Here is a 57,154-nt window from a genome sequence, read left to right on the forward strand (position 1 = left end):
GCTTTGACTGTAAGCATGATTGCTTATTTTGAAGGCATGGAAACTAAACCTTATAAAGATGTTGTGAATGTCACTACAGTTTGTTTTGGGCATACGGGCGCTGACATTATCCCCACAAAAACCTATACAGAAGCAGAATGTTTAGCTTTGCTTGAAAAAGACCTCAGCAAAGTCAGAAAGGGCGTAGACCCTTTAATCAAAGTCAATATTGACGATAACACCCGAGCCGCTATTTATTCCTTTGCTTACAACGTGGGCACAGGTGCTTTTGCGCGTTCTACGATGCTGAAGAAACTGAACGCAGGTGATATCGCTGGCGCTTGCAATGAATTAAAACGCTGGACTTATGCAGGGGGTAGAGAGTGGAAAGGCCTGATAACACGCAGAGAGATAGAAAATGCAGTATGCCTTGGAAAGTTCGACTCGGCTTACTCTTATTCTTTATCGGATTCCCTATCTACTTGGCAACTGGCGTATATATACTCAGAGACGATACCTGTGGTATTGACAAGGTAAGCTTAGAAAAGCGTTGCCAAAAAGCCCTAGATCACTACCGAACCAAGCAGGTGAATTTATGAAAATCGATAATTCATTCTGGTTATTTTTGGCGCTATTTGCTGTGAGCTGGTGGGCTGTAACGCTTTATGACAGCAATGTTTTAGTAAAAAAAGATGTTGAGCGATTAGAAAATGAAGTGGCTGCAAGCCAATTCATATTGTCCACTGTTTTAGAACTCTCGGTAACGTTTAATGAAATCTCACGAAATAACCTTAGGGAACGCGACGCTGCAGCAGTGGCTTCCGAAACGGTTAAAACTATTATCAAAACCGTTATTGCGGATGATAAGTGCGCTGCTATTGATGCTCCTCGTGATGCTACTGTCGAGCTGCACAACCACGCGAATAGAATACGTTCAAACGCCATCAGTGCCCATTCCAGCCCATCTGCTCAATGATTGTTTGCCTGAGTACATCCCTGAGACATTTCCTTGGGGTGACTCTCTATTGATAAATGAGTCGCTACTCACAGTTATCGAGCAATGTAATTTAGATAAAAAAGCCATTCGGGGAATTGAAGCTGCTAGAATTAATTCAAAATCACATTAGAACGAGGTATTTGAAATAAAACTAAAAGTAATCTGAAAGCTTACTTAAAGCCCTTATAGCTGAAATAGCAACATCCTTATTGGGATCTTTACATAATTCAATAAGTCTAGAAATTGCAGCTTGTTGCTCAATAGTTGCTTTATAGTCACCAAGAGCACTAACTGCAGCTATTTTTACATCGTCATTGCCTCTATGCGTTAATTCAATTAGCGTGTTAATAATATTCTGATCCATAAAATTATTCGCCTATATTTAGTTTAAGTTATTAATTATCCATATTAAGCTTAAATGAATGATATTTTTGTTTTTTGTGTTTATATAAAAGGAATTTTCTGTTTTTTTAACTCAAAAAAGGTTTCATTATTAACTTAAATTGTTAGTGATGATAACTATTATTGATTTTAGTCAGAACAATACGGGGAAATGAACAACAACGGCAGGTGATGAAATGAATATTAGTGATTTAGATCCAGTGGTTCAATGTGAGATTCTTCGGCTTGCTCATGATTACGCTGCCAAACAAAGGGATGAGATAAAGCGTAGCGGCAGGCTGCCAAGGGACGAAAAAGAATGGTACGGAGATAGGGTTAAAGAAGCAACGGTATCTCTGGTAAACCTTTATAAACAACGCCCCTCCAATTAGGGGGCTTGTCAATATTAATAGGAGCACTAAATGTCTAATCCAATCATGAAATATTTTGAGTACCAACATCTACCAGCTCACTTGCAAGAGGTTAGTAAGCCAATTAGTGATCTAGCTAAGCAGATGGATGAACAGCTACCAGATGGTGCTGAGAAATCAGCGGGGCTTCGCAAGTTACTTGAGGCTAAAGATTGCCTTGTGCGGGCTAAATTAGGTTAGTTGTAATAAAAAAATCCCCTTTTGCGAAAAGGGGAAAGGATTTATTTAGTTTATTGAACTAATTTTTGATTATGAATACCCAAATGTCGTAAGGGCGCGCACATAATACCAACATAAGTTAAATAATCTAGGTGTAAATTGTTACGAAATACGGAAAAGAATATTGAAAAATGAGTATTCAAATAAAAAAAGCCCCTCTACAGAAGGGCATATCTAATGGAAATGCATCTTTATCATTATTGTTGTAGGACCAGCCATCCTTAACCAGCGGCAGGATATTACCACTACTTATTGCTTGAGCAAAATCGTATTAACACCAGAACAAATCAAGCCACTTCATGAGTTTGCACAGGAAGAAGGACAACCGACTTACACCATTGAAGTAGGTACAATCTGTGATGGTGATGAAATTGTTTATGAAGGTCTGATTGCTTATTCAGGTTTGGAAGAACATAGTGTTCTGCAACTAGAATAGTAGGGGGGAGAAGGAAAGCCCTGCTAGATAAATATTTCAGGGCTTTCAATCGTAGTTACATAACATACATATATCCTATTTGCTTATCGTTAATATCAAAATTAACCTGGTCACCCTCAGGCGGATCCATTGTTGCTAAAGATATAAAGAAAGCAATAACGATGATGGTGTATACGAGAAACATAGATACCTCCCGTAAGTTGAAGTGGACTTCTGCACTTGTGAGCTAGTACGCTCTATTTAAGAATAAATCAGTTTTTTTATTTTGAAAATAGTTAATTCATAAAATTCTGCAAACGTCATTCATAGAGTGGCGTTGATAGAGCTTTATATAGGAGATAAACACGATGGCTAATACGGTCCATATGCAACAACCGAAGAGGCATTTAAACGCCGTGGTCGCCATGTCTCTGAGTTCTCAGAGCTGGTGGGTACGGATGCAGCAGATGCTTCGTTAGAGGGGTATATTAAATACTCTTTGGCAGCATTAGGTGCCGCTATTGGTAATAACAAAGAGATGGTTGTCACGGCAGATATTGCAACCGATGGCAAGAAAACACTGACCAAAGGTTTACGTAAAGCCCAATGCCGCTTAGCGATTGAATCTCAAGAAAACGACCTGCAACCCACTTTAGGCGGGGAAATCATTGCAGAACGTATTGAGGGCGCAATTGATTTGAAATACGCGGAAGGCACCAATACAGGCGCACCAAATTTTGCTTGGTTGAAAGGTTTGTTATCGGGCTTGATTGATATCTCTGAGGGGTTCGCCATTAATACGTTTGCAATGAGGTAGCCATGAATATCTATCAGCGTGGTCACCACACAGCGTTGCGAATGCTGAAGAAATACGGTGCTTCATACCCAGTTAAACGGGATGGTAAACATTGGGTTGATGATGAGACGGGAAAAGAGCACCACGAGCCTGAAACTGAGTTTCTCGCCACAGGGGTTAAGGTGCAATACAAACCTCATGATATTGACGGGACGCTTATTCTGGCGACGGATATCAAAATGGTCTTTTCACCTGGCTCGGTTATTCAAAAAGGGGATCGAGTATTCGTTGACGGCGTGTGGTTGCGTGTTCAAGAGCCTAACCCGATTAAACCTGCTGAACTCGTGATTTGCTATCAATCTCAATTGAGGGCGTGACATGTCACAATCATTTATGCGTTCAATTAACTTGTTTGTTGATAATGCCCAAGCAGATATGGAAGCGGTTGTTAAGAAAACGGGGTTTAAAATTTTGGCTCAGTTGGTTCAAATGTCACCTGTCGGTAATCCTGAACTCTGGGAAGTCAACCAGACGGCAGTCAGTTATAACCAAGCAGTATTTGAACACAATGAAGAACTTAGAAAAGACCCTAATAACCTTACTCCGAAGAAACGTCAGTTAAAAAAGCGCGTGCGTGTCAATGACTCCATGGATATCAAAGCCCCTCCGGGTTATACCGGTGGACGTTTTCGGGGAAATTGGCAAGTGACGTTTGATACACCTGCAGACGATGAGACAGGACGAATTGATAAATCAGGTCGCATGACCGTCTCTATGGGGAATTACGTACTTGAGCACTTCAAGGTAGGTATGAGTGCCATCTACTTTACTAATAATGTGCCCTATGCTTACCTATTAGAAATGGGTCATTCAAAGCAAGCCCCGAATGGCATGGTGGCTATCACTGCACAGAATGTAAGCCAGTTCTTTAGAGAGGCCATGGCTGAGGTGAAATCATGAAGCAATCCGAAATTAATCAGTCAATACGTGCGCTGGTGGCTCAGATTGCAAAGCAAGTGGGGTTAAAGGTGGCATGGCCTAATATGGCTTTTGATGAAATTAACTCCCCTTATTTGCAAATACATATTTTGCCAGCGGCAACGGAGAATATGGGGCTAGCGCTCGATATGCCGATTTTAAAAGGGGTCATTCAAATTAATATTGTGGGTAAGGTGGGGAGCGGTGATGAACACTTAAGCCTGGTTGCGGATAACATCAAAGCTCAGCTTGAAAATGGGCTCACACTGACCAAAACCCTTTATCTCAACAGTGAGCCAAATCAATTACCCCCTCTCGTGGGGGATACCCACTACACCATTCCCATACGCACATCCTATCGATGTGATTCAGTTCGATAACACCGCCAGCTGGCGGTTTTTTATGCATAAATAAAGAGGTTCATTATGGCGGAATATAGCATTCCTAATGGTTCTACTGTTTCGGTGTCCAGTGGATATGGTGAAGCAATCGCGATTACTGCCGCATCGAATGCCAGTGAGGTTGTTCTTACTGTTGCAAGCGCGGGCGATATTAAAGCGGGTGATGTTGTGATCATCAGTGACAGCTGGAGTAATTTAAATGGCCCTAAACGGGTTAAAACGGTTGCAGCCAGCAATATCACCATTGAAGGCTTTGACAGTACGGATAAATCTAAATATCCAGCAGAAGAAGCAATAGGTACTATCAAGAAGGTCACGGGTTGGACGCAAATCAAGCGTGTGACGACGGTGGGCATTGAAGGGGGCGACCAGCAGTCCACCAGCATTCAGTTTCTTGAGGATGATCAGGCAATCAGCCTTGATACCTTTAAGAACCCGTACATCATTACTTACACATTAGCTTATAACGCCGATGCTAAACATCATGCCTTATTGCTGGATTATGATGAAAGTAAATCGCTGGTGGCTGTGCGTTTTTATAATAAACGCGCCGAGCAAGATCGCTATTATTTGGCATCGACCTCGTATAAAGAAATCCCTGATACGGCGGTGAACGAAATTGAAACAACGACTGTTCGCTTCTCTTTGCGTTCTAAACAGTCTGTTTACGCCCACGCAAAGTAATCCCGGTATCTGAGCTCACAATTGATAAACCGGTTGCCACAGGTGTTGTGGGAGAGGCGATTTTACTCAGCCTCACCTTAACACCTGCTAATGCATCCAATCAGAATGCGACATGGAAGAGCTCTGATACCGCAAAAGCGACTGTGAATACCACAGGTAAAGTCACACTGAAAGCCGCGGGCAAAGTGACTATTACTGCCACTGTTGACTGTGTGACAGTCAATTCAGTTATTACGATTAATGAAAAGGCGAATAATGGCTAAGTTAACCTATAACCCTACACCAACATTTGAACACACCGTCAAAATCACAACACCTGACGGTAAACAAGGTGATTTACCGTTTGTATTCGTTCACAAAAAAATGAGTGAACTGGATGAGATGGGGAAAGCTGACGATCTAACCGATACAGGATTCTTGCTTCAAATTGCGAAAGGGTGGGAATTTAAAGATCGCGAGTTTAACCACGATAATGTGGCAGAATTTTTCGATAACTACCCGGGGGCAGCTTTCGAAATTTTTACTTCCTATCGCCAAGCGCTCTTAGGTATTCGGGAAAAAAACTCCTAGCGGTTGCGCAGGCACTTTACAGTAAGCCACTGTCAGCGATTGAATTAGATTTGCTGGGGGATCTTGATGATGATGACATTGAGGTTACCCCAGATATTGAAGCTTCAGTCACGTTATTCCAAGCGCTATCAACACAATGGCGGGTCAGTATGGACGGTCCTACTGGGATTGATTATACCGTTATCCCCATGCTGGCCAGTGCTTATGGTATTTGTGATCTGGCAACCGTGATGAAAGATATTCAACTGATGGAGTCAAAAGCTTTAGAATTGATCCATAAAAAATAGGGCAGCAATGCCCTAGTATATCTCAGGTTAGTACAGTCTGTTAAAGCCCTCATCGTTTCTATCAAGAAAGCAGTCAGTACGTTTAGATTGGTTTTCTACTCGATTGCATTTTCTAGATGCTTTAGCGTTTTTATCATGAGCTGCTCTGACTTCTGCTTTTTCTGCCGGCGTTAATTCTGAATAACTTTTTCCTTGGCATCCAGCCATAATAATTGTTGTCAGTAATAATAATGTATATTTCATATTTTCTTTTGCATAGATTGGCTCGTGTAAGTTTAGCAGTCTACTTTATAAAAGATAAACGAAGTAATAATAGGAAAGCTACTGGCAAAAAATAGGTGTTGTTGTGTATGTATATCATAGTGGTTTTGTGGTATATCACTGATCAAATTACCAGATGACCATCCTTAAGCAATATTGATATTATTATAAAACAACTTATGGACATGCCAATATCAGTGTTATTTTTGATAGCGGTATATAAAATTTAATAAATAGTCGCATTTTTTTGATAGTGACACTACTGGTGATGTCATATACTATGTCAAAAATACAAGAGATAATTGAAGATTTAAACAGAAGAAAGAAAGCAGTGTCCTGTGAAGGCTCAGCTGGACTGCTTATTATATTACAAAGCATAGGTTTTACTTTTAAAGACAGTAAAACTCCAGGTCATAGAGTTTTTACGCATAAAGAGTTAAGTGAAATCAGTGGGTTTACCACTCACTCAATAGATTGTGGACATAAGCCGAAAAGAGAAATGAAATTTCAATACGTCCAAAAAACCATCTCTTTACTCAATAAGTACAAAGAAGAATTAGAGGCTATTAATGAAAAATAGAGATTTTGATCCAGAAAAATATACTATTTCAATAAAGAAAATAGTTGAGTATGGGGAGTCACTATTTGTAGCTAAAGTTATAGAGTTGCCTGATTTAGCTGAATATGGAGACTCATTTGAATTTGTTAGAGAATTGGCTATAAATGCGATTCAGGCTGCATATGAGCTGTGCTCAGAGCAAGGAATACCATTCCCTGAACCATTGGTAGACAATGATCTTCAGGATGTTAGTGGAAGGGTTACCCTAAGATTACCAAAGAGTGTTCACCGTCAATCAATAAAGCTAGCAGAAGAAAATGGAGTTAGTTTAAATTCATATCTGTTAAGTTGTATATCATCACATAATGCTACAGCTAGTTTGCATAGTCAGATTGAAAAATTGAATCAAATGATATCTGAAAATACATATAGCAAAGCGCATGTCTCTAGAAAAAACTATTTTCTATCGGCAGATGAGGCTCACCTGATGACTAGAAGCAGACGAATGGCTGTAGCCACATTTAATAACCGTGATGAAAGCGAAGAGGTTGAAGAAGAGATTCGAGGGCTTGCTAAGAGAATGCATTTTATATCAGGAGTTGTCAGATGAGTATAGTTCAAATATTAGAGTTGAAGTTTGTCTCAACTCATACTAACAACATCAATTTTCAAAGAGATGACAATGCAGATGAAAATGTAGCTCTAGGGTTTAACATTCAAAGTGTTATCTCTGAAAATACTATGGATAAAGATGAGTGCAAGCTCACGTTTATGTGTGATGTTAAGGGGATAAATAAGCCAATTGATGAGCTTTCTGAGATAGACCCAGAAAATTATGAATTTGATTTTTCGATAGATTTAGCAGTAGATTATTTCTTCAAGATAGTCGACCGCGACGAGTTCGATAAATTATCAGAGCAGGATATAAATGAGTATTGCTCTAATATTACCTACCTAGACTTCAGGCGTAGGGTTCTAATGTCTGTGTCGTCTATTGGTATAGGTAATTTTAGGATGCCACTTTCATTATCCCAATTAAAAAGGGATGATGAGGAAGCTAACTAACCCACTTCGGTGGGTTTTTTATTACTCTAATTTTCGTTTCCACCAGCTGGTGGAATTTATGTTTAGCTGATGCTGATTGAGTGCATGGGTAACATGAAGACATTAGGTTTAGTTTTAATCATCATTGGGATTCTATTAATGGGTATTGGAATTTTGTCTTTCAGTATTATTTTTAGAATTCGTCATAGGGAAAAGCACTTTAGAAGCCATAAAAAAACCGATGATTGAGTTCCAATTTAGTGTTGTGCTTTTTTACTTTGCTGGGAATTCACATCATACTAGATCGGTGAAAACTAAATGACGAGGCTGGGATGAAAAAACTATTATTAGGGCTTTTACTTTGCTCTGTTGGATTTGGGGCTGTTGCTGACTGGAAGTATTCGGAGAAAGTTGATGAAATGCGAGGAACTACTCAGTACTTTGCAAGCTTAGCACCAGAGAAAGATAATGAAGGTGTAGCAATAACGTTAATAGCGGAAGGCTATAACAATAAAGAAGCATATAATTTTCATTTTTCCCTAAATGGTAATGGCGCTGAATTTGATTGCAAAGTAGGGGATATCTGTTCTGGCCTAATGAAAGCTGATAGCGGCGAAATTAAAGAGCTATTATTTGAGCTCGATAAAACAAACCATCTTTTGGGATTTGTTATTGGAATGCGTAATTTTGCAACAGAATTATCTGGCGCAAAAATCCTATATATAGAGCTCCCTATTTTAGGTAAAGGCATGATGCAATTTAAGTATGAACCCAATAAACTGAAATGGTTGATGTAACAATCATCCACAGTCACATATAACCACCTTCGGGTGGTTTTTTTGTACCCGAGGAAAGTTATGACACAAGAAATAGCCGGTATTTCATTTAAAGTCAGCACTAGCGAACTCGAAAAAGGTTCTAAAGCGCTAAATGATTTACAACAAGCCGCCAGCAGGACTGATCAATCTGTTGATGAGTTAAATAGTACATTTAAACAATCTGAACCCGCACATAAAGCGGCAGCCCGTTCTATTTCCGAGTTAACCCAAAGGCAAAAGGAAACTGTTGTAGCTGTTGAGGCTATGAATGCGAAGTATAAGGAAAATGCCTCATCACTACGAGACCAGATTCTATCCATAAAGAAAGCGGGTGATGCGAGCAATCAATTTGCAGAAATCCTAAAAAAACTGAATAGCCAGTATGAAAGTGGAAGAATTAGCGGAGTACATTTTGCCATACTGGAAAATCAGATTAAAAAAGCAGTCAGAGAGACCGAAACCGGGAATACAAAAGTTGCTGATTCGTTCGCGAGGCAAATTGAAAGCATTGAAAAAGTATCGGGTTCTACAGCAAAACTGACCGCAATAAGAGAAAATCTGACCCAAGTATACCAAAAAGGCAACATTGATACCGAGCGGTATCAGGCATTACTTGAAGATATCACTAATCGTACCAGTGGATTATCTGTCGCTGAAAAAGAGCTTTCTGTACTAAAGGATTCCTTTCTACGAAAAATGCATGAGCAAGTTTTTCTGTATGGCGCTAGTAAAACTGAAATGTTGTCGTACAAAGCCGCTCAAATGGGGATGAGGGAAACAATGTAAATACAAAACAAGATGCTGAACGTTTAGCTAATGCTGAGCGTGAAGTTGAACTCAAAACACAAGCCTACGAACTTATTGACAAAGCGTGGGCAGCAGATGGGCTAAAAGTTGAGCGTGAGCGATTGGCTCGACAAGATGAAGAAAGGGCGATTAAGAACCAAGAGCTTTTCAACGCTAAAGTTAGGCAAGGCCAAACAGCTGCTCAGCGCCGCAATGAGGAAGAAAAAGAGCTTAATCGACTAATCCTAGAAAATAAACGTGATGCGAAAGAAGGTCGAGCGTCTCTTTTTACTCAAGAAGATATAGAGGCTGCTAGGAGGGGGATTCAGGAACGAAATAAAGACAAAAAAGTACCTAAAGGCTCATCTTTTCGACCTGACTTGGGTACTCGTCATGATGAAGATCTCCAAAAGCAGCTTTTAGCACTCGAGGCGCAAACAAAAGTGGCTCGTGATTTCTCACAAACGGGTGACCGCATTGTGAGTAATGAACGAAAGCAACTTATGCTTACTGAGGCGCAATTCACTATCTTGGATAGGATTGTTAAAAAAGGTGAGCGTCAATTAACGGCTGATGAAAAATCACTGCTAATGAGACGCGAGTCTATTTTGTCTGGACAGCGTGAACTTGCAGTAAAAGGTGATGCTTTAGAAAAGCAAAACCGCGAAAACAAGCTGCTTGAGGAAAGATCTAAACGTATTAAAGAGATTGAGAATCGTATTCAGGCTTTAAAAGGCAGCGCAGGATTAACCGATAGACAATACCAGCGTAATATCGCATTAGAAAAGGCGGATTCACCCGAGCAAAAAGCCAAGTTAGAAGAGTTTTACCGTGAGGAAGATGAACTTCGGGGAAACTGGCGTGACGGTATCAAAAAGGGCTTTGCGGAGTTTGAAGAAGATGCAACCAATACTTATGGAAAAGTCGCCCAAGCCTCGCAGTTTGCTTTTGTTGGAATGACTAATTCTCTCACGGATTGGGCTATGACAGGCAAGGCTAATTTTGGTGATTTTGGGCGTTCGTTTGCTCGGATGGTTACCGATATGCTGATAAAGGCTGCAGCACTAAAGGCGATGACAGCCGCATTTGGCGGTACTAGCTTTGGTAACTTCTTAGGGATTAAACCGGGATTTGCGCGTGGTGGTTTTACGGGGGCAGGTGACAAGTACGAACCTGCAGGCGTTGTCCATAAAGGTGAGTTTGTTTTCACAAAAGAAGCCACAAGTCGTTTAGGTATTACCTCATTAATGTCATTAATGAAAAGCGCTGAAAAGGGCTATGCTTCTGGTGGATACGTTGGAAACAATCATCCTATGGCGAATGTACCTGTTCAGCGTATGTATGGAATGCAAGGCGCTGGTGGCGTTAATGTTAACCTTAATCTTGGCGGTATTAATGTTGAGGCGGGGCAAGTGCAGCAACAAAATACTGTTTCTAATATTGACTTAAATTCTATTGAAAGATCCCTGACAAGTAAGCTTAAGCAGCTTTTGGTCAGTGAAGGGCAGGAAGGCGGCGATCTGTATAAAATAGTCAAAGCCATTACAGGAAACAGATATTAATTAAGAGCCACCAGCACGGTGGCTTTTTTATTGAGGCATATGTGATGGATGAATTTAAGTGGCGAACTCAGGTTCAGGATTCACCCGTAGGTGAGTTTAGGCATCGAGTAAGAGAGGTGGTGTTTGGCGACGGGTATAAGCAGGTTGCGGGGGATGGCATTAACCCCGAATCGCAGTCATGGCCCATTACTTATACAGGGCTAAAAGTTGATGTTATTCCTATTTTAACTTTCATTCGACAACACACAACAACGTCTTTTATCTGGATATCGCCTTTAGGTGAGAAAGGACTGTATCGAGTGAAAGCTGATTCTATTTCAATGAAACCTGCTGGTGGTCGAACTATTACGATATCAGCAACATTTGAACAGGCGTTTAGCACATGAATATAACTTCTGATGTACAAAAATTAGAACCCGGCAACCGCATTCAATTGGTTGAAATCGATGGCAGCGAATTTGACGGTCCCATTCTTCGTTTTCATGCTTATAACTTACCACACACGGAGGCGGAGCTTGAAGCAATCACCGATGATATACGGCCCAAATCAATTTGGTGGCAAGGTAACGAATATGCGGCTTGGGCTTATGAAATTAAAGGTGTTGCTAAAAACAGTGATGGAAGTCCAACCAAACCCCTATTAAAAGTTTCAAATATTGATGGGTTGGTCTCTTCGCTTTGTTTGCAGTTTGATGATATGGCACAGGCGAAAGTGACGATTTACGAAACATTTTCGCATTATTTAGATAGTCGAAATTACACTGAAGAAAACCCAACGGCTAACCCCGATGAGCATTTTTCACAGGTTTACTATATTGAACAAAAAACCAGCGAAGTTGCTGGGGATTCAGTTGAGTTCAGATTAGCGAGCCCGTTCGATTTGCAGGGGATGATGATACCTGTTCGACAAATACATAATCTCTGTTTCTGGTGTATGAAAGGTGACTATCGTAGTGGTCGAGGGTGTAACTATACGGGGAATAAATATTTCGATGAACGGGGAGAGCCTGTTGAGGATCCCGCATTAGATAAATGTGGAGGGCTCATTAACGATTGTAAAAAACGTTTTGGCGAAAATGAACCTTTGGACTTTGGAGGGTTCCCAGCAGCAGGATTAATACGATGATCACAAAGAAATTAACCGAGGCGATATTTCAGCATGTTAAGTTGGAATATCCCAAAGAGGCCTGTGGTGTTATTTGCCAAAAAAGCCGAGTCAAAAAATACTTCCCCTGCAGTAACCTTTCCGATAATCCCAACGAACATTTTGAACTTTCATCCGAAGACTATGCCATTGCTGAAGATTGGGGGGGGCCTATTGCAATTGTACACAGCCATTGCGGGGATGGCGCTACGACTCAACCGAGCGAAATCGATAAATTACAGTGTGATGCAACGGGGTTGCCGTGGGTTATTGCATCATGGCCAGAAGGGGATGTTAGACTCATTCAGCCTCGAGTAGAACGCGAGTTGGAAGGGCGTCCCTTTGTGCTGGGCCATGCAGATTGTTGGTCTTTAATTATGGATTACTACCGACAAAAACACGGTATTGAGCTGTATAACTACAGCGTCGATAGGCACTGGTGGGAAGAAGGTGAAAACCTGTATATGGATAATTACCAGAAAGCGGGGTTTGTCGACGTTACTGGTGAGCCTAAAGAAGGTGACATGGTGATTATGCAAGTGCAAGCCGATGTTCCCAACCATGCGGGGGTAATAGCCGACGGCATGTTACTTCATCATCTATATGGCCAACTGAGTCGACTTGTTCCCTACAGCGATTATTGGCGGGATCGAACGGTTAAAATTGTTCGGAGGAAAGAATTGGTATGAATGAGCTCAAAACTATTCGGCTGTATGGCCAACTCGGTACGTTGTTTGGACGGGAGCATAAATTAGCGATTAACTCTCCTCGTGAAGCAATCAAAGCCTTATCAGTGCTCTATGAAGGCTTTGAGCAATTCCTTGCAAATGCACACCTTAAAGGGTTGGTGTTCGCGGTATTTAAAGGTAAGCGCAATATCAGCGAAGATGAGCTGAATTTAGATACCAGCGAAGAAATTCGCATTGCACCGGTAATAAAAGGGAGTAAGCGCGGGGGATTTTTCCAAACAGTACTGGGTATCGCTATGATTGGGCTTGCGGTCTGGAACCCTGCATTTTTAGCTATGTCAGCTACCACCAATAGCGCTTTAATGCTAGGTGGAGCTGCAATGGCAATTGGTGGTGTCGTTCAGATGCTGTCCCCACAACCGCGTGGTTTATCTATACGCCAAGACGCGGATAATAAACCATCGTATGCCTTTGGTGGCGCAGTCAATACCACAGCCCAAGGCAATCCAGTACCGTTATTTTATGGGCTAGACCGACGCGAAATCGGTGGCGCAATTATCTCTGCAGGGATATACACCGAAGATCAGCAATAAACTACATCAACTTTCTATGTTAAATAGCGGCTTAATTGCCGTTTTTTTATGGGTGAAATATGAGAATTCAAGGCGCGAAAGGTGGGAGTTCCAAACCTCGGACACCCGTAGAGCAAAAAGACAGCCTATTAGCAGAATCAACGGCAAAGTTACTGCTTGCTATTTCTGAAGGTGAAATTGCTGGTGGGTTAGATGATACGTGTATTTTTCTTGATGATACCCCAATCGGTAATGCTGATGGTTCTAAAAACTTTGACGGTGTGACGTGGGAATTTCGTGCCGGTAGTGAACATCAGGAATATATTCAAGGTATCCCTTCTGTTGATAATGAAATTGCGGTGGGAATGGAGTTAAAAGACGACCAGCCATATGTAAGAACGGTCAATAACACCCAGTTATCGGCGATCCGCATTCGCTTGTCTGTGCCTCAATTTCTCCAGCAGCACGATAACGGCGACACCACAGGTTATCGTGTTGATTATGTCATTGAGCTTTCCACTGATGGGGCTGGCTATAAAGACGTGGTTAAATCCGCCTTTGACGGTAAGACCACCAGCGAGTACCCAAGAACACACCGTATTGATTTACCGAAGGCTTCTACAGGTTGGCAAGTCCGTGTTCGTCGTTTAACGAAAAACCAGAATAATGCACGCATTGCGGATCGGATTAATATTGCTGCGATTGCGGAAGTGATTGACGCCAAATTGCGGTACCCAAATACAGCCCTGTTATTTATTACCTTTAATGCCCGTCAATTTAATAACCGCATTCCTAAAGTCAGTGTGCGCCCACAAGGGGGCTTGTTGATTAAGGTACCAACAAATTATGACCCCATTAATCGGACCTATTCGGGGGTGTGGGATGGAACGTTTAAACTGTCCGCAACTAATAACCCAGCTTGGGTATTTTATGACTTAGTATTAAATAACCGTTACGGCTGTGGTGACCGTATCAAAGCGTCACAAATTGATAAATGGGATTTGTATAAAATTGCACAATATTGTGACGAATTAGTCCCAGATGGACATGGCGGTGACGGTAAAGAGCCCCGTTTCTTGTGTGATGTGTATATTCAATCGCAAGAGTCGGCTTATACCGTCCTGCGTGATATTGCGGCGATTTTTCGTGGCATGACGTTCTGGGCAGACAATAAAGTCAAAGCGGTTGCTGATATGCCTGCCAGTATTTTCCGTACTTTTACCAATGCGAATATTGTGGGCGGTAAACCCTCTTATTCAGGTGGCAGTACTCAGAATCGCTATACACAAGCACTGGTTTCTTTTACGGATATTAATAACCACAGCAATGATGATATTGAGCCCGTAGTCGATTTAAAGCTTCAGCGACGTTACAAGACTGTGCGTAAGGTGGAGTTATCCGCTATTGGGTGTACCCGTCGAAGCGAAGCAAATCGCCGTGGACGCTGGGCATTATTAACCAATGCCAATGACCGCATGATTTCCTTTGCAACGGGGTTAGAGGGCGCAATACCTTCTCCTGGTCATATTATTGCGGTTGCTGACTCATCACTTGCGGGTCGCAATACGGGTGGTCGTATTTCATCCGTAGAGGGGCGTAAAATTACCCTCGATAGAACCACCTCAATTAAAGCCGGCGATCGCTTAATTGTAAACTTACCCAATGGCGGTTCAGAGGGGCGAACAGTTACAGCCGTAAATAAAAAGGTGGTGACGGTTTCTGTTGAGTATTCACAAGTACCCCAAAAAGAAGCTGTGTGGGTAGTGGACTCTGACGACTTAGCCGTTCAACTGTATCGAGTGATTAACATCAGCGATAATGGTGATAATACCTACACCATTAACGGTACCATTCATAACCCTGACAACTATGACCATATTGACTCAGGTGCGCGTATTGATGAACGGCCAATTACAGTTATTCCGCCCAATGTGCAGCCAGCACCGAAAAACGTGCGCATTTCCTCCTATTCACAAGTAGAACAAGGTATTGCATTCACCACATTGCGTGTTGATTGGGAAGCCGCTGAGAGTGCGATTGCGTATGAAGCCGAGTGGCGTAGAGATAATGGTAACTGGATAAATGCCCCGCGTACATCAACGCTGGGTTTTGAAGTTAATGGTATTTATGCCGGGCGTTATCAAGTTCGCGTACGTGCAATTAATGCATCTGAAATTTCCAGCGTGTGGACCAGTGCGGAAGAAGCCCAACTCAACGGTAAAGAAGGTAATCCACCAGCGCCACTTAACTTGCGGGCGACCTCAGAGGTTTGGGGCATTACATTGGATTGGGGTTTTGATGCAAATACCAGTGATTCTCTTAAAACAGAGCTGCAGTATTCACCTGAAAATACCGCGGAATCTATGCAGTTGCTGGCGGATGTACCTTATCCCCTGAAATCCTATCGTATGTCTGGCCTTAAAGCGGGTGTGCGCTTCTATTTTCGTGCAAGGCTGGTGGATAAGAGCGGTAATCAATCGGAATGGACAAGCTTTGTTTTAGGGGAATCATCAACAGATGTTGAGGGTATTTTGGACGCGGTTGGCGACAAGTTCCTCAGCACCGAAGCTGGCCAGCAAATGCAGGAGCAAATCGACTTCAACAAGAACAATCTCACTGATTTAAAAATTGATAGTGACGATTTTAGGCAGAAGGTTATCAGTATTGATCGCGAATTAGGTGCGGTTAATGAAGCCGTGATGACGGTAACCCAGATGTCGACTGAAAATTACTGGGAGCTCAAGGAAGAATCCGCTAAAGGTAAGGCGTCAATTAAGCGGTTAGAGCAAGTTCAAGCTGACTTCACCACATCTCAAGCAAAGTACCAGCAAGAAGTTGCAGCTCAATTTGAGCATACGGCTGCTGATGTTCTGAATGTTCAAAATGCGCTAGCAAAATCAAATGAAGCTTTTGCAGAGGATATTAGGCAAGTTCGTGCTGATTTAGGTGAGACCAACGAGGAAGTCGGTACCATTAAAGGGCGAGTGACTACGGTTGAAACTGCAACTGTCGACTTAAAGCAAGCACAAGCGAAGCAAGAACAATCTGTTGCCGCTGAATTTGGTGAAATGAGAGGGTATCTAACGCACCTAGGGCAAGTTACAACGGATGATAACAAAGCCTTAGTGGAGGCCATAGGGCAGACTCAAGCGCAGTTTCTTTCGCTGCATAATGAAAGCTTAGTCTCGCGTGCCCGCATTATCCGTACTGAGACAGCCTTAGCCACTGAAACAGAAGCGCGAACGGAAGATAAAGTACAAATTGATGCACGTTTCAATGACGCAGAAGGCGCGATTACTACGATTAAGGAGGTTCAGGCTCAACAGGGTGAAGCGATTGCAAAATCTGAGGAACAGCTACGTGCTGAAATTAACCTCGGCGATGAGGCGCTACAAGGTCAGTTAACGGAGCAAGGCCGTGAGCTATCTGAAGTTAGCAGCGTTGTGACTGAGCACAAGAGTGCAATTGCTGATTTAGATAAAACAGTCACACAGGTTAAGCAAACTCAGCAGAGCCAATACAACGAAACCAAAGCGCGCATCAATGAGCTATCAGAAACGACGACAAGCCTTGATGAAGCAATGACAACGGAGAAAGCTTTAACAGAATCCCGCTTCGAAGAAACAGAAGCCTCAATTTCGAGTCTACAGCAAACGGTAGCCAATATTGAAGGGGCGACCGTTGAGGCGGTTGGTCAACTGCAAGTTCAGCATGATATTCAAGGCATAGAAGTGTTGAGTGTGAAAGCTTCTATTCGACGTGTGGAAACTGTTATAGCGACTGAAACGCATGCCTTGGCGCAAAAAGTGGAACAACTTGATGCTCAATATGGCGATATGAATTCAAGTATCAACTCATTACAGAAGGTTGTCGCTGATAACCAGAAGTCACAAGCGGAAGTTAACGAACTCATTAAATCAGAAATAGGTGATAACAAGGCTGCAATTGAGAAACGAGCTGAAACATCAGTTGATCACAATGGTAATGCCTCTTCGATTTTTGGCATTAAAAACGCCGTGATGGTAAATGGGCAATACTATGAAGCCCAAATGATGATGAGTGCCAGCGTCAAAAATGGAAAGGTGACCACACAAATTGGTTTCAGTGCGGACACGTTTGGTATTCTCAATCCTTCCAGTGGCAAGTTGGAGCCTGTTTTCTTTGTTGAGAATGGGCAAGTATTTATCAATGAAGCGTTTATCAACAAGGCCACAATTGAAAAAATCATTGTGGGCACGGATATGCGCTCCAAAAACTATGCTGCAGGTAAAACAGGGACAAGGATTGATATGAATAATGGCACTATTGAAATCAATGGTAGTGATGACTCAGGGTCACGAATGACCATCAAAAATGACCAAATTGCAGTATATGCAGGAGGAAAACCCAAAATAGTGATAGGGCGGCTTTATGGAATATGATGTTTATATTTTCAATGAGGTAGGGGTGAAAAACCCCTACTCACTGTCTGGAACGCGAAATTTTACATATCTAAAAACCCTCAATTTAGGTCAACCCCCAAGAAAAACAGAAAGCTATACAGTCCAGTTTAGGATTGAAAATAAATCACCAAACTCAACCCTAGTCGCTATACCCTACAAGGCTTGTAATGCATGGTTACCGGGGCATGGCTGGGTCATGTTTACAGTGATAAAGAATATTGTTATTTCGGGTGATATTGTCACTGTTTATATGTATGTAAACTATGTAAATCCAAACAATAATGCTGACTGGGAGGGCTACCGAGATCCAACGGCAACCATTCATATTTTCGAAATGTTTGATGCGGATGACCAGGAGGGCAACTTCGGTATTGTGATTGATAATGCTACGGACTATTCAAAAATTACTGATAAGTCGAAGCTGGGGTTTATTGTCTGGAGTTATAGCGGGGTTGTTAATAACGCAATGACACTACCCAGTAATTTACCCAATATGAGCTCACAATCAGTGCTAGCGTATTGGGATCACTCTTCCGCTGTTGTTGAGTATGACCACGTAAATAATCGTGTTATTACAAATGGGCAATCAGTTCAAATGGATATCGTCATAACGCAAGGTGGATTTAGCCCACCTGCAAAGCTCAATGATTGGGGAGTGTTTATATTTAATGATCTCGGTGAACCCGTCCTGACAAATTACTACCCACCACTCAAAACGCCAAGTTACGTCAAATTAGGGCGAAATGCCGTGAAATCGATTGATAAACCTTTGGTGACACTGGGGCAATATGGGTTATTTTTTACTGGTTCGACGGGTAGACGAAGAGCATGGAATGCCGGATTAAAAATGCAGAATGGGGCAATCAGTATAGCCAGTGGATCATATGCAGGAGTGCAGGGAGACCAAAAATCAGGAACAGGTAGTGAATTTTATTCGGAATGTAATGTTTTGGTTTTAAACCGAGATGATTATTTCTAACCATTAAATTAATGAACCATATGAACAAGCCGCTTAATTGCGGTTTTTTTACGTCTAAATTTCGGAGAATCCTATGTACAGTACGGGCACAGTTACCACAACAGCAAATAGCACTAAATTAGTCGGTACCGGCACCAAATGGCTCAATAACATTAATCGTGTATCAGCAGAGCAAGCAATACAGATTCAAATCAATAACACTGTTTACAATAACAGTATTCATTCGATTCAATCAGATACTGAACTCACATTAAATTTCCCATTACCAATCGCAGCAACAGGGGCGCAGTACGTCATTCTCACGACGATGGTTCATTCTGCTTCCGATGCCATGAATAAGATAGTGGCCATGCAAGTGGCTAACGTGCAGTTCAGCGACATATTAACGCGCTGGATGACCGAACAAGGCATTATCACTGTGACATTGCCAGACCAAACGACTCAACAGCTACGCACAACAAAAGAAATGGATAAGCAGTTGGATGGGAAGTTTGATAAATCGGGTGGGGCAATTTCAGGTAAAGGTGAGGTGCTAGTATTAAGAAAGACAGATAGCAATTCTGGCATATATTTACGATTTAAAGATGTAAATGAAAGCGACAATATGGGATATGTAGGCTTTGGTGGAAAAGACAAAACTATGTCTATGGCAAACCAAGCAGCCGGTTCAATTTTAATGCTTACAGATAATAAAGATCTTACCTTTAATGGTGTTAGAGTAATTAGAGCTGGTGATTTTGGTTTGGGGGGAAGCTCAGTTAATGACGGTATGAGCGAAAATGATTTTACCGTTGCAAAAAAACGCCAATTTGGTTTTTTCTATCATAATTCAGGCTCAATAGGAGCCCCAAGCCAATATGGTGGTGGTATATTCTTTGGTCGTGATCCGCAGGTGTCAACGAAAATTCTACACTCCCCAGACTGGAATACAAGGCTGTTCTTGAAGTCACCAACTTCGAATACAGTGATGTCTGATTGGGTTGAGTTTTACTCGACAGGAAATACAACTAAAGATTCAAACGGCAACTTAAAAGCCGCATCACCGATAGTTAAGCTCTTTGCTGATGACATTGAGTTAAATGACGAATCTGAAGGTGTTGAAATGGAGCACCTTAGTGTTGGCCATTACCTCATTAAAGGCGTTGTAGGCTTTAATGCAGATGGTGCATGGGGTATCAATAACGGCTTTGTCATTCCTCAAGACCATAACGGTAAAAACATGATTCTCATTGATTACGAGGTGAGGCCTGATGGTGATATTGAAGTTTTTGTTTTCCACCAACAGAACGCAGATATGCCAGAACGTTTCCAGAACAAGCGCATTAAGCACTTTGATGAAGAAGGCGTGCCTGTTTACTTCGAAAACTACGAACCTTGTGACATACCTGAATCGCGCTGGATAGACATGCGTGTCGAAATGCCACCTAACTCCCTCTACAATCAAAAGCAAGCTGAAGCAGAGAGACTCGCTAAGCTAGAAGCAGAGCGATTAGCGCAAGAAGAAGCTAAACGTGCAGCAGCGGAAGCCGAAAGGGTAGAGCAGGAAGTCGAATGAATTTAGCAATATTATATTCGATTGTATAAAACCTGATAATGGAGTTAAAAAGATAATACCGCCTTAAAGTAAATAATAAAACGTATCATTATGCGGTGAATAAAAAAGCCCCCTTTAATATACTTATTAAAGGGGGTATTAAACCAATCTTGCTTGTAGTAAGAGCATTACATGAATGGAGCCGCATGAATGATTGCTAAAAATACATATACGGTATTAATTGGGAAAAAAATTAAAAAGTTAAGGATAGGGTCTGGTTATAAGTGTTTTCAGTTCGCTCAACTTATAGGTTGCAAGAGTGAGCAGCAATTGTACCGTTACGAAAGAGGGATAAATAAAATTGACATAGATACATTGATGTCAGCGTTAAAAGTATTAAATGTTGATGTTAGAGAATTTTTTGAACAGTTAGATGAAGAATTCATTCAAGAATCAGCAGATAGCAATATGAATATATAGTTGTTATCAAATTAAAGCCGCAATAATGCGGCTTCATTTACTATATTCATAAAACAGTTCTTGAGCACTAACATCAACAATATCTGCGATTTGAATTAGGTCATCTATATATATTGATATTTCACCATTTTCATACTGTGTATATTGTTTTACAGAGGTGTTCAGACTTTTTGCTGCTTCTTTAGTTGAAATGTTTTTGGCTAACCGCTTATTTTTTATGAAGCTACCAAGAGCTTTATTTCTCATATCCTTCTCTATAAGTCTAGTTACAGAACAAGTTAATTGGAGTGAGGGGTATTTTACAAAAAATAGTGCAGGCTTCAAATGAAACAAAGTTAAATAGGTAGTTCGTAGCTAAGGGCGCTATAAAACTAATGCGCCAGATCGAGTAGTTGGCGCATTTTAGATCACTTATCAAACAACGAAGATAACTTTTCATACCAAGCGTCGAGAATTTCACGTTTTTCTCTCAAATAATCATATCTATCATAGTGTTTTTTAGATGCTCCTGGTCTTTTATGGTTTTGTACCATACCCCCAAATTTCTACTCCCAACGTCAAATTTACCCCCAATTACATCAAACACTATTGTGTCCATCAGTGTGTCCATTGGTGAGTTTTCTTCTTCATTAAAAGTGCAAAATTGTATATTAATCAAATAGTGGGGTAGGTTTGCCATTGTCATCAATTGCAACAAAATTAAACTGGCCATGTATAACTTCTTCACGACCTTCTGAATACATATCTTCTAAAAAAATCGATACATTGACCGTCAAACTGGTTCTTCCAACTCGAATGACTTTACCCACCAACTCAACAATGGTTCCTGAAGGGATTGGATGAGTAAAATTAATTTTTTCAGTGGAGACCGTAACAAGGCGCTTACGGCTAAAACGTGTTGCGGTAATAAAAGAAACTTCATCCATCCAAGCGAGAGCAGTACCGCCAAATAGGGTGCTGTGGTGGTTAGTTGTTGTTGGAAATACCACTTTAGATACGCGAGAAATGGATTGCTCAATTTTTTGTGTGATGACATCGTCAGCGATGGAACTCATGGTCTACCTTACAATTGTTACTTAGTATGCTAGTAATTGTTAAAAGCAATAATGTTAAAAGCTAAGTGTAATACTCATTTCAAACTAATTCAGCAATAAATGTGAAGTGAATCGTTCCGGCAGGGAAATTTTTGAGAATGTCAGCTGTAGCTAAAATCAGAAGAGGGAATATTAAAGGCCCAGAGTTCAAATTATGAGCTTTTAAATTCTAATGAGGCATGGAATTAATTATCTAAATACTCTGCACTCATACGAACAGCTTTTGCGATAGAACCATCTAAAACAGGGGCTGCAATTTGTGGTTTGTTGTTATCAGCAATCATGTCCTCTAATTGCCCTACGGTGCAACTTTTTTCAGCGAAAGCTGTGGCACTTAACAGTGAAATTGCTATTGCCAATAGTGATTTATTCATAATCACTCCATTTGATTTAAGTTTCGAATATTAAGCAATAGAGCCACAATAGGTAATAAAAAAACCCTTCATATTGAAGGGTTTTTTGTGAGCAAATTTTACAAACAAGTATTAACTAAATCTGTATAGACTAAATGGTTTCACATTCAGTGAGGGTTCTTTGCCTAATAACAAGTCAGCGGTGAGCTCGGAAGAAACAGGACTTTCTGTCATTCCCCAGCCTGTCGCAGTATTGATAACTAGACCTGGGTATTCATTGACTTGAGAAATGATTGGGTGCTCATCTGGTGCGATGGCCATAGCACCACTCCATTGGTCAATCAATTTAGAATCCTTAAATGCAGGGAATTCTGTTTTTAATTTTTCAAATGATGCATTCAGCTCAGGCAAGTCAGGTAATGCAGTCATATTTCTGTGTTTTTCGAATGGTGAAACTTCATCCATTTTCCAGCTTGTTGGTTCAGTAAATGAATTAATTAACTGTTCATTTAATGAAATATGGACAGGGAAATCTGGCATCGACAGCAGTGGAATGTATTTGTAGCCATAGACGAAGGAATCTTTAACAACCGGAGCAACAATCACGCGAGGAGATGTTGCGTAGGTACCATCCGCTTGTTCACGGAAGAAAATATTGCCTGGTAAAGCAACGTTACCACCTGGCGCAGTTGGTGAACCGGTGATCAGTTGCTGAGATTGATAAGCTGGTAATGTTGGGACATCAACGCCTAAGTTTTGCATAAACAGTCTTGACCAGACACCACCTGCAACAACAACACGCGAGGTTTTAATAGGCCCTTTCTCGGTGACGACATCAGAAATAACGCCTGCTTGTGTTTCTAAGCCTCTAGCAGCACAGTTAGTGTAAATTTTGATACCTAATTTTTTCGCGTAATCTGCCATGACGAAGGTCGCAATTTCAGCATCTAAGCTACCGGAGTCTTCTTCAAAACCTGCGATAGTCCATTTAGATTGTGCACCATTTAAGCGCTGGTTGAGTTCTGCGCCTTCAATGATGCGTGTTTTGAATGGAATATCTGAACCGACGTTTTTACTGCGAGTATCAATCCATTCTCTAACATTAACAAGATCTTCTTCATCGAACGGTACTTCAACGCGCCCTTGAGTACGATAGCTTGTATCTGCACCGACTTTCGCGTTCATCTCTCTCCAACGTTGTTTGCCTAAGTGGTGGAGTAAGAAGGTTTCATCTGGCATTTTATAAGTGATGACTTGGCCATAGAAGCGGGATGATTGTTCGCCTGCAATATTACCTTTTTCAACAATAACAACATCTAAACCGCGCCCAACCAGCTCAATTGCTGTCATAATTCCTAGAATTCCAGCACCAATAACAACGACGTCAGCTTGCTGTGGTAGAGGACCTTCTGTTCCTGCGACAAAACCATGTCGCGGTTTACCAGGAACAAATCGACCTTCACGCGTTAACATTGGAGTTAAAATTCCGGCCCCTGCAGCAACGGCAACAACGCCACCACCAATCAAAAATTTTCTTCTAGTAATAGCCATCTTATAAAGTTCCTTATATCGAATGAGTTTTTCACTATTGACCAAAGCTTCAATTAGAAATATTTATAATTGTAATTATATCTTTAATAATGATTATGATTGTAAACTAAATTGAGTTGGAATTAAAATTTTTAGTTAAATGTTAAAAAAATTTTTTTCTAATATGAAATGGGCGCCAATATTTCAAGAAAAATAATGGCGCTGGCGGAATTGAAGTAGGAGAAACAGGCAGGAAAAAATGGCTTTTATTCTAGTTTATTGATTTATAAAACTTAAATTAGGATTTGGCCTGTTAGAAACAAAACGGCGTTACCTGTTAGTTTTACTCGACCAGAGGCTAGCTCGCAATGAACTACTCCTCCGCGTGATGATATTTGATGGCCAACTAACTGCACTTTATTTAGCCGATTTGCCCATATTGGTGCAATAGCACAATGTGAAGTGCCTGTTACAGGGTCTTCATCAACCCCTTTTGCAGGGGCAAAATAACGAGAAACAAAGTCATAATCGCTATTAGCACTTTCTGCTGTAATTGTTAATCCAGGTAGAGAAAGCTGTGAAAGTTTTAGCATATCCGGCTGGCAGTTTTGAACGAGTTCTGCACCTTCAAGAAAACACAGGTAACGGTCTTTCGCTATCCAAAGCTCTTTGATTTTGATTCCAAGGATGTCAGCGAGGTGTGGGTATTGGTCTGGATGACTTTGTACAGATTCAATAATTGGAAAATCGAGTGTAAATCCTTGGGCATTTTGTGTCACAACCAACTCACCTGATAAAGAGCTAAATGTTAAAGGATGAATGTTTTGTTGGAGCACATGGTTTAACACAAAGGCTGCGGCAAGTGTTGCATGACCACATAATTTTACTTCGACTTTAGGGGTGAACCATCGAATATGGCGGCCGACTAAAAATGCGGTTTCTGACAAGTTAATTTCTGCGGCAATTGCAATTAGCTGTTCATCTGATAACCAATTATCGAGTAATACAACCGCTGCGGGATTACCGTGAAAAAGGGTATCTGTAAAAGCATCAACATAGTAAATGGGAGCAGAAAGGCTCATTATAGGGTTTCCAAGAGTCATTATGGGATGATGAAAGGCCAGTATAACGCCTATTTTATGAAATATAATAGGCAAATTATTAATAGGCTAATGAAGCTGGGGGGAGATCCGGTAGCGTGTGGGTTGCTACCGGATAAAAGACAATTAATCCGCGTTATTAAGCATTTTCTTCATTTTTGTCTGCATTTTTGAGCATTTTCCTGACAGGGATAATCAACGCTGCCAATACGACCGCACAGATGACCAGCGCAATAGAGACATGGGAGAATAGCTCAGGCATTGAATCCAATTGGTCTTTACGGATGTTACCACCCATGATACCTGCGGCAAGGTTACCCAACGCACTCGCACAGAACCATAACCCCATCACTTGACCACGCATTTTTTGTGGTGCGAGCAAAGTCATTGTTGCCAAGCCGATAGGGCTCAAGCACAGTTCTCCTAATGTCAGTAATAAGATACTGCCAACTAGCCAGAAAGGGGAAACGCCACTTTGTGTTGCAAGCACTTGGTTTGCTGCCACCATCATGATAGCAAAGCCACCTGCAGCAAATAAGATACCAATCACGAACTTGGTCATGCTGCTTGGGTTCATATTACGTTTAGCCAGAGAAGGCCAGAACCAGCTAAATACTGGGGCTAACAATATAATGAACAACGCATTAATTGATTGGAACCAAATGGTTGGGATTTCAAAACTGCCCATTTGGCGGTCAGTATAGTCGCGAGCAAAGATATTAAATGAAGTCGGTTTTTGCTCAAAAGCGGACCAGAAGAATGCGGCTGCAATCAGTAAAATTAAGCAAGCCAGTAAGCGAGAACGCTCGCTACTGTTTAAACCGCCAAGGAAGAACATAAATAAGAAATAGATGCCCACACAGGTCGAGATAACATAAGCAGAGCTTTTCGCGATGATTGAGGCATTAAATGGAATCGTACCATTATCAATCAAGACAACCAGTATGGCCAATAATACCATGGCAAAGGTTACCCATTTCCCCACGTTTTTGCGCTCAACTGTTGGGCGGTTCCATGTGGAATCAAGGCCAACTTCTTTATCATAGCGGCGCATTTGAGGAATGGCGTAAAAACGGAAAATTAACAGGGCAATTAGCATTCCTAAGCCACCAAGGCCAAAACCTAAATGCCAGCCATATTTTTCATGAAGTGGACCAATAATTAACGGGGCAATAAATGAACCCATGTTAATACCCATATAGAACAGAGAGAAACCGCCATCACGACGTGTATCTTCTTTCTTATACAGCGTTCCTACCATCACAGTAATACAGGTTTTAAATAACCCTGTACCTAATACGATGAGTAATAAACCAACGAAAAAGAAGGTATTTGATAAAAAGGCAGACATTGCGATGGATAAATGGCCAAACGCAATAATTAATGAGCCGTACCAAACCGCGCGGCGCTGGCCTAACCAGTTATCGGCTAACCAACCACCCGGCAACGAGGTGATATAAACCCCACCAGCGAAAATACCGACAATAGCGGAAGCTTGTTCAATAGGTAATTCCATTCCACCTTGTAATAATGCCGCACTCATAAATAGAATAAGTAACGGTCTAACTCCGTAAAAAGAGAAGCGTTCCCACATTTCTGTGAGGAAAAGCGAACTCAATGGGTATGGATGCCCAAAAAAAGTTTTTGTTTTAGTCGCAGAATTGTTCATCTGTGAACTCCCATAAATACTCTCTTGAGAGGTTGTGCATGATATAAAACACCAAGCCGTGCGCTTGAATGTCAATTGTTATTGATATGTTAACACAAGCGTGTGAAACATATTTTTAACATACATTATTATAGAATCACCTATATACAGAATGAATTTATTGTAAAAGGTGTGCTTTTAAGGTGAAAAGTCGATATAACTCTCATTTCTCACGATAAGCTAGGGGAAGATACAGGATTTTAGTTGACAATAAAAGAAAGAATTTTGAATCGATTAAATTGTTTAAAATCAATTACTTGAGGTTGTAAAATTTTAATTTTAAGCAAAGTGAGACAATAAAGCGTATAAATCATCAGGTTTTTGTACAAAAAATAGCAAGGGGGTTATTGGTCGGACGGGGAAGCGCGTAGACCATCGGATTGGCGCCGGATAACTAACCATGAATAAATTAAGTTGAAGAGAACTAACGCCGCAGTGAAAAAGAATACGGCTCTGAAACCATAGGTGGCAGCGACAAAGGAGCCCATTAAAGGCCCTGTCACGTTTCCAACATCGCGTAATGCTTGGTTATAGCTGAAAATACGCCCAGTCACTTGGTGAGAAATATTATAGATAATTAACGTTTGTACCGCAGGTAATAGTGCAGCATTTAGTGCCCCAAGCATAAATCGGAGAAAGCCTAACTCCCAATAACTACTTACCAACCCCATTGGGAATAATACAAAAATAGATGCGCCCAGCACGGCGAGTAAAACTTTTTCAGGGCCTATTCGGTCACTGAGTTTACCTAACATGGGCGCACTGATTAAAGCCGCAACACCGGGAATGGAGGCTATTACACCACTGACAAAGGCGAGGTTTTCTAAAGAATCAGATAGATCCCGAACATAGAGGGTGATCACGGGGTTGATTGACCCCATCGCAGCTTGAATGATCATCGTGGTGAAAAACAAGCTAATGACTAAATTCTTATTGCGTAGTGAGGCAAATACTTGCTTGCTGGACAATGCATCTTTGCGCGAAACCAGCGTGAAGCGTTCTCTAACATAAAAGAGCGTGACAAAAAAGCAAATAAACAGCACCGTTGCTGTAATAAAAAAGACGGGGCGTAAGCCATATTGGTCAGCAAGAAAACCGCCGATTAATGGGCCAATAAGTGCGCCACTGACCGCACCAGTCGCAAGGACGCCCATAGCCCAGCCGCTTTTTTTCACGGGAATTTGAGTTGCAATCAACGCGTTAGCATTAGGAACAAAGCCACCCAATAAACCTAATATGGCTCTTAAGGCTAATAATTGCCAAATATTCTGCGCAAAGCCGATTAACACCATGACAATCGCCATGCCCAGCGCGGATCGCAATAGCATTAATTTTCGCCCTTTGCGATCGGATAATCTCCCCCAAAATGGAGCGGCAATGGCAGAAAATAAAAAGGTGATACTAAAAACGGCACCAGTCCATAAATTCAACGAAGCATGGTCTTTGACACCAAGTTCTTCAATATATAACGGGAGAAAAGGCATGATCAGGCTAAAGGCGGCACCTGTTAAAAAACAGCCGAACCACACGACGTATAGGTTACGTTTCCAATACTCTGTTTTTCCCGTCATAATTTTCCCGTTATATTCAGTTCTACAGCGTTGTTGGCCTCATTCAGCTACCCAAGTCACTTTTCCCGTCATATTCAGTTCTACAGCGTTGTTGGCCTCATTCAGCTACCCAAGTCACTTTTCCCGTCATATTCAGTTCTACAGCGTTGTTAGCTTCATTCAGCTACCCGAGTCACATACTTATGTATGCTCCTCGGGATATCTTCATTTTGCCGCCTAGCTGTAGACCCGACTATTTAGGGAAAACAGTATGAAAAACAACAAGAAAAGCATCATAAAAAACAGTTGAAAAATCACGCCATATAGAGAGAACAGTATAAAAAACAGCAAGAAAAACATCATAAAAAATAGTTGAAAAATCACGCCATATAGAGAGAACAGTATAAAAAACAGCAAGAAAAGCATCATAAAAAACAGTTGAAAAATCACGCCATTTTTAGAGAAAACAGCATAAAAAATAGCAAGAAAAACATCATAAAAAGCAGTTGAAAAATCACGCCATATTTAGAGAAAACAGTATAAAAAACAGCAAGAAAAGCATCATAAAAAATAGTTGAAAAATCACGCCATAATTTATCTGATTACGTTAATCATTAATGATGGATTTTGTCTAAATCCCCGTATAACGAAGGTTCCCCTTCAGGGCGTGTTTTAAAACGGCGGTGTAGCCACATATATTGTTCTGGCGCCCTGAGGATTTCTTTTTCGATAATTTGGTTCATCATGGTTGCGGTAGCCACATTATCTTCAATTGGGAAATCATCAATGGCAGGTTGAATGATCAATTCATAACCTTTACCGTTAGGTAAACGCCTTGGGGTAAAAGGCACCACTAAAGGGGAAGCCAGGCGTAAAATAATTTGTGAACCATTGGTTGTCGCTGCATTTTCTACAGCGAATAAAGGTGCAAATGTACTATTGCGTGGGCCGTAATCATGGTCGGGGGCATACCATAAAATTTCCCCATTTTTTAAGTCGCGTACCATGCCTTTCATATCTTTGCGATCCAACATATATTTATTGGAACGTAACCGCCCACGGGTTTGTAACCAATCAAGCAGGTCATTATCATTGGCGCGATACACACCAATACCCGGGTTTAACATACCAAAGGCACGCGCACCTATTTCCAAGGTTAGAAAATGAACGCCGAGCGCGATAATCCCTCTGCCAGTTTGGCGGGCTGCAACGGCATTTTCTTCCCCAATGACTTTGACCCAGCGACGAACGCGCCAATCAGGCCAAAACCAAGCCATACCCGTTTCAAATAAGCCCATGCCGACAGATTCAAAGTTTTTGTCTATGCAACGCTGCCGTTCCTGCTCACTCATCTCTGGAAAGCATAATTGCAAATTTCGTTCTGCGACTTTCACCCGCTTTTTCAAAAAGCGCTTGGAAAACAAACCTAAACGAGTTCCCATCCAATAAATGACAGGATAAGGCAATAAAACAAGAAGATATAATACGCCAATACCTAGCCAAGTTAGCCAGTAACGAGGATGGAGGAACCGTTTTTGAAATTTTGGAGCTAGTATCATTATTATCCGAATATATTAGTCATAAATTAATAAAAAGGCATGATTAAACTATATCAAATTATTCGTTTAAAGCGTTAACTGCCTGCATGGTGCTCATTAACTCAGCTAAGTTGCGAACAGCCATTTTCTCCATGACACGAGACCGATGAACTTCAACGGTGCGCACAGAAACACAGGCTGCCTCAGCAATTTCACGGTTAATTAAGCCTTGCAACACATAGCCACAGATATCTTTTTCACGAGGCGTGAGCGTTTCATAGCGCTGTTTAATTAAATACCCTTCAGTGGCTTTCGTGGTTTCTGAGCGAGCTTGCTCTAAGGTCTTAGCAAGCTGTTGGCTATCAATGGGTTTTTGTAGAAAATCAACGGCACCCAGTTTCACTTGTTCTACCGCCATCGGGATATCCCCATGGCCAGACAAAAAGATCACGGCTAATGTGCTGTGTTGTTCCCTCAGGTATTGGTGAACTTGTCGCCCGTCTAATTTAGGCATGCGCATATCCAATAACACCACACCTTCTTGGTGTAATGCCGCATTTTGGATAAATGCTTCACTGTCATTCCAAACGGTAACGCTATAGCCCAATGTTTCTAGTAAGAATTGGCAGGCATCCGTCACATCGGGGTCATCATCCACGAGATGGATCACTGGCATACATATACCTCGTCGTGTAGAGGGTGACAAAATAGGGTGCTTTATGTAATGAGCATTGATTATCGTAATAAAGCCATTGTCACATATAGTTAATGTGAATGTTATCAATTACGTGGCAAAACATGCTCAATCCACGATTTTATTGTGATAATTGAAAATGAGAGTGACCATTAGGCCATGTAATCCATCATCACTCAGGTTATTTTCGATACGAATATCGCCACCTTGGCTTTGGATCAAACGCTGGCAAATCACTAAACCTAACCCTAAACCTTCTTTTTTAGTCGTAGTAAATGGTGTGATACCTTGCTCTAATTGACCCGCAGGCATACCTCCGGCATTGTCCTGCAAGACAAGTAAAAAATGCTGCTGTGAAAAATGAAACTCGAAACGCAGTAGGGTTGCCCCCGCTTGTAAACTGTTGCTGATTAAATTGGAAAGTAATTGCTCAAGTAACGTATCAGGCAACATCAGGGAGATGTCAGGCGTTTCAGGTAAAATTAACTTTGCATCGGGGTAGTGTTGGTCTGCACGCAATAATTGCCAAATATGATTAATGGCCTGTTTAACTGATTGTTGGCTCAAGGTGACTGCCGGGTCAAGACTTGGTTTACCCGCCCAGAGGCGTAAATTACGAATGATATCGGCTCCACGTTGAGCTTGGTCATCGATTTTTGTTAATGCGTTAATTAATGGGTGGCTTTCAGACTCTTTAGTCAGGCGTAGAATACACCCTTGGGCATAGTGGCGGATTGCAGACAGGGGTTGATTCAATTCATGAGCAAATCCAGAAGCCATTTCCCCCAAAATATTTAACCGCTGTGCCTTTTGTAAATTGGTTTCTTGTTCTCGTAAGCGGTTATGCGCTTCTTCTAATTGGCGGCTACGGCGCCTAACCAAAAAGGCAATCCAAACATGATTAATGCCAAGTAACACAAAAAATAACGCGACAAGGCTAAGAGTGATTTGGTTTTGAATGGTCCAACTGACGATATCTTGCCAGATTTGACGTTGTTGCGGGTGTTGGTTAACGTCCCTGAGCAAGGTTTCAACTTGAGTCACCGAGGCCGGAGCTCCCCAACGCATGGCGGCTTTATCGGTTGATAATAATGTCTTGGTGACTTTGTCGACTAAATTATCCGGCACTTCACTTAAGGCAGCAAAAGACCAGTTTGGATACAGTTCTGTGCTAGTTAAACAAGAGAGAGAGCTTGGATGTTGAATTAGTGGGCGAAATTGTGTTTTATCAATCAGCCCTTCGCTATGCATATTTTCTAATAAACAGACAGGAACAATTGCCGCAGATAATGAATCATCACGCAGTGCATATAATAATGCATCAGCAGGAAAGCCTAAAAATTGCATCTTAAAGTCTTTAGCCGCATCGTAGCCCATATCCCTTAACACTTTGTAACCTAATAAATAGCCACCAAAAGCATCTGGCGAGATAGCGCCGACTTTTTTGCCAATTAGGTTTTTAACTTCTGATATATCACTGTCTTTGCGAACTAATATTAAGCTGCCAATAACATTACGCGTCGTGCTGTTGGGCTCCACATCAGAACGAAGGGAGAGCAACCAACGTAAATGATAGCGGTTATCTAACTGAATAAATTGGGCAGGATTCGTCAGTAAAAAATCAATCTTACGGTTGGAAATTGCTTCTTTCATTTCATCTAAATTGAGTGGTTGTAACGTAAAACGTTCCCCAGGAATAGACTCATTGAGTGTGTCAATAAGTGGTTGCCAATGAGATTGGGTGGAACTCGGTCCACGCAAGGCTAATACTCCGATAGTCCATTGTGCCGAAATTGCAGGCAAAGACCACGTCAGTAGCATGATTAATAGTATGTGATACAACGGCCTAGGCGATTTTTTTAACATATTTGAGTTATTCGTTGCGTTAGATCAATTTAGCTACGGGTATGTGGTAAACCACAATAGGGCGGCGGCTCCACACTTCTTACAATGGCACTACACGTTTTATCAAGATAACTCATTTGGTTTAAAGAGAAATAACAATTCCACGGGTTATCTTAACGAGACTGTACCCATTGTCAATAACGCATGTAATACAAATAACATATTGATTAATAACTTTTATTTTCGCATTAGCAATGTCAGTGCTGGAGCCAATTATGGATCTGAGTAAACGAAAATTTCTACAACAAATTGGGGCGGTGACTGCGGGAGCTTCGTTAATTCCTATCGCAGAAGCTGGGCTCAGTTTTTCCCCGACACGCCGAGAAGGCAACCCAGAAAAACGTTATGGAATGTTGATTGATTTACGCCGTTGTATTGGTTGCCAATCTTGCACAGTAAGCTGCTCGGTTGAAAACCAAACCCCACAAGGCCAATTTAGAACGACAGTGAATCAATATCAAGTTGCAGTGAAGGGCGAAGAAGGTTTTACCAACGTATTATTACCTCGCCTATGTAACCACTGTGATAACCCTCCTTGCGTACCGGTATGTCCAGTTCAAGCGACTTTCCAACGTGAAGACGGCATTGTTGTCGTTGATAACGAACGCTGTGTTGGTTGTGCTTACTGCGTACAAGCGTGCCCATACGATGCTCGCTTTATCAACCACTCTACGCAAACCGCCGATAAATGCACATTTTGCGCTCATCGCTTAGAAGTGGGGTTATTGCCAGCTTGTGTTGAATCTTGTGTGGGGGGCGCACGCATTATTGGGGATTTAAAAGACCCGAACAGTACTATTCGTAAAATGCTGACAGAGTACGAAGCTGAAATCAAAGTCCTCAAACCGGAAAATGGCACATTGCCACAAGTTTTTTATATTGGTTTAGATGACGCATTCGTGCAGCCGCTACAAGGCAAAGGGCAGCCCGCATTATGGCAGGAGGTGTTCTGATGAATGGCCAAGTAACTTATATTTCAGAAGTCATGGCTCAGCCACAAGAGTTCTTTTGGCTTCCTTGGGCGGTACAATATTTCTTCTTCATAGGAATTGCTGCTTGCGCGGTACTGTACGCTTGTTATCTTCATTGGAGAAATAAACCTGAAAACAGTCGCTTAGAGATGATTGCAGTATTTATTGCTATCACGATGGGTATTACCGCTCCATTAGCATTAACCGCAGATTTACACCAAACCGCAAGGGTATGGCATTTCTACGCGCATCCAACAATATGGTCTTGGATGTGGTGGGGGTCTGTGTTACTGCCATTATTCACTACATTTATTGGTTTATATTTTGTCGCATTAGTGGTGAAACTGATTTGGAAAAAAGAGTTTAAAGCAACACGTTGGGTGGCGTTGTTGGCTGCACTTTCAGCGATAGGATTATTGTTATATACCGGCCGTGAAGCCTCAGTATTAAATGCTCGCCCAATTTGGTATAGCTGGTGGATACCAGTATTGATGTTCCTCAGTGCGCTACAAGTATTACCTGCATTGATTAACTTAGGAGCACGCCGTGAACCTCAATATCAAAACCGCTTAGCACGCTTCCAAGTTGTGACATTATTGCTGTTCGCCGTTTGTTTTGCGCTATGGCTCTCAGGTGATACCACCTCAGGTATTGCAGTACGTCAACAGTTAGATACAGCAAGCCCTGGGTGGTGGATGTTGATGGGAGTTTGTGCATTGTGGGTAATCACTTTTGCGATGTCCGTCAGTAATTTAAAAGCGAATCGCTCGGTTGCATATATCACTGTTCTCGCTTTAATTTCAATGGCTTTTGCTTGGACGATACGTTGGATTTTCCTGATGGAAGTTCAAGCGGTACCAAAATATAACATTATCGCTAACCCATACCATTTCCCATTGGGAACAGACGGATTACTGGCAATTGTCGGCACATTCGGTTTATGGATTGCATTAACAATTATTGTTCGTGAAGGTGTTCGCTGGTTTGCGAGGAGAGTGCAACATGGCTAAATTCTCAAGACGTCAATGGCTTAAAGGTGGTTTGGTTGTCGGTGGTATCGCATTATTTGGTGCAAGCTACCGTGATGTGGCCAAACGTGCAGTCGATGGTCTGGTTAATGGTACGTCAGGTAAAGTCACTCTTGATAGGCTCAATGGTAACTCTTTACGTCCTGAAGGACAGGCACTGAAAGGTTGGCAAGAAAACCCAGAACAAGTGGTTGCGATGACGCAATGTTTTGGTTGTTGGACTCAGTGTGGTATTCGTGCTCGCGTTGATACAGCGAAAAATGAAGTATTGCGTATTGCGGGGAACCCTTATCATCCACTATCTCATGAAGAGCATTTTCCGTATGGCATGCCGCTGAAAATGGCATTTAACAAAATGAGTGGGGAATCAGGCCTTGAACACCGTTCGACTGCCTGTGCTCGAGGTGCGACGTTAATGGAAGGCTTAACAAGCCCATTGCGTATTCTCGAACCGATGAAACGTGTTGGCAAACGCGGGGAAGGTAAATGGGAGCGCATCAGTTTTGAACAATTAATAAAAGAAGTGGTTGAAGGGGGCGATTTATTTGGTGAAGGGCATGTGGATGGCTTACGGGCGATCCGTGACTTAGAAACGCCTTTAGACCCATCCCAACCAAAACTGGGACCAAAAGCCAACCAATTATTAGTGACCAATGCAGGTGACGACGGCCGTGATGGTTTTATCCGTCGCTTTGCACAAAATGCCTTTGGTAGTAAAAACTTTGGAGCTCACGGTTCGTATTGTGGATTGGCTTATCGTGCCGGTTCCGGTGCATTGATGGATGATTTGGACAAAAACGCCCACGTCAAACCCGATTGGGATAATGTTCGTTTCGCACTGTTCTTAGGCACATCGCCTGCGCAATCAGGTAACCCATTTAAGCGCCAAGGCCGTCAATTGGCGACTGCGCGTTTACGTGATTCATTTAACTATGTGGTGGTTTCGCCTGCATTACCATTAACAACGACTTTAGCAAATGACCACGGCCACTGGGTCCCAGTACAGCCGGGTACTGACGCTGCGTTAGTGATGGGGATGATCCGTTGGATCATTGAAAATGAGCGTTACAATGCCAAATACCTCAGTGTGCCAAGTGAAAAATCCATGGAAGCGATGGGGGAGAAAAGCTGGACTAACTCAACACATTTAGTCATTACGGATGATAACCACCCATTAGCTGGCAAATTGTTAATTTCTTCTTATATCACAGGAGAAGGTGACGATGAGAAAGCCTATTTAGTACAAGATGCCTCTGGCGAATTAAAACTGGCAAACGAAGTTCCAACTGCTGAATTGTTTGTGACACGCCAAGTGACTTTGCACGATGGCAGTGAAGTGACGGTTAAATCCAGCTTCCAGTGTCTTAAAGAAGCCGCAAATCGCATGACTTTGGAAGAATATAGCCAGCGCTGTCATGTCCCAGTAAAAACCATTGAATCACTGGGTAAAGCATTAACGTCTTATGATAGAAAAGCCGCAGTTATTTCCCATGGCGGTATGATGGGCGGTAATGGTTTCTACACTGCATGGTCAGTTATCATGCTTAACGCATTGATTGGTAACTTAAACTTGAAAGGCGGTGTTTCTGTTGGTGGTGGTAAATTCAACGGAGAAAACGATGGGCCACGTTACAAAATTGCCAGCTATAAAGGTAAAGTGAAACCTAAAGGTGTGGTGTTATCACGTAGCAATGAAGTGTATGAAAAATCAGATGAATTCAAAGCGCGTCAGGCAGCAGGTGAGAACCCATATCCCGCAAAAGCCCCTTGGTACCCGTTTGCCAAAGGTCAACTAACAGAACAGTTAGCATCCGCCTTGATGGGGTATCCTTATGCACTGAAAGCGTGGATCACCAATATGACTAACCCTGTATATGGTATCGCAGGTATTCGTCAGGTGATGGAAGAAAAACTGAAAGACCCTAAACACTTGCCGCTGATTATAGGTATTGATGCCTTTATGAATGAAACCACGGCATTGGCAGATTACATCGTGCCGGATACCCATAATTTCGAAAGTTGGGGGTTCAGTGCACCATGGTCTGGTGTGCAGGTCAAAGCCAGTACGGCACGTTGGCCGATTGTTGAGTCACGCACGGCTAAAACAGCAGATGGCCAGCCAGTTTCGATGGAGAGTTTTTGTATCGCTGTAGCAAAAGAACTTAATTTACCGGGCTTTGGTGATAACGTGATTGAAGATATGGATGGCAACATGCATTCACTCAATACAGCTGAAGACTATTACTTAAGAGTTGCTGCAAATATGGCATGGCTAGGGGAAAAACCAGTTCCTGAAGCCGCAACAGAAGATATCCAAATCAGTGGCGTGGAGCGCATTTTACCAGCGATTACGCGTACGTTAAAACCAGAAGAAGTTCGCCGTGTTGCCTATATTTTCACAAGAGGAGGCCGTTTTGCTCCGTATGAAAAAGCCTGGGATGGCGATGCAACAGGACCTCAATGGAAAAAAGGCTTACAAATTTGGAATCCAACGGTGGCAATCAATCGACATGCCATAACGGGTGAGCGTTATAGTGGTTGCCCAACTTACTATCCACCACGTATGGCAAATGGCGATGATGTGAATACGGTATTCCCAGAACAAGAGTGGCCGTTGAAACTGATGTCATTTAAATCCCATGTAATGAGCAGTTCAACGACAGTCATTGAACGTCTACGCCATGTGAAACCAACGAATCTTGTTGCTTTGCATCCCGATGATGCAGCAAAAATGGGTGTCAAACATGGCGATTGGATCCGGATCACCACACCGGGTGGCCATGCTGAAGCCCAAGTGAGTGTTCTTGATGGTGTAATGCCTGGGGTACTTGCGATTGAGCATGGTTATGGGCACACCGAAATGGGGGCGAAACAGCATTATCTGGATGGCCAACCAATGCCAATGAATGAGGCAAATGGTTCAGGAATTAACTTAAATGACCTTGGGTTTGCTGACCCAACACGTGAAGTCGCCAACACGTGGTTAGACTGGGTTTCGGGGGCATCGGTACGCCAAGGATTACCTGCTCGCATTGAGTTAATTGGTTAAACGAAGTAGTAAGGATGGTTAGTGATGGGGACCTGCATAGCTTCATTATTAACCATCTGGTTGTTGGCAATATGTAGTAAGCAGTTAACATTGCGCATAAAACGGTGTGCTACCACACCGTGACTTCGGCAAATGCCTGGGAGGGGGAGCCCTCCCTTTTTTAATGGTTTATCGCAACAGTGGGGAAACCGATTGTTCCAAACCGATGCTTTGAAGCATCAAAACACCCATCAAAATAAATAAAATACCTGCCAAAATTTTTAGTGAGATTGCCCAATAAGGGGAAAATGACTTTCCTTTTAATTGTGATACGCGAACCGCATTATCACGCATTAAATGAACAAAAATGGCAATTAAACAAATGGTTAATGCAGTACCCGTTGCCATTGCTAAGGCAGCGATAACCCCCCATGTATATACTTCTATCACATAAGAAAACAGCAATACGAGAATTGCTCCAGAACAAGGACGAATCCCCATTGATAGAATAATCAATAGTTTACTTTTAAAACTGGATTGCAATTGATGAGACTGGATAACGTGTTGGTGGCCACAACCACAGCTGTCCGAGTGGCTATGGGCTTTTGTTTTAATTATTGCTTTCGTTGAAGAATTCAATGGCTGAATGCTTTTTATCGTGAGTGGGGTTAAGTATTTTGATTTGCGGATTAACCAGCCACGACGTAATGCGCTGAGACATAAATAGCTACCCAGTAAAATAACAAATAGATAACTGATTTGTTCTGCATATAAACTGGCTTGGTTGAGATGTTTAGTAGAGAGTTGGAATAGGATCAATACTAAGGAAACTAAAGTAATCGCAACAAGCCCTTGTAAGAGTGATGCTAGTAAGCTAATGATAACACTCTGCTTTAAATGAGTCGCTTGGGTGGCAATATAGGTGGTAATAATTAATTTGCCATGACCCGGTCCAAGGGCATGCAAAAAACCATAAGCAAAGCTGGCAATCACCAGTAACCCACCTGCATACCATGGGCGAGAGGTGGTTTCTTGCAATAAGTAAGATAACCCTTGGTTTAACTGTTTTTGCCAAGCTAGGCTAAGTTGTAACCATGATCCCCAGTGAATGTATAGCTGCCAAGTGACATAGGTAATAAGTCCCACAAACAGCGCAGTAATTATTAATTTTTGCGTACGTAAAGGCATTATGGACATTGTATATCAACCCGTTGTGCAAACTGTTTGCCAAGTGCTAAATCCTCTTCTGGATTATCACTTTTGTCTAAAGAGAAAGCGTAGGCGCGCATTGAATCGGTCACATTTGCTTCTTGTAATTCCATCTGGCAATTTGCAGCAATATCCAACGGTAGGTTAATTTGTTGTTTATTTTGGTAAGTCATACTGACATAGAAAGTTGGGTCATAAGTTTGAATTTCCACATGGGAACCTGCTATAGGCAGGGGTTGCATAAATGAAGCGGTAAAGAAGAAAACTAAAGAAAAGCCATCTTTTTCTAAATGGTAGCTATCTGGAATTCGTTTAAAGCTCACTTTCTTCCCCTGATAATAAAAATCAGTGAAATAATCTTGCACCAACACATTTGCCATAATAATAGCTTCTTGCTGTTTCCAACGAGGATCATCCGGTTTAATGCCTTTTAATTCATAGGCAATATCCGCTGATGTCATGGGGTCCATTTTCCAAACATAGCTAATCCCTGTGTATTTATCTTGTTTATTTTCAAGGGAAATTTGCATCTCAATAAAACTGTGAGGGTGTGCCGCTACTAGTGGAGCAACTATGAACAGAAATAAAAAATAGAAAGGAAAAAATCGCATCATTCAGTCAGCTAAATTGGCTTATCAAATAAATGTTATAACATAACGAACTGCAAACTAAAAAGAAAAATATTTCGGAATGATTTAAAAATCAACTTAAAACGAGTCGTTAATACTTCTATCACAATAACCTTTCAAATAAAGGGTTTTTTATTAACAAAATAACAGCGATAATATTGATAATGGTCAAGTGTGGACACTTAGTGGACACCATTTAATTTTAAGCTTTAAATATTAACTAGTTACAAAGGAAAAGAGAACACCATGCCAGTGTTACATAACCAAATTTCAAATAAAATCTTAAAAGAGCGCATGTTGGCTGAGGTCGAGCCGCGCACCACTATCTCTTTTTACAAGTATTTTAATATCCAAGACCCAAACGAATTTCGTAATCAATGGTACCAACAATTTAAAGCATTGAGTGTTTTTGGGCGCGTTTATATTGCCAAAGAAGGTATTAATGCACAAATCAGTGTGCCTGAATCCAATGTGAGCGCATTACGCGAACTCATTTATGCAACAGATCCCGCATTAGAAAACCTACGTTTAAATATTGCGATTGATGATGACGGTAAATCATTTTGGGTGCTGCGTATGAAAGTCCGTGAGCGTGTAGTGGCTGATGGTATTGATGACGAAACATTTAACCCAGCAAATACGGGGCAATATCTAAAAGCTCACGAAGTTAATGAGATGATTGATGACCCAAATACTGTTTTCGTTGATATGCGAAATCATTATGAGTATGAAGTGGGGCGTTTTGATAATGCGATTGAAATACCATCAGATACATTTAGAGAGCAACTGCCAATGGCGGTTGAAATGCTGCAAGAGCAAAAAGACAAAAATGTTGTGATGTATTGTACTGGTGGGATCCGTTGTGAAAAAGCCAGTGCTTATATGCTGCATAATGGTTTTAAAAATGTCTACCATGTTGAAGGTGGGATTATTGAATACGCACGTAAGGCGAAGGAGCAGGGCCTACCTTTACGGTTTAAAGGGAAAAACTTTGTTTTTGACAACCGCATGGGTGAGCGCATTACAGAGGACACATTAGCACAATGCCACCAATGTGGCGCGCCTTGTGATGCACATACCAATTGCCGTAACGATGGCTGCCACTTATTGTTTATCCAATGCCCTAGTTGTGCAGAAAAGTATGAAGGCTGCTGCAGTTCGTCTTGCACAGAAGAAATGAAACTTCCTGAGCAAGAGCAACGCGCACGCCGTGCAGGCCGTGAGGTCAGTAATAAAATCTTTAATAAATCACGTCACCGTTTATCCGATGGGTTATTAAATAAAGACAACTAGTCATTAATGTTATCTATAATAAGAAAGCCCTGCAATTAGGGCTTTTTTTTAATATAAATATTTAAACACATTATATATAAAAAATAACTCTATTCTGTTTTTGACGAAAACTTTAGAGGTAATATGCCTTTTTTGTGAGTAAACAGTGCTATTGCTAATTCCTAGTTTTCGAGAAATAATATGATTAGGTGTTTCATTCATCCAATTGTTAATAATATTTTGTTCTTTAATTGTGAAAATAGATGACTCAATATTATTAGCAAGCTTAGTAATTTTCTCTATTTGTTCATAGTCACGAATAACCTTATCAAGAGTTTGAATAATAATATCTTTTGATAGAATGAAATAATTATCCTTTAATAACAATGGATTGTTTGTCTGTGGGTACGGGGCGTTAATATAAATATAAAACCGTGTATTATTGGTATTGCTTAATAATTGCTGTAGCGTAGGACAGTAATTAGAGTAATTACAATAATACGTTAAATTCACCAGTATAATGCTTGGTGTGTTTATATTTATAAAACCAATGGCTTCTTTTATGCATCCTGTACTAATAAATTCGAGTTTTTTATTTTTGGATAAATATTCTGTAATGCCAAGACGTGTATAATAACATTCATCAATAACTAATATTCGCATTGGAACATCCTTGTTCAAGAAGATGCCTTACAATAAATTGGAACTGATAGTGAAGTCAACCAAGGATTAATAAAAACAATAAATAGTGTTCTTATTTTAAATTACGAATTAGTAATTAATTAATAAGGTAATTATATAAAAATATATAATTACCTGTATGAATGAATAAATTAAATGGATATTAGTGACCCTAATATCCATTTATTTCCCTAGTGTGTTTTAAAACCAAGCTCAACATATTCCCCAGATTCTATCTTGTCTACACCTGCTTGAAGAATATGAATGAGTTGTTTAGCCACATCAGTCGTTAGCCACATGGTTTTATCCACAATAGCGTCACCTGTGTGTTTATCTTGCTCGGGGAGGTAGTGCAAACGCAACATCATAGCGTCGTAATCATCGACTGTACTGATGTCCCAGCCAACTACTGGGTGGGTTTGAATGACATCATTTTTTTTATTCATATAAACCTCCTAATCAAACATCGTGATAAATAATAAATATCTATAACTGACTAAGAGCAATGACCTCGTGATGAGTCCACTTTTAGTATAAGGAGATTTCGCCAATAAGAAAGCAAATAAAACATTTTTTTGTCTATATGGCAGAAAATGCATAAAACGAATAACAAGCATTGTAAAAAAAGAATGGGAAGTATTTTGAACTTCCCATGGGTGTCTAAATTACTGGCCCTGAGATACTGTCCAGCATGCATCTTCCCCAGCTAAGAAAGGAACTAATTTATCATTACAGCAGTCAATGGATTCACAAATTATATTTTGTTCTTTAGTTAGCGTAATTGTCCCTTCATTCACAGGTAAGTTATAGAATTTAGGGCCATTTAGGGAACAAAAAGCTTCGAAATGCGCCAAGGCACCGAGCTCTTCAAAAACACTTGCGTAAGCCGCTAATGCGGTGGGAGCATTAAAGACCCCAGCACAACCACAGGAAGATTCTTTACGTGATTGTATATGTGGTGCGGTGTCGGTACCAAGGAAGAAACGGTCACAACCTGAAGCAACCGCTGTACGTAATGCTTCTTGGTGCACATTACGCTTCAAAATAGGTAAGCAAAATAAATGCGGTCTTATACCACCAACTAACATATGGTTACGATTAAACATCAAATGTTGAGGTGTTAAAGTTGCAGCTGTAAATTCATTCGCTTCTTGGACATATTGAGCCGCTTCTTTGGTGGTGATGTGTTCAAAAACGACTTTTAGTTTTGGAAACTGTGCCCGTAGTGGCAACATAACTTGCTCAATAAATAAGGCTTCTCGGTCAAAAATATCGATATGACTTGCGGTGACTTCACCATGGATAAGCAGTGGCATTCCTGCTTGTTCCATTGCAGCTAATACGGGGTAAATCTTTTTAATATCGGATACGCCATGGCTAGAGTTAGTTGTTGCATTGGCCGGGTAGAGTTTACAGGCAGTAAATACCCCCTCGTTAAAGCCGCGAACGACTTCAGCAGGATCTGTGCTATCAGTAAGGTAGCAGGTCATTAAAGGGGTAAATTGATGTCCTTGTGGAACCGCTTTTAGAATACGCTCGCGGTAAGCTTTTGCGGCTTCAATCGTTGTGACTGGTGGCACTAAATTCGGCATGACAATCGCGCGGCCAAAGAATTCACTGGTATAGGGAACGACCGTTTTTAACATATCATCATCGCGAAAATGAACATGCCAATCATCAGGGCGGCGGATCGTTAGGGTAGTTACAGTTGTCATTAAACCGGCTCCATAGGGGAAGAGTGAATGATGAGCGAGTGCTCAAGCCGGAATAGAATGATAAAGGTAAAGTGAAAAAATAGCTATGAGAAATCGCGATTATAGCTTATTTCAAAGGTAGATTATGTAAATGACGTAAATAGCTAACTTATTCAGGCATGCAATAGCAAAAAACCTGCTTAAGTTTCCTTAAGCAGGTTTCTCTAAATTTTGGCTCCTCCAGCTGGACTCGAACCAGCGACATACGGATTAACAGTCCGCCGTTCTACCGACTGAACTATGGAGGAACTCCTTGGTACGCAGAGGATATTAGCTTTCTCTTACTGTATTGTCAAAGGAGAATAGCGAAAAATATGTTTGTTTGCCTGTTATCTGTGCGAACTGTTGGAAGTTTGATCGAAAATTAGGTAATGGTGATTAATCAAGACCATACACAAACAAAAAGACGGTAACAAACTTAAGTCGATGGGCGATATATTATTTCAAATTTAGTGGTTAACTGCAGTTAACCACTAATTGATGAATGTAACTTACAGAAATTATCTACAGCGGAATAACGAGAACTGGTTGGGCGATATCGTCGAGTAAACTACGAGTCACTGAGGTATTAAGCCAGCGTCCAAGTGAAGAAAGATGGCGATGAGAAATAATTAATAATTCGCAGTTATATTTTTCCATTTTTTTGGGGATGGTATCGATAGGGGTACCTGCAGCGAGTAGTCCTTGGGCTTTAAACCCCATGCTATTTAAGGCGCTGGTGACCTCTTTTAATTGTTTTTGTGCCAAAGCTTCTTCTTTTTGCGCGGCAGGGTATTCATCCCACTCATCGCTATCTTTACTTAACCCAGTGCGGCTTAGTGCAAAGGTATTATCGACAACAGTCAATACAATCACATTGCTGACACAGCCAGTCATACGCTGCATAAAACTAAGTGCATTACTGCTATTCTCAAAGCTGTCGACGGCTAACAACACATTATTAATCATGATTAGTTCCTGATAGGCGAACTAAATAGCGCCTTTAAAGTTAGCTCCCCTTTTTTCCAATACTTTTTGTAAAATGGAAAGGTTTTTGGGGATCATACGTTGATCGATAAATGAAAAATAACCCACCATTCGGTGGGCAAAGTCGCTGTGTTTTGCGTGGCTACCCAGTTGTCTGGGAGTGTGGCTTACAGTGGAGTGAAATCTTGCCCAATGGCTTAGTAGCTGATAAGTTTTTAACAAAACCAGTGTGATCACAGTTTTGTTCATCAGCGGCTCCCATCGAGTGTATTAATGGTGACATCTGCAGACATACCCACACGCAGCGCATTCATCATCTGGGCATGCTCGGTGTTGCTATCAAAAACAATTTTTACAGGTATGCGCTGTACAATTTTAGTAAAATTACCCGTCGCATTTTCCGGGGCAACGGGTGAGAAACTTACGCCAGACGCGGGAGCAATACTATCGACATAGCCTTTTAATATTTGCCCTGGGAAGGTGTCGATACTAATATCAACGACTTGGCCATGAGTAATATTTTCCAATTGAGTTTCTTGATAATTCGCGATGATGTAGAGCTTATTTTGGGGAACAATAGCCATTAAAGCATCGCCTGGCTTAACAAACTCACCGACGCGCAAACTTTTTTTACCAATTACCCCACCAATTGGGGCAGTAATGCGGGTGTAAGAGAGGTTAAGTTCAGCCATTGCTTTTTTGGCTTGAGCTAATGTCAATTCAGCATTGCTATCAGCCTGTTTGGCTTCTAAAACTTGCAACATATTTTTGGCTGCTTTTAATGATGCTTCGGCTTGTGCAACACTTGCCGTCATGGTTTGCACTCGTGTAGTTGCTTGTTGTGCCGCTTGTTGTGAGCCTGCGCCAGTATTTGCCATTTTGTGGTAGCGAGTTTTTTCTTGGTACGCAAATTGGAGTTCTGCTTTTGCAGATTGCAGTTGGGCTTCTGCCGCAGCGATTAAGGCCTGTTGACGCGTTAAATTGGCTTTTGCATCATCTTGCCGTGCGCGAGCAGATTGCTCTTGTGCAGCAGCCTGAGAAAGTGCAACTGTAAATTCTCTGGGATCAATGACTGCTAATAATTCACCTTCTTTAACCCATTGGTTATCTTGCACAAGGACTTCGGTCACCACACCTGAAATCTGTGGTGATATACGTGAAATATCCGCTCGGATATAAGCATCATTGGTGTTTTGAGCATTTTTTTTAATGGCGAATTTATTAATTAATAATCCTCCCATCAAAACAACAATAGCGATGATAGCCAGAGCGACATTTTTATTAATTTTTAATTTGATCTTACTCATTCTAATTTCCTGATAATCAATAACTAAGCTGCGGCAACAGACCGCGGTGGGTAAATACGAGTTGGCATCACTAAAATCAGCCCAGTTAATAACAGTGCTAAACCAGAAACCAACAGATATAGGTCAGAGCTAGCTAAAACATGTCCTTGGCTTGAAGCGAGCTGTGTGAGCTCACCGATAGTATTCGTCGCCGTATCGCGATAAGTACTGCCGTAGCTGTCAGCAATGACGCCCGAATGAAAATCACCTCGCTGGCGGCTTAATAGGGCAATTGCTCCCCCGGCAGCCGTTGCTGCAAATCCTTTAACCGCATTAAACCAAGCAGCAGCAAATGGACCATCAGTGGGCAGTAATCCGCCCGTTGCCATCATCAATAGCGGAATAACGGCCATGGGTTGTGCAACAGCTTGTAAGAGAGAAATCATTCTAAAATTGTCACCATTCCAATCTGGGGTCAGTTGTGATGCGAGGACACAAGCGGCTGCCATCAAAAGTAAGCTAATGGCGAGCACCCAACGGCAATCAACTTTAGGGGTATTACAAATAATGGCTATGATAGGGAGCGTGATGAGTTGTGGGAGTGATACCCATAGCATCATGTCGGAGGTTTGTTCTAAGCGATACCCTTGAATAGACGATAAATAGCCAGAGGTAATATTCACCAAAGAAACCATAATCAACAGCACACCACCAAGGGTGATTAATGAGAACGATAGATTCCGTTTGCTAAGTAACTGCAAGTTGAAGAAGGGTAATGGGTGGTACCATTCGTTTATCAAAAACAGAGCTAATAAACCAAGTCCACCAATCAATAAAACATAAATTAGTGATGAATTTAGCCAATCAAGGCGTTCTCCTTGAGAAATACCTACGGTGAGCATAGCAAGTGCACTTCCCCCCAGAAGTAAACCTCGCCAGTTAAACTGTTTCAGTCGTTCTAAGCGTAAAGGGTCTTGTGGCAAACCAAAGCCAATGCAGATGGTGGCTATCGCCATTAGTGGTAAGTTCCAATAAAAATACCCACTCCACCCCCAGTGGAAGGCAAACGCGGCCGCAGTGGCACCAAAAGTAGCACTCCATGCAGAAACCCAGCCATAAGCTCCTAAACCTAATACTTTAATCAGTGGAGGCATAAAACGCAGCACTACCGTCATTAACATCGGTGGGAGAGCTCCGCCAGCAAAGCCCTGTAAACTACGTATTGTTAATAGAAGAGCATAATGATCTCCTAGCCATGGTGTAATTAATCCTCCAATCAGATAAATAGAACACATAACGAGCGCAACACGACGTAGTGAGAATGTTGGCCAAAAGCAAGGAGTAAATCCTGAACCAATTACAAAACCAGCTACATAACAGGTGATTAACCAACTGCCAGTATCAATATTTAATGCCATTGCCCCCTGAATATCGCCTAGGGCGAATTTACTGGCGTTTTCTCCCACGCCACTCGCCATTACTGCTAAAAAAATACCAAATAGACCCATCCATGTGCGGCCATTAATTTCACTCGCACTGGCTATCCATTTGTTTTTTTTAGGTTGTATGATAGACGCATCAACCATTTCAAACTCCTGCTATTTAAAAATTTGCTCTGTCATTTTTTAGCAGTAGTATCTAAACTTTATTTAATTGTTTAAAATGAAATGATGTAATTAAATTATTGCATGAAACGCAATCCACTAATGAGGAGGGCTGCAAAGGGGCGAGGAGGAAAAATGCCACAAAAAATCGACTTCAATTTGATTTATGCGTTGAATTTATTATTGGAGGAAGGAAGTGTAGGAGGAGCCGCCGAAAAAATGAACCTGAGTGCTCCTGCTATGAGCCGAATTCTAGGGCGAATTCGTGAGCAATTTAATGATCCCATTTTAGTCAGGGCAGGGCGTAAATTAGTACCAACTCCCAGAGCATTAGAATTAAAAGAACAACTTAGCCATATTATTGCTCAAGCAGAAGCGTTAATTAATCCTGATGAATTATTCAATCCAAAAACATTAGAAAGAACATTTGTTATTCGGGCGAATGATATTTTTATTGGCGCCTTAGGTGGTGGGTTGTTAGAAAAACTCAGGGAATTAGCTCCCCAAAGTAGCTTAATTTTTATCGCAGAAAGTGATACTGAAGATGATTCTTTGCGTAGCGGTAAAGTCGATTTGGTTATTGGTTCTTCTCGAGATTGGCACCCTGAAATTAAGGCTCAGAGCTTATTTACTAGTACTTTTCAGGCGTTGGTTCGCCCAGGGCATCCGATTATTGGACAAGTGACACCTGAGAGTTTAACGCATTACCCGCATATTAGCGTATCGCGGCGGGGGCGTACATTGGGACCAATTGATGACGCGTTACGTGACCTTCAATTAGAGCGTAATGTTGCGTTGACTTTGCCTAGCTTTCATTCAGCTATGATGCTAACGATGAACTCTGATTATATTTTGCCGCTCCCTCGCCATGTACTGCAAGGGGTAAAGAGTGTTAATTTGCCGTTAATTGAAATTGAACTCCCTTTGGAATTGGAATCTATATTTATCGTGCAAGCATGGCATCCAAGGTTGGATAGAGATCCTGCGCATCAATGGTTACGCCAGACAATTAAACAATTTTTTCTGGAGAAAGAGTAGCTATTCATTCTATGGTGCGGGTCTTTGCGGTTGCTTAGTTAGTAGCTGAATATTCAGAAGGGTAACTTTCAGAAAGATAGCAAAAAGCCCGCATTAAGCGGGCTTTTTAAATTTGGCTCCTCCAGCTGGACTTGAACCAGCGACATACGGATTAACAGTCCGCCGTTCTACCGACTGAACTATGGAGGAATTGCTTTGTTCCTGAGAACGAGGCGCATATTACCCATCCTGTTCACCGTTGTAAAGCATAAAAACGAAAAAAATAGCCAAGTGAGTGTTAAGTAATCGATTTGATGATTATCTACTCCAATAAGTGGTGTCGTTGTCTATAGTATGCGGCTTATAGGAGATGCAGAGGGAACTGATAATAGAGGTGAATAATTCATGAGTAGCAGAACATAACAAACAGATAGCAAAAAGCCCGCATTAAGCGGGCTTTTTTTAAATTTGGCTCCTCCAGCTGGACTTGAACCAGCGACATACGGATTAACAGTCCGCCGTTCTACCGACTGAACTATGGAGGAATTGCTTGTTCCTGAGAACGAGGCGAATATTAACGACATCATCTCAGGCTGTCAATCATAAAAACAGAAAAAATATCTAACTGCTCATTCACTGCACATTCTGACGAAGTTTTGCTCTAGTTAATTGATATTGAATTAATTTTGAGCTGCAAGTGTACCAGGTAATTGCGTAGAAACTTCAGGATAAGCAACATGATAGATATCATAAAACGATATCATTCCTTTTAATGCAATTAAACGCGATATTTCTTGCTTTATTGCAGAGCTAACATCTTGTGAATCAATGATTTTACTTATCGCATTATCAGAAACGGGTTCAGTGACAAACCATTCTCCGTTATAACAAACGCGTAAATCTAACACACCAATATCTTCAAAATGATAGACAGGTTTAATGTCAAAAAGTAGCACACTTGCTAGTATAATAAAGAGAATAGTGATACCCAGAGCCCAATAAGGGCCAAAATAAGGGGCATACCAAAGAATAATGGCTAGGGGGACATAAGCCGCAACCATGCCAACACATAAATAAGGGTGGTTGGCGAGAAACTGGCTATTAAAGTAAGGTTTCCCATCTCGGTTTTCACGTTTATTGATGGCATCCAAGTCTTCGACGAGTATTTGTTTGATAATATCCATGTGTATAACTCTCTGTCAGATATCTATACTAGGAGGGTATCACGAGCCGTTGAGATTGTTATATATCAGTTAAAAAAAATATTTACACAGATTGTCATCGTATCAGATAATTCTTACTGACATTTATTGGGTTGTTGGCTTTTTAAATTAAAGTTTTCTTTAAACTATCAACTAAATGCAGCATTTTTGTTAACGTTATAGTCGATAAAAGTGACGCAATCGAAAAAACGACATATTTTTGAAGTTTGCCCGTATAAAATAGTTGCTATTATCTTTAAGTCATGAGTTAATGAGTGTCGGCCTGTTTAGCAGTCCTATTTGATGTATGATTACTGAGTTAGTGTGTTCTAAAGAAGAAAGTTATCACAGATAGCCTTTGACCGTGACGCTGCATCTTGGTGTTTCCCTGATTAAATAGTTGACTCTGGCCCGTATATGCCAAAAGGCAAGTTTTTTTGATGTTATATAGGAAAAGTCAAATGTCCGACAAAATGAAAGGTCAAGTTAAGTGGTTCAACGAGTCTAAAGGCTTCGGTTTCATCACTCCAGCTGATGGTAGCAAAGACGTTTTCGTCCACTTCTCTGCCATTCAGGGCAATGGTTTCAAAACTCTGGCTGAAGGTCAGCAAGTTGAATTCACCATTGAAAACGGTGCAAAAGGCCCAGCAGCTGCTAACGTAACTGCTATCTAAGCTAATTGCTTAACTGATTTTCTAAAGCCCGTCATTTTTAATGACGGGCTTTTTCGTATGCGCTACATTTATGGTTAATATATTTTGTTGGAAAAGACTGTTATGAATATTAATGACCGTGTTTATGTAAAAACAGACGGGGAAGAGCGTCGTGAAGGCACTATTTTACTTATTGAGCCCTTCAATGAAGGGGTAATGTACTTAATCGCATTACCAGATTACCCGGAAGGTATTTGGTTTTTTAATGAAAAAGAGGGTGATGAAGGGATTTTTGTTACACCAATTGAAAGATAAGTTTCAAGTTAATGAACACTTTGTTCTTTACTTAATAATTTTCCCCACTTATACTCCTTCCATCTTTTACTTAGGAGATTATTACTTGGACAGTCAGAGTTGGAATAAAAACTTAATTTAATGGCAAGCCAGTAATCATCTTTTCTTTTCACTGCTTGCCACAATGGCGGGCGGTGTCTGATGTTTCCTCATCATACTACTCCCTTATAATTGTATTTAATTAGATAGCATATTATAGCTGTATTGAGTGTGTATCATGTTGGTCTATATTTATTCTCTATTTCCTCCAGGCAATAGCTAATGGTTTTTGAGTAATTTATTTTACTCAAAATATATGGCTATATGCTTTTTATTAGGCATATAAATCATTATCCAAGTTATTTTTGGAGGGATTATCATGCTTTTTTCCCCTGATATTTTAAATTTACTGTCTGCTATGTGTTTTGGTGCATTAATCGGTGCTGAGCGCCAGTGGCGTCAACGAATGGCGGGCTTGAGAACCAATGCACTGGTTGCAACAGGTGCTGCGGTGTTTATTTTAAGTTCTGTAACAACATCTCCTGATAGCCCTGGGCGTATTGCTGCCCAAGTGGTGTCTGGAATTGGTTTCCTCGGGGCGGGTGTGATTATGCGTGAAGGCATGAACATTCGAGGTCTAAATACTGCGGCAACGCTTTGGTGTTCTGCGGGGATCGGTGTTTTATGTGGATTAGGGCAGTACTCTTTGGCATTGATGGCGACGTTATTAATTTTATGCGCCAACATTTTATTAAGAGAAGCAGCTTCACGAATTAATAAACAACCACAGCAGCAAGCGCTTGATGTAGAACAGCGCTATAAGATCCGTGTAATGTGCCATCAAACGGATGAAATTTTAGTAAGAACACTTATTTTACAAGCAATTAACGGGCTTCATATTCGATTGCAATCGTTAAGTAGTGCCGACACATTAAAGCCTGAACAGCTGGAAGTGTGTGCTGAATTCCTTGCAACACCCGCCGAGCAAAAGGAAATTGAAGCATTGGTATGCAGAATAAGTCTTGAGCAAAGTGTTAGTGCTATCAATTGGAAAGTCGCATCAGAGCTACCTGCCTGATGACTTTAAATTAACTCACTATAGGAGCTGAAATGGACGACCACCCTCCGTCATGGAGTCGTAAGCTGGAGCTATCTAACTGATAATAAACTAATTTTATTTCAGTTGGATAGCGTTAAAATCACGAGTGTTGTATTCGAGACAACGTTATGACTGAAATAAGAGAACCGCGTAAAAGCGTCAAAGCGGCTGCACGCCAAAAATATATTGTTGGCGAACAAGCGAGTAAAAATATTGAGCAAGTGCTCAATGAATATCAAACAAATCTATTAGGCTTATCTGAGAATGAGGCGATGGACCGCCTAGTGACTGAAGGTGAGAATGAAGTTGCTCATGAAAAAGCCCCTCCAGCATGGAAGCAACTACTCACTTCCTTTAAAAATCCATTTATATTCGTACTGATTATATTAGCAGTTGTTAGTTTTTTTACGGATTATGTTATTCCCGAACGTCAAGGTGAAGAAACAGACTTAACCGGGGTGATTATTATTGTCACTATGGTTTTACTGAGTGGATTTTTGCGTTTTTGGCAAGAATATCGTACCAATAAAGCTGCGGAAGCATTGAAATCTTTAGTTCGAACGACAGCTACGGTATTTCGTCGCGACAATAAAACGGGACGTTCAGTTCGAAAAGAGGTGCCGATTAAATGCTTAGTACCTGGGGATATTGTGTTGTTATCCGCAGGAGATATGGTTCCTGCTGATTTAAAGCTAGTCGAATCAAGAGATTTGTTTATCAGCCAAGCGATTCTAACAGGGGAGTCTATACCCGTTGAAAAATATGACACATTGGGTGACGTTTCAGCCAAAAGTTTAGATCCCGTATCGCCAACAGAAAATGAATTATTAGAGATTTCAAATATTTGTTTAATGGGAACCAATGTTACCAGCGGTACAGCACGTGGAATTGTGGTGGCAACCGGCGGAAAAACCTATTTAGGCTCGTTGGCTAAATCCATTGTGGGGAGCCGTGCGCAAACATCATTTGATCGTGGTGTGAATAGCGTAAGTTGGTTATTGATTCGTTTTATGTTAGTCATGGTACCAATTGTCTTACTTATCAATGGGTTTACAAAAGGTGATTGGTTCGAAGCAACATTATTCTCACTGGCGGTTGCTGTGGGGTTAACGCCCGAAATGTTACCGATGATTGTTAGCTCCAATTTAGCCAAAGGTGCAATTGCCATGTCAAAACACAAGGTGATTGTCAAAAGATTAAATGCTATCCAAAACTTTGGTGCAATGGATGTGCTGTGTACCGATAAAACGGGAACTTTAACGCAAGATCGTATTATTTTAGAACATTATTTAGACAGTAATGGGCAGAAAAATAGTAAAATCTTGCAACTGGCTTGGCTAAATAGCTTCCATCAAAGTGGCGCTAAGAACATGATGGATCAGGCAATTATTCGTCGTGGTAGAGGGAACAGTGAAGTTGAGAAGCTAAAAGGATTTCAAAAAATTGATGAATTACCCTTTGATTTTATTCGGCGTAAATTGTCAGTGACAGTACGAACACCAGAAGGCGAAGCCCTACTTATTTGTAAAGGCGCCGCTGAGGAAATGTTAGCTGTTTGCCAAAGCTATCAACAAGATGGTGAGCTTCATTTACTTGATAACGAAGCAAGAGCAACAATTACTGAGCTAGTGAGTGACTATAACAGACAAGGATTTCGTGTATTACTACTCGCAACTCGCCGTTTGAATGATGCTGAAGCCCGCTTACCACTTTCAACTCAAGCTGAGCATCAGTTAGAACTACAAGGCATTTTAACTTTTCTTGACCCAGCAAAAGAAAGCGCAATTTCAGCCATTGCAGCGCTACGTGAAAATGGTGTTACGGTGAAGGTGTTGACGGGTGATAATGCGATTATTACCGAAAAAATTTGTCGTGATGTTGGTCTAAATATCAGTGAAATCATGACTGGTCTGGAAATTGAGGCTTTGACGGACGAAGAGCTCGGTCAGAAAGTTGAGCAGGTTTCAGTTTTTTGTAAATTAACACCTTTGCAAAAATCCCGTATTTTAAAGCGGTTACAAGCAAATGGGCATACAGTTGGCTTTCTTGGTGATGGGATTAACGATGCACCGGCATTACGTGATGCTGATGTGGGAATTTCAGTTGATACAGGGACGGACATTGCTAAGGAATCTGCGGATATTATCTTACTTGAAAAAGATTTAATGGTATTAGAGCAGGGGGTGATTAAAGGACGTGAAACTTTCGGCAATATTATTAAATACTTAAATATGACAGCGAGCTCTAACTTCGGTAACGTATTTTCTGTATTAATTGCCAGTGCATTTATTCCCTTCCTACCGATGTTAGCCATTCATTTGCTCGTTCAAAACTTGCTGTATGATATTTCCCAGCTTGCATTACCCTGGGATAAAATGGATAAAGAGTTTTTAAAACGACCTCGTAAATGGGATGCAAAAAATATTGGCCGCTTTATGCTTTGGATTGGGCCAACGTCATCTATTTTTGATATCACGACTTTTGCGCTAATGTGGTACGTGTTCCAAGCAAATAGTGTTGCTCATGAAGCGTTGTTCCAATCCGGTTGGTTTGTGGAAGGATTACTCTCTCAGACGCTAGTTGTTCATATGTTAAGAACACAAAAAATACCCTTTATACAAAGCACAGCTGCGCTACCTGTTATGTTAACGACAGGGTTAATTATGGCTCTCGGGCTATATATTCCATTTTCTTCATTTGGTGAAATGATAGGATTACAACCGTTGCCAATAGAATATTTCCCATGGCTAGCTCTGACATTAGTGAGCTATTGTGTTGTCGCTCAACTGATGAAGCAGTTTTATATTAAACGTTTTGGCACATGGCTATAATATATTGTTAAGTCAGGAAAAAGAAAAACCAAGGATGGTTCTTCTTTTCTGTGCGCAATAAAAAGAGCCACCAGTGTGGCTCTTGTTGATCTACAGAATAAAGAAGAATAGGGCTTATTGCAGGCCTAAAGCAGCTTTCATCTGTTTCATTGCATCAATACCTTGTTGGCAAGCTTTATCTTGCTGATCCTTAGGCAGTGCAGCAACTTGTTTTTTACCTTCTTCCAGCTGACCTTTCATTGCATCTAACTGAGTTTTTGCTTGCGGGTTTTCTGAAGCTTTAGCAATTAAGCTATCAACTTCAGCGAAGTAAGCGTTACAAGTTTCAGTTGCACCAGCAACTTCGCCTTTTTTCTCTTCTTCCGAACAAGCAGTGATTGTCAGTGCCAATAAACCCATACCACAAGCTAAAATCAACTTTTTCATAATCAACCTTATTAAAATTATTTATTTATATAGCAAATTGAGTATATAAGAGATGTTTTTAATATCAAACGTGACAAATCCTAAAATAATATCTTAGCTAATTAATTAAGTTTCAATTTAATTAGGCTATCATATTTCATTTCAGGATGTTTACATTACATAATTTTGTAACTATAACTAAATTGTTTTTTATCATGTTGTTATGGGATGCCTTTGACTATTTTACGCTTATCTAGGGTGATTAATAGACGGATGAAGTGATTGAAGCTTGAGATAAGAAGTTAAAGGTTTATTAGGAGAAGGAAAAATGGTTGTCTAATTTTAATAAACATATTTTTTGACGATAATTATGTTTCAACTCGCAAGATAGAATAATGCGTTATGCGTGAATTTACCTATATAAGATTTTGAAATATTGTTATAACATTTTTTATACACAATTAAAATTATTAAAAAATCGTTTATTTGTAACAAAATATTTACGGTTGAATGATAAATTTTTACCATGAAATATTTATAGAATTAATGGCTGTTCATTTAAGATGCAATTATAGATGTGAAAAGTGAGCTACTTCACAAATTTAAGAAGAAAACCTTTGTATCAGTATAAGTTTGATTTTTAAATTAAATTTTCTTTGTACGAAGATGAAATTATCAGGTAAAGTCTTTGTTTTTAAGCGAACTAATAAGTAAATATCGCTTAACTTATGGTTAATGATAGGTGTACAGGGTTAACGACAATTAAGTTAATTTTGTTGACGCTAACTCAAATTCATACCAAAATTGATTCACCGTAGAAATTCGCCAAAGAGCGAGAGACGGGTTAGAATGTTTTTAACAAAGGGCGATACCTTTTCTTACTGTACATTTTTAGAATGATTAGTTCTCTAAAGGTAAAGTAAGAATATATGATATGGGTTCACCATATCGCAATGCAACATAGCAAATAATATATTAATGCTATGGGCATACAATGTATGTAACCTGATTTATTTGGTTACAATTTTATATTTAGACTTACACACAGGGCTTTACCATTATGTCTGCTTCTATTGTAAAGAAACGGCCTCTGAGTCGTTACATCAAAGATTTTAAACACAGCCAAACTCATTGTGCACATTGTCACAAGACCCTTGATCGCATCTCTTTAGTTTTCAACGATGACATCTTAAATAAAGAAGCTATCGCTGATATGACTGAATTGGTTGATGAAGGTACCTGGGGGGAGCTGCAAGATAAATTTACTGCACTTTGTCGTTTTTGTAGTGAAATTTATTGCAATAGTAATACTGATTATTTTGATATTATGTCATTTAAACAGTATTTATTCTTACAGACTGAGATGAGCCATAGTACTGTTCGTGAATATGTTGTTCGTTTACGACGTTTAGATGAGCTGTTATCTTCTTCTAATTTTTCTATGAAAGAATTTACTGCAAGTAAAGTTCAAGAAGAGTTAAGTGAAAAAATGACAGACTCTGCATTTAGCAATTACAATATTGCATTACGTAAATATGAACAATATTTATTCTGGGAATCTGAAAAGTGCAATAATTAGAATGACATACTGAAAATAAGCATCGTTATTTTCATTGTTGTTTTTAAACAATGGTGTCCTCGTGGGCACCTTTTATGTTTCTAGCAGTAAATATATGAGATAGCACTTATCTGATAGGAACCGCGACTGTTATTCTTATGAGATAAGTGTATTTTTAAATAAACACATTGTGATGTATGGCCTGATCCTCATAAACTGCGAGGTCAGGCCTTTTGTTTATTACCCGATCGTCATTAAGCTAGCATTACCACCTGCAGCCGCGGTATTGACACTCAATGAGCGCTCATGAAGTAAGCGTTCAGTCAGCAGATTAGTTTCACCTCGTTCAAAGCCTTGTACTGAAATAATAGGCCCTTTACGTTGTGCAACCGCTGCACAAACCTCTTTTAACTGATCGCTGTCACCATGGTAAATAACCCCTTCGATTGGCTCTTTAGATTCTATCCAGTTTTTAGTTAGCGATATGGTTTTTCTCACTTTTTCAGGTAGTGACTTAAATAGCTTCTGATGAAGTTCGCTATCTGGCCATAACACCTGACAACCCGCAGAAAGCACCGCTGTTAACTGAGTTAAACAATCTTGTTCATTATCGCTAAGGCATAAAATCAAACCACGTGGGCGCAAGGTATAGGTATTCCTTTCTCCCGTTGGACCGGGCAACACACGAGTGGTTCCTGTCTGACTATGGCGTGTAAATAGCTCAATAACGGAGGGGGGAATAACCGAATTTTGTTTTTCAGACCATTGAGTAAGTGCTTCAAATGGCTCGAGTAATACGGTTCGGGCACTGGCATCCATCGGTAAATGGCTATCTTGTCTCTCTAAAGTGTTTGAAACCGCGTTATCTGGGCGTTCGCTTAATAAACGATAGAGGTATAGTGGCCCGCCTGCTTTAGGCCCAGTTCCAGATAAACCTTCACCACCAAAAGGTTGCACACCAACAACGGCACCAACCATATTTCGGTTTACGTACAGATTACCTACTTTAGCTTTTGAAACAACTTGGTTGATAGTTTCATCGATACGAGTGTGAACACCAAGTGTCAGCCCATAACCCGCAGCGTTAATTTGTTCAACGAGTGCTTCTAGCTCATCTCGTTTAAAACGTACAACGTGCAGAACAGGGC

The 57,154-nt window shown here is 40.9% G+C and carries 61 protein-coding genes, 3 tRNA genes and 1 pseudogene (2 of these 65 only partly in view); 38 read left to right on the plus strand and 27 right to left on the minus strand.

Features of this window, described 5'->3' with window-relative positions; genetic code table 11:
* The 3 genes in view from PR725_RS16500 to lysC are tightly spaced (at most 58 nt apart) and all read left to right on the plus strand, a layout consistent with a single transcriptional unit that may run on beyond the window.
* Positions 1–516: the 3' portion of a lysozyme gene (locus PR725_RS16500; protein WP_272569856.1), read on the plus strand. Its footprint begins 51 nt before the window's first position; only the last 516 of its 567 coding nucleotides appear in the window; its start codon lies off the left edge, out of view; it ends in the stop codon at positions 514–516.
* 58 nt (positions 517–574) lie between these two features.
* Positions 575–955, plus strand: a complete 381-nt coding sequence (locus PR725_RS16505) for a hypothetical protein (RefSeq protein WP_272569858.1) — start codon at positions 575–577, stop codon at positions 953–955.
* On the plus strand, positions 873–1,106 hold the full coding sequence (gene lysC / locus PR725_RS21890) for an Rz1-like lysis system protein LysC (protein WP_442959437.1): 234 nt from the start codon (positions 873–875) through the stop codon (positions 1,104–1,106). Before PR725_RS16505 ends, lysC begins: the two co-directional genes overlap by 83 nt.
* Positions 1,107–1,127: 21 nt before the next feature.
* Here the strand turns inward: lysC and PR725_RS16510 are convergent, their stop codons facing one another.
* Positions 1,128–1,340, minus strand: coding sequence for a HEAT repeat domain-containing protein (locus PR725_RS16510; protein WP_123382407.1), 213 nt, complete (start codon positions 1,338–1,340; stop codon positions 1,128–1,130).
* 214 nt (positions 1,341–1,554) lie between these two features.
* Here PR725_RS16510 and PR725_RS16515 point away from each other — a divergent pair, with 214 nt between their 5' ends.
* From PR725_RS16515 to PR725_RS16565, 11 genes and pseudogenes are all read left to right on the plus strand, one after another.
* A complete protein-coding gene (locus tag PR725_RS16515; RefSeq protein ID WP_238564232.1) occupies positions 1,555–1,749 on the plus strand; it encodes a hypothetical protein in 195 nt (64 codons plus the stop codon).
* Positions 1,750–1,779: 30 nt separating this feature from the next.
* Complete coding sequence (locus PR725_RS16520) at positions 1,780–1,968, plus strand: hypothetical protein (RefSeq protein WP_238564231.1); 189 nt, start codon at positions 1,780–1,782, stop codon at positions 1,966–1,968.
* Between the two features lie 295 nt (positions 1,969–2,263).
* Positions 2,264–2,443 carry a hypothetical protein gene (locus PR725_RS16525; RefSeq protein ID WP_238564230.1) on the plus strand — a complete coding sequence of 60 codons (180 nt, stop codon included), beginning with the start codon at positions 2,264–2,266 and terminating at the stop codon, positions 2,441–2,443.
* 355 nt (positions 2,444–2,798) lie between these two features.
* Positions 2,799–3,239, plus strand: a pseudogene (locus tag PR725_RS21840) (DnaT-like ssDNA-binding protein); the annotation flags it as partial.
* A 2-nt stretch (positions 3,240–3,241) separates the two neighbouring features.
* Entirely contained in the window at positions 3,242–3,595 is a 354-nt protein-coding gene (locus PR725_RS16535; protein ID WP_272569862.1) for a hypothetical protein, read from the plus strand.
* A 1-nt stretch (position 3,596) separates the two neighbouring features.
* Positions 3,597–4,178, plus strand: a complete 582-nt coding sequence (locus PR725_RS16540; protein WP_238564224.1) for a hypothetical protein — start codon at positions 3,597–3,599, stop codon at positions 4,176–4,178.
* Positions 4,175–4,576 (plus strand): phage tail terminator-like protein, encoded by a 402-nt coding sequence (locus PR725_RS16545; RefSeq protein ID WP_238564223.1) that lies wholly within the window; start codon positions 4,175–4,177, stop codon positions 4,574–4,576. Before PR725_RS16540 ends, PR725_RS16545 begins: the two co-directional genes overlap by 4 nt.
* A gap of 45 nt (positions 4,577–4,621) precedes the next feature.
* Complete coding sequence (locus PR725_RS16550; RefSeq protein WP_164528720.1) at positions 4,622–5,281, plus strand: phage tail tube protein; 660 nt, start codon at positions 4,622–4,624, stop codon at positions 5,279–5,281.
* A complete protein-coding gene (locus tag PR725_RS16555; protein WP_272569886.1) occupies positions 5,281–5,544 on the plus strand; it encodes an Ig-like domain-containing protein in 264 nt (87 codons plus the stop codon). Before PR725_RS16550 ends, PR725_RS16555 begins: the two co-directional genes overlap by 1 nt.
* Positions 5,537–5,851 carry a phage tail assembly chaperone gene (locus PR725_RS16560; protein ID WP_272569867.1) on the plus strand — a complete coding sequence of 105 codons (315 nt, stop codon included), beginning with the start codon at positions 5,537–5,539 and terminating at the stop codon, positions 5,849–5,851. The genes PR725_RS16555 and PR725_RS16560 overlap by 8 nt, the downstream gene beginning before the upstream one ends.
* Positions 5,852–5,901: 50 nt before the next feature.
* Positions 5,902–6,138, plus strand: coding sequence for a DUF1799 domain-containing protein (locus tag PR725_RS16565; RefSeq protein WP_211888192.1), 237 nt, complete (start codon positions 5,902–5,904; stop codon positions 6,136–6,138).
* Between the two features lie 27 nt (positions 6,139–6,165).
* Here the strand turns inward: PR725_RS16565 and PR725_RS16570 are convergent, their stop codons facing one another.
* Positions 6,166–6,381, minus strand: coding sequence for a hypothetical protein (locus tag PR725_RS16570; protein ID WP_238564221.1), 216 nt, complete (start codon positions 6,379–6,381; stop codon positions 6,166–6,168).
* Positions 6,382–6,679: 298 nt separating this feature from the next.
* Here PR725_RS16570 and PR725_RS16575 point away from each other — a divergent pair, with 298 nt between their 5' ends.
* The 14 genes from PR725_RS16575 to PR725_RS16640 all read left to right on the plus strand — a co-directional run bounded on the left by PR725_RS16575 (position 6,680) and on the right by PR725_RS16640 (position 21,008).
* Entirely contained in the window at positions 6,680–6,979 is a 300-nt protein-coding gene (locus PR725_RS16575) for a hypothetical protein (RefSeq protein ID WP_213637197.1), read from the plus strand.
* Positions 6,969–7,568: a toxin-antitoxin system HicB family antitoxin gene (locus PR725_RS16580; RefSeq protein WP_213637198.1), complete on the plus strand. Its 600-nt coding sequence runs from the start codon at positions 6,969–6,971 to the stop codon at positions 7,566–7,568. The genes PR725_RS16575 and PR725_RS16580 overlap by 11 nt, the downstream gene beginning before the upstream one ends.
* On the plus strand, positions 7,565–8,023 hold the full coding sequence (locus PR725_RS16585) for a hypothetical protein (protein ID WP_213637199.1): 459 nt from the start codon (positions 7,565–7,567) through the stop codon (positions 8,021–8,023). The genes PR725_RS16580 and PR725_RS16585 overlap by 4 nt, the downstream gene beginning before the upstream one ends.
* 311 nt (positions 8,024–8,334) lie before the next feature.
* Positions 8,335–8,799, plus strand: a complete 465-nt coding sequence (locus PR725_RS16590; protein WP_238564220.1) for a hypothetical protein — start codon at positions 8,335–8,337, stop codon at positions 8,797–8,799.
* Positions 8,800–8,859: 60 nt separating this feature from the next.
* The gene (locus PR725_RS16595) at positions 8,860–9,606 is read left to right on the plus strand and encodes a hypothetical protein (RefSeq protein WP_272569872.1); all 747 of its coding nucleotides are present in this window, start codon (positions 8,860–8,862) and stop codon (positions 9,604–9,606) included.
* 122 nt (positions 9,607–9,728) lie between these two features.
* Positions 9,729–11,168 (plus strand): phage tail tape measure protein, encoded by a 1,440-nt coding sequence (locus PR725_RS16600; RefSeq protein ID WP_272569874.1) that lies wholly within the window; start codon positions 9,729–9,731, stop codon positions 11,166–11,168.
* Between the two features lie 44 nt (positions 11,169–11,212).
* Positions 11,213–11,554, plus strand: coding sequence for a phage tail protein (locus PR725_RS16605; RefSeq protein ID WP_238564218.1), 342 nt, complete (start codon positions 11,213–11,215; stop codon positions 11,552–11,554).
* On the plus strand, positions 11,551–12,294 hold the full coding sequence (locus tag PR725_RS16610; RefSeq protein WP_238564217.1) for a phage minor tail protein L: 744 nt from the start codon (positions 11,551–11,553) through the stop codon (positions 12,292–12,294). The genes PR725_RS16605 and PR725_RS16610 overlap by 4 nt, the downstream gene beginning before the upstream one ends.
* A complete protein-coding gene (locus tag PR725_RS16615; RefSeq protein WP_238563013.1) occupies positions 12,291–13,001 on the plus strand; it encodes a C40 family peptidase in 711 nt (236 codons plus the stop codon). Before PR725_RS16610 ends, PR725_RS16615 begins: the two co-directional genes overlap by 4 nt.
* Positions 12,998–13,594, plus strand: coding sequence for a tail assembly protein (locus PR725_RS16620; protein WP_196719286.1), 597 nt, complete (start codon positions 12,998–13,000; stop codon positions 13,592–13,594). Before PR725_RS16615 ends, PR725_RS16620 begins: the two co-directional genes overlap by 4 nt.
* A gap of 59 nt (positions 13,595–13,653) precedes the next feature.
* Complete coding sequence (gpJ, locus tag PR725_RS16625; RefSeq protein WP_272569879.1) at positions 13,654–17,994, plus strand: TipJ family phage tail tip protein; 4,341 nt, start codon at positions 13,654–13,656, stop codon at positions 17,992–17,994.
* Positions 17,984–18,994 (plus strand): DUF6453 family protein, encoded by a 1,011-nt coding sequence (locus tag PR725_RS16630; RefSeq protein WP_238564215.1) that lies wholly within the window; start codon positions 17,984–17,986, stop codon positions 18,992–18,994. Before gpJ ends, PR725_RS16630 begins: the two co-directional genes overlap by 11 nt.
* Positions 18,995–19,067: 73 nt before the next feature.
* Positions 19,068–20,549, plus strand: a complete 1,482-nt coding sequence (locus PR725_RS16635; protein WP_272569880.1) for a phage tail fiber protein — start codon at positions 19,068–19,070, stop codon at positions 20,547–20,549.
* Between the two features lie 189 nt (positions 20,550–20,738).
* The gene (locus tag PR725_RS16640) at positions 20,739–21,008 is read left to right on the plus strand and encodes a helix-turn-helix domain-containing protein (RefSeq protein WP_238564213.1); all 270 of its coding nucleotides are present in this window, start codon (positions 20,739–20,741) and stop codon (positions 21,006–21,008) included.
* 33 nt (positions 21,009–21,041) lie between these two features.
* Here the strand turns inward: PR725_RS16640 and PR725_RS16645 are convergent, their stop codons facing one another.
* The 10 genes from PR725_RS16645 to ttrS all read right to left on the minus strand — a co-directional run bounded on the left by PR725_RS16645 (position 21,042) and on the right by ttrS (position 32,441).
* Positions 21,042–21,254: a helix-turn-helix domain-containing protein gene (locus tag PR725_RS16645; protein WP_238564212.1), complete on the minus strand. Its 213-nt coding sequence runs from the start codon at positions 21,252–21,254 to the stop codon at positions 21,042–21,044.
* Positions 21,255–21,658: 404 nt separating this feature from the next.
* Positions 21,659–22,063 carry an acyl-CoA thioesterase gene (locus PR725_RS16650; RefSeq protein WP_210835169.1) on the minus strand — a complete coding sequence of 135 codons (405 nt, stop codon included), beginning with the start codon at positions 22,061–22,063 and terminating at the stop codon, positions 21,659–21,661.
* Between the two features lie 224 nt (positions 22,064–22,287).
* Entirely contained in the window at positions 22,288–22,476 is a 189-nt protein-coding gene (locus PR725_RS16655) for a hypothetical protein (protein ID WP_109911084.1), read from the minus strand.
* Between the two features lie 111 nt (positions 22,477–22,587).
* On the minus strand, positions 22,588–24,006 hold the full coding sequence (locus tag PR725_RS16660; protein WP_004909751.1) for an NAD(P)/FAD-dependent oxidoreductase: 1,419 nt from the start codon (positions 24,004–24,006) through the stop codon (positions 22,588–22,590).
* A gap of 272 nt (positions 24,007–24,278) precedes the next feature.
* Positions 24,279–25,067 (minus strand): PhzF family phenazine biosynthesis protein, encoded by a 789-nt coding sequence (locus PR725_RS16665; protein WP_004909753.1) that lies wholly within the window; start codon positions 25,065–25,067, stop codon positions 24,279–24,281.
* A gap of 157 nt (positions 25,068–25,224) precedes the next feature.
* Positions 25,225–26,754 (minus strand): peptide MFS transporter, encoded by a 1,530-nt coding sequence (locus PR725_RS16670; RefSeq protein WP_272569881.1) that lies wholly within the window; start codon positions 26,752–26,754, stop codon positions 25,225–25,227.
* A gap of 383 nt (positions 26,755–27,137) precedes the next feature.
* Positions 27,138–28,364: a multidrug efflux MFS transporter MdtG gene (mdtG, locus tag PR725_RS16675; RefSeq protein ID WP_272569882.1), complete on the minus strand. Its 1,227-nt coding sequence runs from the start codon at positions 28,362–28,364 to the stop codon at positions 27,138–27,140.
* 593 nt (positions 28,365–28,957) lie between these two features.
* Positions 28,958–29,902, minus strand: coding sequence for a Kdo(2)-lipid IV(A) acyltransferase (locus PR725_RS16680; RefSeq protein ID WP_004909761.1), 945 nt, complete (start codon positions 29,900–29,902; stop codon positions 28,958–28,960).
* 58 nt (positions 29,903–29,960) lie between these two features.
* Positions 29,961–30,557, minus strand: coding sequence for a tetrathionate respiration response regulator TtrR (ttrR, locus tag PR725_RS16685; protein WP_004909762.1), 597 nt, complete (start codon positions 30,555–30,557; stop codon positions 29,961–29,963).
* 126 nt (positions 30,558–30,683) lie between these two features.
* Positions 30,684–32,441, minus strand: coding sequence for a tetrathionate respiration histidine kinase TtrS (ttrS, locus tag PR725_RS16690; protein ID WP_272513129.1), 1,758 nt, complete (start codon positions 32,439–32,441; stop codon positions 30,684–30,686).
* A gap of 254 nt (positions 32,442–32,695) precedes the next feature.
* On the opposite strand from ttrS, the gene ttrB reads away from it, so the two are divergent.
* Genes ttrB through ttrA form a run of 3 tightly spaced genes read left to right on the plus strand, consistent with a single transcriptional unit; the run spans position 32,696 to position 37,528 of the window.
* Positions 32,696–33,433: a tetrathionate reductase subunit TtrB gene (gene ttrB / locus PR725_RS16695; RefSeq protein WP_196718666.1), complete on the plus strand. Its 738-nt coding sequence runs from the start codon at positions 32,696–32,698 to the stop codon at positions 33,431–33,433.
* Positions 33,415–34,461, plus strand: coding sequence for a tetrathionate reductase subunit TtrC (ttrC, locus tag PR725_RS16700; RefSeq protein WP_109911089.1), 1,047 nt, complete (start codon positions 33,415–33,417; stop codon positions 34,459–34,461). The genes ttrB and ttrC overlap by 19 nt, the downstream gene beginning before the upstream one ends.
* A complete protein-coding gene (ttrA, locus tag PR725_RS16705) occupies positions 34,454–37,528 on the plus strand; it encodes a tetrathionate reductase subunit TtrA (RefSeq protein WP_198641285.1) in 3,075 nt (1,024 codons plus the stop codon). The genes ttrC and ttrA overlap by 8 nt, the downstream gene beginning before the upstream one ends.
* A gap of 168 nt (positions 37,529–37,696) precedes the next feature.
* Here ttrA and PR725_RS16710 read toward each other — a convergent pair whose 3' ends face one another.
* Both PR725_RS16710 and PR725_RS16715 read right to left on the minus strand, forming a co-directional pair.
* A complete protein-coding gene (locus PR725_RS16710) occupies positions 37,697–38,704 on the minus strand; it encodes a nickel/cobalt transporter (RefSeq protein WP_247602644.1) in 1,008 nt (335 codons plus the stop codon).
* Positions 38,695–39,246, minus strand: a complete 552-nt coding sequence (locus PR725_RS16715; RefSeq protein WP_231136563.1) for a DUF1007 family protein — start codon at positions 39,244–39,246, stop codon at positions 38,695–38,697. The genes PR725_RS16710 and PR725_RS16715 overlap by 10 nt, the downstream gene beginning before the upstream one ends.
* 345 nt (positions 39,247–39,591) lie before the next feature.
* Between PR725_RS16715 and trhO the strand changes: the two genes are divergently transcribed.
* Positions 39,592–40,638, plus strand: coding sequence for an oxygen-dependent tRNA uridine(34) hydroxylase TrhO (gene trhO / locus PR725_RS16720; protein WP_109911091.1), 1,047 nt, complete (start codon positions 39,592–39,594; stop codon positions 40,636–40,638).
* A 48-nt stretch (positions 40,639–40,686) separates the two neighbouring features.
* On the opposite strand, the gene PR725_RS16725 is transcribed toward trhO, so the two are convergent.
* The 8 genes from PR725_RS16725 to PR725_RS16760 form a co-directional block, all read right to left on the minus strand.
* A complete protein-coding gene (locus PR725_RS16725; RefSeq protein ID WP_181937011.1) occupies positions 40,687–41,280 on the minus strand; it encodes a LuxR C-terminal-related transcriptional regulator in 594 nt (197 codons plus the stop codon).
* 209 nt (positions 41,281–41,489) lie between these two features.
* Positions 41,490–41,744, minus strand: coding sequence for a biofilm formation regulator BssS (bssS, locus tag PR725_RS16730; RefSeq protein ID WP_004909784.1), 255 nt, complete (start codon positions 41,742–41,744; stop codon positions 41,490–41,492).
* Between the two features lie 219 nt (positions 41,745–41,963).
* Positions 41,964–43,013: a dihydroorotase gene (gene pyrC, locus PR725_RS16735; protein ID WP_115167462.1), complete on the minus strand. Its 1,050-nt coding sequence runs from the start codon at positions 43,011–43,013 to the stop codon at positions 41,964–41,966.
* 211 nt (positions 43,014–43,224) lie between these two features.
* Positions 43,225–43,300 (minus strand) — tRNA-Asn (locus PR725_RS16740).
* 256 nt (positions 43,301–43,556) lie between these two features.
* Positions 43,557–44,000, minus strand: a complete 444-nt coding sequence (locus PR725_RS16745; protein ID WP_109911092.1) for a universal stress protein — start codon at positions 43,998–44,000, stop codon at positions 43,557–43,559.
* Between the two features lie 21 nt (positions 44,001–44,021).
* Positions 44,022–44,267: a hypothetical protein gene (locus PR725_RS16750; protein ID WP_147318170.1), complete on the minus strand. Its 246-nt coding sequence runs from the start codon at positions 44,265–44,267 to the stop codon at positions 44,022–44,024.
* Positions 44,267–45,325 carry an HlyD family secretion protein gene (locus PR725_RS16755; protein WP_109911093.1) on the minus strand — a complete coding sequence of 353 codons (1,059 nt, stop codon included), beginning with the start codon at positions 45,323–45,325 and terminating at the stop codon, positions 44,267–44,269. The genes PR725_RS16750 and PR725_RS16755 overlap by 1 nt, the downstream gene beginning before the upstream one ends.
* A 23-nt stretch (positions 45,326–45,348) precedes the next feature.
* Entirely contained in the window at positions 45,349–46,890 is a 1,542-nt protein-coding gene (locus PR725_RS16760) for an MFS transporter (RefSeq protein WP_272569883.1), read from the minus strand.
* 153 nt (positions 46,891–47,043) lie between these two features.
* On the opposite strand from PR725_RS16760, the gene PR725_RS16765 reads away from it, so the two are divergent.
* Positions 47,044–47,946: a LysR family transcriptional regulator gene (locus PR725_RS16765; protein WP_109911095.1), complete on the plus strand. Its 903-nt coding sequence runs from the start codon at positions 47,044–47,046 to the stop codon at positions 47,944–47,946.
* A 113-nt stretch (positions 47,947–48,059) separates the two neighbouring features.
* Here the strand turns inward: PR725_RS16765 and PR725_RS16770 are convergent.
* From PR725_RS16770 to PR725_RS16780, 3 genes are all read right to left on the minus strand, one after another.
* Positions 48,060–48,135 (minus strand) — tRNA-Asn (locus PR725_RS16770).
* Positions 48,136–48,394: 259 nt separating this feature from the next.
* A tRNA-Asn gene (locus tag PR725_RS16775) sits at positions 48,395–48,470 on the minus strand.
* Positions 48,471–48,605: 135 nt separating this feature from the next.
* Positions 48,606–49,109, minus strand: a complete 504-nt coding sequence (locus PR725_RS16780) for a YlaC family protein (protein ID WP_004909795.1) — start codon at positions 49,107–49,109, stop codon at positions 48,606–48,608.
* 479 nt (positions 49,110–49,588) lie between these two features.
* Here PR725_RS16780 and cspE point away from each other — a divergent pair, with 479 nt between their 5' ends.
* The 4 genes from cspE (at position 49,589) to mgtA (ending at position 54,043) form a co-directional block, all read left to right on the plus strand.
* The gene (gene cspE / locus PR725_RS16785) at positions 49,589–49,801 is read left to right on the plus strand and encodes a transcription antiterminator/RNA stability regulator CspE (RefSeq protein WP_004909801.1); all 213 of its coding nucleotides are present in this window, start codon (positions 49,589–49,591) and stop codon (positions 49,799–49,801) included.
* Positions 49,802–49,903: 102 nt separating this feature from the next.
* Positions 49,904–50,095, plus strand: coding sequence for a protein DsrB (gene dsrB, locus PR725_RS16790; RefSeq protein ID WP_004255792.1), 192 nt, complete (start codon positions 49,904–49,906; stop codon positions 50,093–50,095).
* A gap of 397 nt (positions 50,096–50,492) precedes the next feature.
* On the plus strand, positions 50,493–51,191 hold the full coding sequence (locus tag PR725_RS16795; protein ID WP_004255789.1) for an MgtC family protein: 699 nt from the start codon (positions 50,493–50,495) through the stop codon (positions 51,189–51,191).
* Between the two features lie 149 nt (positions 51,192–51,340).
* Entirely contained in the window at positions 51,341–54,043 is a 2,703-nt protein-coding gene (gene mgtA / locus PR725_RS16800; protein WP_196718660.1) for a magnesium-translocating P-type ATPase, read from the plus strand.
* 114 nt (positions 54,044–54,157) lie between these two features.
* Here mgtA and PR725_RS16805 read toward each other — a convergent pair whose 3' ends face one another.
* Positions 54,158–54,469, minus strand: coding sequence for a DUF5339 domain-containing protein (locus tag PR725_RS16805; RefSeq protein ID WP_004909809.1), 312 nt, complete (start codon positions 54,467–54,469; stop codon positions 54,158–54,160).
* A 1,039-nt stretch (positions 54,470–55,508) separates the two neighbouring features.
* On the opposite strand from PR725_RS16805, the gene fliZ reads away from it, so the two are divergent.
* Positions 55,509–56,027 carry a flagella biosynthesis regulatory protein FliZ gene (gene fliZ, locus PR725_RS16810; RefSeq protein WP_004255757.1) on the plus strand — a complete coding sequence of 173 codons (519 nt, stop codon included), beginning with the start codon at positions 55,509–55,511 and terminating at the stop codon, positions 56,025–56,027.
* Positions 56,028–56,246: 219 nt separating this feature from the next.
* On the opposite strand, the gene putA is transcribed toward fliZ, so the two are convergent.
* On the minus strand, positions 56,247–57,154 hold the 3' portion of the coding sequence (gene putA, locus PR725_RS16815) for a trifunctional transcriptional regulator/proline dehydrogenase/L-glutamate gamma-semialdehyde dehydrogenase (protein WP_110731843.1). 3,076 nt of this gene lie beyond the right edge of the window; 908 of the gene's 3,984 nt are visible here — the last part of the coding sequence; its start codon lies off the right edge, out of view — the gene reads right to left on this strand; its stop codon occupies positions 56,247–56,249.

It is taken from the genome of Providencia sp. PROV255 (genome assembly GCF_028478065.1).
Lineage (GTDB): Bacteria > Pseudomonadota > Gammaproteobacteria > Enterobacterales > Enterobacteriaceae > Providencia > Providencia rettgeri.

What these genes read in the sequence shown, in the direction of transcription:
- PR725_RS16505 (WP_272569858.1), top strand. Translation starts at nt 575, where the DNA reads ATGAAAATCGATAATTCATTCTGGTTATTTTTGGCGCTATTTGCTGTG.
- lysC (WP_442959437.1), top strand. Translation starts at nt 873, where the DNA reads ATGCTACTGTCGAGCTGCACAACCACGCGAATAGAATACGTTCAAACG.
- PR725_RS16510 (WP_123382407.1), bottom strand. Translation starts at nt 1,340, where the DNA reads ATGGATCAGAATATTATTAACACGCTAATTGAATTAACGCATAGAGGC.
- PR725_RS16515 (WP_238564232.1), top strand. Translation starts at nt 1,555, where the DNA reads ATGAATATTAGTGATTTAGATCCAGTGGTTCAATGTGAGATTCTTCGG.
- PR725_RS16520 (WP_238564231.1), top strand. Translation starts at nt 1,780, where the DNA reads ATGTCTAATCCAATCATGAAATATTTTGAGTACCAACATCTACCAGCT.
- PR725_RS16535 (WP_272569862.1), top strand. Translation starts at nt 3,242, where the DNA reads ATGAATATCTATCAGCGTGGTCACCACACAGCGTTGCGAATGCTGAAG.
- PR725_RS16540 (WP_238564224.1), top strand. Translation starts at nt 3,597, where the DNA reads ATGTCACAATCATTTATGCGTTCAATTAACTTGTTTGTTGATAATGCC.
- PR725_RS16545 (WP_238564223.1), top strand. Translation starts at nt 4,175, where the DNA reads ATGAAGCAATCCGAAATTAATCAGTCAATACGTGCGCTGGTGGCTCAG.
- PR725_RS16550 (WP_164528720.1), top strand. Translation starts at nt 4,622, where the DNA reads ATGGCGGAATATAGCATTCCTAATGGTTCTACTGTTTCGGTGTCCAGT.
- PR725_RS16560 (WP_272569867.1), top strand. Translation starts at nt 5,537, where the DNA reads ATGGCTAAGTTAACCTATAACCCTACACCAACATTTGAACACACCGTC.
- PR725_RS16570 (WP_238564221.1), bottom strand. Translation starts at nt 6,381, where the DNA reads ATGAAATATACATTATTATTACTGACAACAATTATTATGGCTGGATGC.
- PR725_RS16575 (WP_213637197.1), top strand. Translation starts at nt 6,680, where the DNA reads ATGTCAAAAATACAAGAGATAATTGAAGATTTAAACAGAAGAAAGAAA.
- PR725_RS16580 (WP_213637198.1), top strand. Translation starts at nt 6,969, where the DNA reads ATGAAAAATAGAGATTTTGATCCAGAAAAATATACTATTTCAATAAAG.
- PR725_RS16585 (WP_213637199.1), top strand. Translation starts at nt 7,565, where the DNA reads ATGAGTATAGTTCAAATATTAGAGTTGAAGTTTGTCTCAACTCATACT.
- PR725_RS16590 (WP_238564220.1), top strand. Translation starts at nt 8,335, where the DNA reads ATGAAAAAACTATTATTAGGGCTTTTACTTTGCTCTGTTGGATTTGGG.
- PR725_RS16595 (WP_272569872.1), top strand. Translation starts at nt 8,860, where the DNA reads ATGACACAAGAAATAGCCGGTATTTCATTTAAAGTCAGCACTAGCGAA.
- PR725_RS16605 (WP_238564218.1), top strand. Translation starts at nt 11,213, where the DNA reads ATGGATGAATTTAAGTGGCGAACTCAGGTTCAGGATTCACCCGTAGGT.
- PR725_RS16610 (WP_238564217.1), top strand. Translation starts at nt 11,551, where the DNA reads ATGAATATAACTTCTGATGTACAAAAATTAGAACCCGGCAACCGCATT.
- PR725_RS16615 (WP_238563013.1), top strand. Translation starts at nt 12,291, where the DNA reads ATGATCACAAAGAAATTAACCGAGGCGATATTTCAGCATGTTAAGTTG.
- PR725_RS16620 (WP_196719286.1), top strand. Translation starts at nt 12,998, where the DNA reads ATGAATGAGCTCAAAACTATTCGGCTGTATGGCCAACTCGGTACGTTG.
- gpJ (WP_272569879.1), top strand. Translation starts at nt 13,654, where the DNA reads ATGAGAATTCAAGGCGCGAAAGGTGGGAGTTCCAAACCTCGGACACCC.
- PR725_RS16630 (WP_238564215.1), top strand. Translation starts at nt 17,984, where the DNA reads ATGGAATATGATGTTTATATTTTCAATGAGGTAGGGGTGAAAAACCCC.
- PR725_RS16635 (WP_272569880.1), top strand. Translation starts at nt 19,068, where the DNA reads ATGTACAGTACGGGCACAGTTACCACAACAGCAAATAGCACTAAATTA.
- PR725_RS16640 (WP_238564213.1), top strand. Translation starts at nt 20,739, where the DNA reads ATGATTGCTAAAAATACATATACGGTATTAATTGGGAAAAAAATTAAA.
- PR725_RS16645 (WP_238564212.1), bottom strand. Translation starts at nt 21,254, where the DNA reads ATGAGAAATAAAGCTCTTGGTAGCTTCATAAAAAATAAGCGGTTAGCC.
- PR725_RS16650 (WP_210835169.1), bottom strand. Translation starts at nt 22,063, where the DNA reads ATGAGTTCCATCGCTGACGATGTCATCACACAAAAAATTGAGCAATCC.
- PR725_RS16655 (WP_109911084.1), bottom strand. Translation starts at nt 22,476, where the DNA reads ATGAATAAATCACTATTGGCAATAGCAATTTCACTGTTAAGTGCCACA.
- PR725_RS16660 (WP_004909751.1), bottom strand. Translation starts at nt 24,006, where the DNA reads ATGGCTATTACTAGAAGAAAATTTTTGATTGGTGGTGGCGTTGTTGCC.
- PR725_RS16665 (WP_004909753.1), bottom strand. Translation starts at nt 25,067, where the DNA reads ATGAGCCTTTCTGCTCCCATTTACTATGTTGATGCTTTTACAGATACC.
- PR725_RS16670 (WP_272569881.1), bottom strand. Translation starts at nt 26,754, where the DNA reads ATGAACAATTCTGCGACTAAAACAAAAACTTTTTTTGGGCATCCATAC.
- mdtG (WP_272569882.1), bottom strand. Translation starts at nt 28,364, where the DNA reads ATGACGGGAAAAACAGAGTATTGGAAACGTAACCTATACGTCGTGTGG.
- PR725_RS16680 (WP_004909761.1), bottom strand. Translation starts at nt 29,902, where the DNA reads ATGATACTAGCTCCAAAATTTCAAAAACGGTTCCTCCATCCTCGTTAC.
- ttrR (WP_004909762.1), bottom strand. Translation starts at nt 30,557, where the DNA reads ATGCCAGTGATCCATCTCGTGGATGATGACCCCGATGTGACGGATGCC.
- ttrS (WP_272513129.1), bottom strand. Translation starts at nt 32,441, where the DNA reads ATGTTAAAAAAATCGCCTAGGCCGTTGTATCACATACTATTAATCATG.
- ttrB (WP_196718666.1), top strand. Translation starts at nt 32,696, where the DNA reads ATGGATCTGAGTAAACGAAAATTTCTACAACAAATTGGGGCGGTGACT.
- ttrC (WP_109911089.1), top strand. Translation starts at nt 33,415, where the DNA reads ATGGCAGGAGGTGTTCTGATGAATGGCCAAGTAACTTATATTTCAGAA.
- ttrA (WP_198641285.1), top strand. Translation starts at nt 34,454, where the DNA reads ATGGCTAAATTCTCAAGACGTCAATGGCTTAAAGGTGGTTTGGTTGTC.
- PR725_RS16710 (WP_247602644.1), bottom strand. Translation starts at nt 38,704, where the DNA reads ATGTCCATAATGCCTTTACGTACGCAAAAATTAATAATTACTGCGCTG.
- PR725_RS16715 (WP_231136563.1), bottom strand. Translation starts at nt 39,246, where the DNA reads ATGCAAATTTCCCTTGAAAATAAACAAGATAAATACACAGGGATTAGC.
- trhO (WP_109911091.1), top strand. Translation starts at nt 39,592, where the DNA reads ATGCCAGTGTTACATAACCAAATTTCAAATAAAATCTTAAAAGAGCGC.
- PR725_RS16725 (WP_181937011.1), bottom strand. Translation starts at nt 41,280, where the DNA reads ATGCGAATATTAGTTATTGATGAATGTTATTATACACGTCTTGGCATT.
- bssS (WP_004909784.1), bottom strand. Translation starts at nt 41,744, where the DNA reads ATGAATAAAAAAAATGATGTCATTCAAACCCACCCAGTAGTTGGCTGG.
- pyrC (WP_115167462.1), bottom strand. Translation starts at nt 43,013, where the DNA reads ATGACAACTGTAACTACCCTAACGATCCGCCGCCCTGATGATTGGCAT.
- PR725_RS16745 (WP_109911092.1), bottom strand. Translation starts at nt 44,000, where the DNA reads ATGATTAATAATGTGTTGTTAGCCGTCGACAGCTTTGAGAATAGCAGT.
- PR725_RS16750 (WP_147318170.1), bottom strand. Translation starts at nt 44,267, where the DNA reads ATGAACAAAACTGTGATCACACTGGTTTTGTTAAAAACTTATCAGCTA.
- PR725_RS16755 (WP_109911093.1), bottom strand. Translation starts at nt 45,325, where the DNA reads ATGAGTAAGATCAAATTAAAAATTAATAAAAATGTCGCTCTGGCTATC.
- PR725_RS16760 (WP_272569883.1), bottom strand. Translation starts at nt 46,890, where the DNA reads ATGGTTGATGCGTCTATCATACAACCTAAAAAAAACAAATGGATAGCC.
- PR725_RS16765 (WP_109911095.1), top strand. Translation starts at nt 47,044, where the DNA reads ATGCCACAAAAAATCGACTTCAATTTGATTTATGCGTTGAATTTATTA.
- PR725_RS16780 (WP_004909795.1), bottom strand. Translation starts at nt 49,109, where the DNA reads ATGGATATTATCAAACAAATACTCGTCGAAGACTTGGATGCCATCAAT.
- cspE (WP_004909801.1), top strand. Translation starts at nt 49,589, where the DNA reads ATGTCCGACAAAATGAAAGGTCAAGTTAAGTGGTTCAACGAGTCTAAA.
- dsrB (WP_004255792.1), top strand. Translation starts at nt 49,904, where the DNA reads ATGAATATTAATGACCGTGTTTATGTAAAAACAGACGGGGAAGAGCGT.
- PR725_RS16795 (WP_004255789.1), top strand. Translation starts at nt 50,493, where the DNA reads ATGCTTTTTTCCCCTGATATTTTAAATTTACTGTCTGCTATGTGTTTT.
- mgtA (WP_196718660.1), top strand. Translation starts at nt 51,341, where the DNA reads ATGACTGAAATAAGAGAACCGCGTAAAAGCGTCAAAGCGGCTGCACGC.
- PR725_RS16805 (WP_004909809.1), bottom strand. Translation starts at nt 54,469, where the DNA reads ATGAAAAAGTTGATTTTAGCTTGTGGTATGGGTTTATTGGCACTGACA.
- fliZ (WP_004255757.1), top strand. Translation starts at nt 55,509, where the DNA reads ATGTCTGCTTCTATTGTAAAGAAACGGCCTCTGAGTCGTTACATCAAA.